At 43.9% G+C, this 57,671-nt stretch carries 45 protein-coding genes (2 of these 45 cut by a window edge); 11 read left to right on the top strand and 34 right to left on the bottom strand.

Features of this window, described 5'->3' with window-relative positions:
* Window positions 1-488, top strand: the final stretch of a protein-coding gene (locus J2Z69_RS19095) for an alkaline phosphatase family protein (protein ID WP_245338930.1). Its footprint begins 1,057 nt before the window's first position; 488 of the gene's 1,545 nt are visible here — the last part of the coding sequence; its start codon lies beyond the left edge, outside the window; it ends in the stop codon at window positions 486-488.
* A gap of 124 nt (window positions 489-612) precedes the next feature.
* Here the strand turns inward: J2Z69_RS19095 and J2Z69_RS03260 are convergent, their stop codons facing one another.
* Window positions 613-1,890, bottom strand: coding sequence for an ArnT family glycosyltransferase (locus J2Z69_RS03260; RefSeq protein ID WP_209859096.1), 1,278 nt, complete (start codon window positions 1,888-1,890; stop codon window positions 613-615).
* A 213-nt stretch (window positions 1,891-2,103) separates the two neighbouring features.
* Between J2Z69_RS03260 and J2Z69_RS03255 the strand changes: the two genes are divergently transcribed.
* Entirely contained in the window at window positions 2,104-2,406 is a 303-nt protein-coding gene (locus J2Z69_RS03255) for a hypothetical protein (protein WP_209859095.1), read from the top strand.
* A gap of 133 nt (window positions 2,407-2,539) precedes the next feature.
* Here the strand turns inward: J2Z69_RS03255 and J2Z69_RS03250 are convergent, their stop codons facing one another.
* Window positions 2,540-3,997, bottom strand: a complete 1,458-nt coding sequence (locus tag J2Z69_RS03250; RefSeq protein ID WP_209859094.1) for a carboxylesterase/lipase family protein — start codon at window positions 3,995-3,997, stop codon at window positions 2,540-2,542.
* Window positions 3,998-4,142: 145 nt separating this feature from the next.
* On the opposite strand from J2Z69_RS03250, the gene J2Z69_RS03245 reads away from it, so the two are divergent.
* Window positions 4,143-4,454: a hypothetical protein gene (locus J2Z69_RS03245; RefSeq protein WP_209859092.1), complete on the top strand. Its 312-nt coding sequence runs from the start codon at window positions 4,143-4,145 to the stop codon at window positions 4,452-4,454.
* Between the two features lie 174 nt (window positions 4,455-4,628).
* Here J2Z69_RS03245 and J2Z69_RS03240 read toward each other — a convergent pair whose 3' ends face one another.
* Together J2Z69_RS03240 and J2Z69_RS03235 are read right to left on the bottom strand one after the other, a co-directional pair.
* Window positions 4,629-5,279 (bottom strand): DUF1796 family putative cysteine peptidase, encoded by a 651-nt coding sequence (locus J2Z69_RS03240; protein ID WP_209859091.1) that lies wholly within the window; start codon window positions 5,277-5,279, stop codon window positions 4,629-4,631.
* Between the two features lie 197 nt (window positions 5,280-5,476).
* Window positions 5,477-6,256 (bottom strand): ABC transporter ATP-binding protein, encoded by a 780-nt coding sequence (locus tag J2Z69_RS03235; RefSeq protein WP_209859090.1) that lies wholly within the window; start codon window positions 6,254-6,256, stop codon window positions 5,477-5,479.
* Window positions 6,257-6,484: 228 nt separating this feature from the next.
* On the opposite strand from J2Z69_RS03235, the gene J2Z69_RS03230 reads away from it, so the two are divergent.
* From J2Z69_RS03230 to J2Z69_RS03220, 3 genes are all read left to right on the top strand, one after another.
* Entirely contained in the window at window positions 6,485-7,429 is a 945-nt protein-coding gene (locus J2Z69_RS03230; protein WP_209859089.1) for a GNAT family N-acetyltransferase, read from the top strand.
* A gap of 89 nt (window positions 7,430-7,518) precedes the next feature.
* A complete protein-coding gene (locus J2Z69_RS03225) occupies window positions 7,519-8,382 on the top strand; it encodes a class I SAM-dependent methyltransferase (RefSeq protein WP_209859088.1) in 864 nt (287 codons plus the stop codon).
* Between the two features lie 3 nt (window positions 8,383-8,385).
* Window positions 8,386-9,090 (top strand): RluA family pseudouridine synthase, encoded by a 705-nt coding sequence (locus tag J2Z69_RS03220; RefSeq protein ID WP_342591547.1) that lies wholly within the window; start codon window positions 8,386-8,388, stop codon window positions 9,088-9,090.
* Window positions 9,091-9,145: 55 nt separating this feature from the next.
* On the opposite strand, the gene J2Z69_RS03215 is transcribed toward J2Z69_RS03220, so the two are convergent.
* The 29 genes from J2Z69_RS03215 to J2Z69_RS03075 all read right to left on the bottom strand — a co-directional run bounded on the left by J2Z69_RS03215 (window position 9,146) and on the right by J2Z69_RS03075 (window position 51,310).
* Window positions 9,146-9,583, bottom strand: a complete 438-nt coding sequence (locus J2Z69_RS03215) for a MarR family winged helix-turn-helix transcriptional regulator (protein WP_209859086.1) — start codon at window positions 9,581-9,583, stop codon at window positions 9,146-9,148.
* Window positions 9,584-9,741: 158 nt separating this feature from the next.
* Window positions 9,742-12,174: a DNA gyrase subunit A gene (gene gyrA / locus J2Z69_RS03210; RefSeq protein ID WP_209859084.1), complete on the bottom strand. Its 2,433-nt coding sequence runs from the start codon at window positions 12,172-12,174 to the stop codon at window positions 9,742-9,744.
* 13 nt (window positions 12,175-12,187) lie between these two features.
* Window positions 12,188-14,170: a DNA topoisomerase IV subunit B gene (gene parE, locus J2Z69_RS03205; RefSeq protein ID WP_209859083.1), complete on the bottom strand. Its 1,983-nt coding sequence runs from the start codon at window positions 14,168-14,170 to the stop codon at window positions 12,188-12,190.
* 112 nt (window positions 14,171-14,282) lie between these two features.
* The gene (locus tag J2Z69_RS03200; RefSeq protein WP_209859082.1) at window positions 14,283-15,272 is read right to left on the bottom strand and encodes an ABC transporter permease; all 990 of its coding nucleotides are present in this window, start codon (window positions 15,270-15,272) and stop codon (window positions 14,283-14,285) included.
* Window positions 15,265-16,245, bottom strand: a complete 981-nt coding sequence (locus J2Z69_RS03195) for an ABC transporter ATP-binding protein (protein ID WP_209859081.1) — start codon at window positions 16,243-16,245, stop codon at window positions 15,265-15,267. Before J2Z69_RS03195 ends, J2Z69_RS03200 begins: the two co-directional genes overlap by 8 nt.
* Window positions 16,246-16,273: 28 nt before the next feature.
* Entirely contained in the window at window positions 16,274-17,086 is an 813-nt protein-coding gene (locus tag J2Z69_RS03190; protein WP_209859080.1) for a GDSL-type esterase/lipase family protein, read from the bottom strand.
* Window positions 17,087-17,294: 208 nt separating this feature from the next.
* On the bottom strand, window positions 17,295-17,840 hold the full coding sequence (locus tag J2Z69_RS03185) for a CAP domain-containing protein (RefSeq protein WP_209859078.1): 546 nt from the start codon (window positions 17,838-17,840) through the stop codon (window positions 17,295-17,297).
* 101 nt (window positions 17,841-17,941) lie between these two features.
* Complete coding sequence (locus tag J2Z69_RS03180; RefSeq protein ID WP_209859076.1) at window positions 17,942-19,474, bottom strand: carboxypeptidase M32; 1,533 nt, start codon at window positions 19,472-19,474, stop codon at window positions 17,942-17,944.
* 220 nt (window positions 19,475-19,694) lie between these two features.
* Window positions 19,695-22,877 carry a glycosyl hydrolase family 18 protein gene (locus J2Z69_RS03175; RefSeq protein WP_209859074.1) on the bottom strand — a complete coding sequence of 1,061 codons (3,183 nt, stop codon included), beginning with the start codon at window positions 22,875-22,877 and terminating at the stop codon, window positions 19,695-19,697.
* Between the two features lie 49 nt (window positions 22,878-22,926).
* Window positions 22,927-25,422 (bottom strand): glycosyl hydrolase family 18 protein, encoded by a 2,496-nt coding sequence (locus tag J2Z69_RS03170; protein WP_245338929.1) that lies wholly within the window; start codon window positions 25,420-25,422, stop codon window positions 22,927-22,929.
* Window positions 25,423-25,851: 429 nt separating this feature from the next.
* On the bottom strand, window positions 25,852-26,859 hold the full coding sequence (gene mglC / locus J2Z69_RS03165) for a galactose/methyl galactoside ABC transporter permease MglC (protein ID WP_209859070.1): 1,008 nt from the start codon (window positions 26,857-26,859) through the stop codon (window positions 25,852-25,854).
* Window positions 26,860-26,883: 24 nt separating this feature from the next.
* The gene (locus tag J2Z69_RS03160; protein WP_209859068.1) at window positions 26,884-28,395 is read right to left on the bottom strand and encodes a sugar ABC transporter ATP-binding protein; all 1,512 of its coding nucleotides are present in this window, start codon (window positions 28,393-28,395) and stop codon (window positions 26,884-26,886) included.
* A gap of 123 nt (window positions 28,396-28,518) precedes the next feature.
* Window positions 28,519-29,541, bottom strand: a complete 1,023-nt coding sequence (locus J2Z69_RS03155) for a galactose ABC transporter substrate-binding protein (protein WP_209859066.1) — start codon at window positions 29,539-29,541, stop codon at window positions 28,519-28,521.
* A gap of 272 nt (window positions 29,542-29,813) precedes the next feature.
* Window positions 29,814-30,794, bottom strand: coding sequence for a substrate-binding domain-containing protein (locus J2Z69_RS03150; RefSeq protein WP_209859064.1), 981 nt, complete (start codon window positions 30,792-30,794; stop codon window positions 29,814-29,816).
* Entirely contained in the window at window positions 30,791-32,572 is a 1,782-nt protein-coding gene (locus J2Z69_RS03145) for a cache domain-containing sensor histidine kinase (protein WP_209859062.1), read from the bottom strand. The genes J2Z69_RS03150 and J2Z69_RS03145 overlap by 4 nt, the downstream gene beginning before the upstream one ends.
* Window positions 32,569-34,224: a response regulator gene (locus tag J2Z69_RS03140; RefSeq protein WP_209859060.1), complete on the bottom strand. Its 1,656-nt coding sequence runs from the start codon at window positions 34,222-34,224 to the stop codon at window positions 32,569-32,571. The genes J2Z69_RS03145 and J2Z69_RS03140 overlap by 4 nt, the downstream gene beginning before the upstream one ends.
* A 132-nt stretch (window positions 34,225-34,356) precedes the next feature.
* On the bottom strand, window positions 34,357-34,812 hold the full coding sequence (locus J2Z69_RS03135) for a GNAT family N-acetyltransferase (RefSeq protein WP_209859058.1): 456 nt from the start codon (window positions 34,810-34,812) through the stop codon (window positions 34,357-34,359).
* Entirely contained in the window at window positions 34,809-35,990 is a 1,182-nt protein-coding gene (gene purT / locus J2Z69_RS03130; RefSeq protein WP_209859056.1) for a formate-dependent phosphoribosylglycinamide formyltransferase, read from the bottom strand. Before purT ends, J2Z69_RS03135 begins: the two co-directional genes overlap by 4 nt.
* A gap of 243 nt (window positions 35,991-36,233) precedes the next feature.
* Complete coding sequence (locus J2Z69_RS03125; RefSeq protein ID WP_209859054.1) at window positions 36,234-39,860, bottom strand: dynamin family protein; 3,627 nt, start codon at window positions 39,858-39,860, stop codon at window positions 36,234-36,236.
* A 135-nt stretch (window positions 39,861-39,995) separates the two neighbouring features.
* On the bottom strand, window positions 39,996-40,277 hold the full coding sequence (locus J2Z69_RS03120; protein WP_209859053.1) for an NAD/NADP transhydrogenase alpha subunit: 282 nt from the start codon (window positions 40,275-40,277) through the stop codon (window positions 39,996-39,998).
* A 31-nt stretch (window positions 40,278-40,308) separates the two neighbouring features.
* Window positions 40,309-40,980: an endonuclease III gene (nth, locus tag J2Z69_RS03115; RefSeq protein WP_209859051.1), complete on the bottom strand. Its 672-nt coding sequence runs from the start codon at window positions 40,978-40,980 to the stop codon at window positions 40,309-40,311.
* A gap of 75 nt (window positions 40,981-41,055) precedes the next feature.
* Complete coding sequence (locus tag J2Z69_RS03110) at window positions 41,056-43,779, bottom strand: S-layer homology domain-containing protein (RefSeq protein WP_209859049.1); 2,724 nt, start codon at window positions 43,777-43,779, stop codon at window positions 41,056-41,058.
* Window positions 43,780-43,844: 65 nt separating this feature from the next.
* The gene (locus J2Z69_RS03105; protein WP_209859047.1) at window positions 43,845-44,462 is read right to left on the bottom strand and encodes a GerMN domain-containing protein; all 618 of its coding nucleotides are present in this window, start codon (window positions 44,460-44,462) and stop codon (window positions 43,845-43,847) included.
* Window positions 44,463-44,488: 26 nt separating this feature from the next.
* Entirely contained in the window at window positions 44,489-45,862 is a 1,374-nt protein-coding gene (locus J2Z69_RS03100) for an N-acetylmuramoyl-L-alanine amidase family protein (RefSeq protein ID WP_209859045.1), read from the bottom strand.
* A 311-nt stretch (window positions 45,863-46,173) separates the two neighbouring features.
* Complete coding sequence (locus tag J2Z69_RS03095; RefSeq protein ID WP_209859043.1) at window positions 46,174-46,815, bottom strand: GerMN domain-containing protein; 642 nt, start codon at window positions 46,813-46,815, stop codon at window positions 46,174-46,176.
* 39 nt (window positions 46,816-46,854) lie between these two features.
* On the bottom strand, window positions 46,855-48,351 hold the full coding sequence (locus tag J2Z69_RS03090) for an N-acetylmuramoyl-L-alanine amidase family protein (protein WP_209859041.1): 1,497 nt from the start codon (window positions 48,349-48,351) through the stop codon (window positions 46,855-46,857).
* A gap of 260 nt (window positions 48,352-48,611) precedes the next feature.
* Window positions 48,612-49,214, bottom strand: a complete 603-nt coding sequence (gene leuD / locus J2Z69_RS03085) for a 3-isopropylmalate dehydratase small subunit (protein WP_209859039.1) — start codon at window positions 49,212-49,214, stop codon at window positions 48,612-48,614.
* 28 nt (window positions 49,215-49,242) lie between these two features.
* Window positions 49,243-50,667 (bottom strand): 3-isopropylmalate dehydratase large subunit, encoded by a 1,425-nt coding sequence (leuC, locus tag J2Z69_RS03080; RefSeq protein WP_209859037.1) that lies wholly within the window; start codon window positions 50,665-50,667, stop codon window positions 49,243-49,245.
* A 250-nt stretch (window positions 50,668-50,917) separates the two neighbouring features.
* On the bottom strand, window positions 50,918-51,310 hold the full coding sequence (locus J2Z69_RS03075) for a hypothetical protein (RefSeq protein WP_209859035.1): 393 nt from the start codon (window positions 51,308-51,310) through the stop codon (window positions 50,918-50,920).
* Between the two features lie 266 nt (window positions 51,311-51,576).
* On the opposite strand from J2Z69_RS03075, the gene J2Z69_RS03070 reads away from it, so the two are divergent.
* Window positions 51,577-52,494: a LysR family transcriptional regulator gene (locus J2Z69_RS03070; RefSeq protein WP_209859033.1), complete on the top strand. Its 918-nt coding sequence runs from the start codon at window positions 51,577-51,579 to the stop codon at window positions 52,492-52,494.
* Window positions 52,495-52,518: 24 nt separating this feature from the next.
* Here J2Z69_RS03070 and J2Z69_RS03065 read toward each other — a convergent pair whose 3' ends face one another.
* On the bottom strand, window positions 52,519-53,340 hold the full coding sequence (locus tag J2Z69_RS03065) for a carbon-nitrogen family hydrolase (RefSeq protein WP_209859031.1): 822 nt from the start codon (window positions 53,338-53,340) through the stop codon (window positions 52,519-52,521).
* A 160-nt stretch (window positions 53,341-53,500) separates the two neighbouring features.
* On the opposite strand from J2Z69_RS03065, the gene J2Z69_RS03060 reads away from it, so the two are divergent.
* The 4 genes from J2Z69_RS03060 to proC all read left to right on the top strand — a co-directional run.
* Complete coding sequence (locus J2Z69_RS03060; protein ID WP_245338928.1) at window positions 53,501-54,700, top strand: pyridoxal phosphate-dependent aminotransferase; 1,200 nt, start codon at window positions 53,501-53,503, stop codon at window positions 54,698-54,700.
* 435 nt (window positions 54,701-55,135) lie between these two features.
* The gene (proB, locus tag J2Z69_RS03055; RefSeq protein WP_209859029.1) at window positions 55,136-56,236 is read left to right on the top strand and encodes a glutamate 5-kinase; all 1,101 of its coding nucleotides are present in this window, start codon (window positions 55,136-55,138) and stop codon (window positions 56,234-56,236) included.
* Window positions 56,237-56,261: 25 nt separating this feature from the next.
* On the top strand, window positions 56,262-57,509 hold the full coding sequence (locus J2Z69_RS03050) for a glutamate-5-semialdehyde dehydrogenase (RefSeq protein WP_209859028.1): 1,248 nt from the start codon (window positions 56,262-56,264) through the stop codon (window positions 57,507-57,509).
* A 19-nt stretch (window positions 57,510-57,528) separates the two neighbouring features.
* A protein-coding gene (proC, locus tag J2Z69_RS03045) for a pyrroline-5-carboxylate reductase (RefSeq protein WP_209859027.1) crosses the window boundary here: on the top strand, window positions 57,529-57,671 show its start. It continues 715 nt past the right edge of the window; 143 of the gene's 858 nt are visible here — the first part of the coding sequence; the start codon lies at window positions 57,529-57,531; the stop codon falls past the right edge of the window.

The raw sequence follows: 57,671 nt of genomic DNA, 5'->3' as shown, positions 1-57,671 counted from the left end.
CGAATCTAGTAGATGGCATTGACCAGGAGATTAATGCAGCTTCCGATGCAGATGTGACTTCATCTACAGTTAACCTTATCAAAAATGGTAATCCCGATTTCACTTTTATAGATTTCGATGGTGTAGATGAAGCAGGTCATTCGTATGGATTTAGCCCGATCATTTCCCAATATAAGAATGCTATTCATACTGTAGATGGTCAGATCGGTACGATTCTAAGTGCGATCAAGAGCCGCAGTACTTACAACCAAGAAGAATGGCTCATTTTATTATCCACAGACCATGGAGGCAAACTTACAGGTCACGGTGGAAACAGTGCCGAAGAACGGACCATCTTCTATATTGCGAACGGTCCTGGAACTACGAAAGGCCAATTGACGGGAACCGTCAATCAAGCTGACGTTATGGTAACTGCACTGAACTACCTAGGCGTTCCGATTAGTTCCGCTTGGAACCTCGATGGAAAATCTGTAGGATTGTCTCAGTAATCTGAATTACTGAACAGTATAGTGAAATGAATCAAAGCATGATTGCCCTAGCCATAGGAGTAATCATGCTTTGAATTATTTTCATATATTTTATTTCATATAGAACTTACATTTACAGCCTGTATTACAGCTTAATTGTATCTTCGCTAATCGGCCTTGATGGAAGCTGGGTTCTATCGAACCTTGTCTTCCCTATTCTGCTTTCTACAAAAACAGCCAAAGGAATCATCATGAGCCACATCGTAGGATAAAAGTAGCGCTCCATCGTTATAAAAGGGAGATAGACGGCTATAAAATAAGTAAGCACTCCAAAGAATGCAAGAAAGGCAAGCTTGCGCTGACGTACCATCGTCCAAAGACCTGCGATCGAAGCAATCAAATATACCCCATGCTGAAGTACCACGAGCCATATAGGAATGCCAAGTACCGGGGCCCAGTAGAACGGAATAATGATTAAGCGTAACAATTTGCCAAAAACAATCCATAACCCGAAAATAATCGGATGATTTAAGAATTGATATTTGAAAATCATCATAGCTAGCTCTTTCTGCTGAGCCTCGCTACCATGGCGATATGATTCATATATCTGTGCATGATCGCGTATAAAGTCGCTCGGTTCATGTTCATTAATCAGCATCCCCAATAAGAAAGGATTTGCTGAGGAATTGGTGAGCGGAATGAATTCGTGAAAGACCTGTGCATTTCGAATCCACCATGGACTTAAGCAGATGACAACTGTTACTCCAAGAATGAGTGCATGACGACACATTATTTTGAAAGGAACCCTTCGGATGAGCCACATCAGTCCGATAGTTAAAGGAAGCAGTGCTGCAGTAGGTCTGAAATAAATGGCCGCGGCCAGAGCCAGCCCTACATATACGTAGTCACGCTTCCACTGACGAGCCTCAGCCACAACTAGAGAATAGGTGAATAAGAGCATTGTAAATGTGAAGCACGTCTCGGTTAGCACTAAATTACCTACATAATATATAGGCATATACGCTGCAATTAGGATAAGACTGATTCTTGCAATGCGCTGATTATACAGTTGCCTCGCAATAAAATAGACCATAGCTACGGAGCAAGATGTGAGCAGAGCCTGAAAAACACGATAAGCTTGAACTCCCGTATCTCCAGTTCCGAACAATTTCATAATTCCGGCTAACAACACGGGCAATCCTGGCATAATAAAGGCTGTAAGTGTCGAAGTGGGATTATAGTATATCAATCTACCTGTCTCCAGCAATTGTTGTCCACTACGTATATATCTGACATCGTCGTTATCTAATTTATCTAAGGTTCCTAACAACAAGCTATTCTGATGTATCCATGCGATCAGCACCCCGACAATAAATACCCCTAAGCATACCCTAATGACCCATTTATCTCTTCTTATATTCATGTACCTCTCTCTTTCAAGCAGATTAACTAGCAAACTCCTCTCCCATCTTAAACATTATGAAATTAAAAAGACACCCATAATTTACGATTTCAAATCTTTCCCTGCTGCATTTACTTCCGATGTGCAGAGAATTTCAATTGTATGATTCTATATACCTAGATTAATTTCATATGTTACAATGAAGTACATTGTCAAAATATAGGAGGGATTTTCGTGAAATGTAAGCGTTGTGGTCGAGCTGTGTCGAAAGAGAGTAATATATGTCCCTTTTGTGAGGGTACTGAATTTTATAATACTGATAGCCAAGCAGATAAAGGTTCTTCTGACTCCACTTCACTCCCAAAGTTACAGTGGGCGGGTTGCCTAGGCTTCATCGGTGTAATTATCATCTTTATCATTGTAGCCGTCTCCTGCCGAAGTTCCTTAGATCGTACCAAAAAACCAACACCTAAACCTCAAAAACCTTCCTCCACATCTTTTATTACTTCCCCAGAAACGTTTTATCCAGGTGTATAGCTTCTAAGAACATACCTTCTAAGAACACAACTTCCAAAAACATGTCAAAAAAAGAATAGGACCCCTTCATCCCATTCTTATTTGTTCTAGATTCATACCTATACTATTTTATACGAAGGCTAACTTACTGCTACTATCGAACAATCAATCGACGCTTTTGATGATCGGGATCTTGTTCCACATGCGTGTCTCTATGAAAAATAAGGGTAAAGCGTTCATCCTTTGTATACGCGGGCCACTTCAGCTCATGGCTTTCGGGTGTTCCCTTATGGGCAAAAGCAACCCATGCTTGCTGCATCTGCATGGCGATTTGCTTCATGTCATCTGAGATATTCGTCCCTGGAACTTTGAACACCTCCAGATTATCGAATACAAACGCTATCTCTGCCGCATGAACAGCTTGATGGAAGAACGGGTGATGCGGCTCTGTCCAGTCGAATCGATACATCCATACGGGGGCGACCAAAGACTGTTTCTCCGCGAATAGAACCGCATTACGCCAGAACACAAAATCCGTCACGATCTGGGCTTGTCCTGCAGCGGTACTTGGATATGCAGACAAGATCTGCTTTCCATGTTGAAGACCTGTAATCATCTCGAAACTTTGAATAAGTGGTGTAAGATCTACAGGTTCAGCTCCCCCAGGGAAGAAGAGCGCACCTTCATCCTTGTTCGTGCCTATAAGTAAGGGAATTCCCTCTGCGGAGCCATCTTCAATAGCTTGTAATGGATCTTTAGGGAGTATCTCCCCATCCACAACGGGCTGGAACAAGAGAACGGTGTGATTGCCAAACCTGCTCCGAATGATCTCTCCCACTTTAAGAATATGTTCTGTAGGTACATTCTCAAGTTCGTGCAAGGTAGCGGGCGATATACCCAATTCTTGTAAAAATGCACCCGCAATCAATGTAGCCTGCTTAGTCGGCAGTACTTGTGCAGCCCCGCTTTGCATAATCGCTTGTTGGAATAGCCCTTTTGCCCTAGGCATAGCAAGTAACGCTGCGATACTCATACTGCCTGCCGATTCTCCGAACACGGTGATGCGCTCTGAATCGCCACCAAAGGCTTCAATATTATCCTTAACCCACTCTAATGCAGCGATTTGATCGAGCAATCCCACATTGGGTGAATACTGTGAACTCAATTCATTCATAAAGAGGAAACCGAATGGCCCTAGTCGATAATTTAAAGTAACGACAATTACATGGCCTTGTGCTGCAAGATGTGTACCTTCATAAAAGGAACTACTACCCGACCCTGTTACAAAAGCCCCTCCATGAATCCAGACCATAACTGGAAGCTTATCCTGAATGTTATCCGGTCTCCAGATATTCAGATAAAGGCAATCTTCGGATTGTGGAATCGTTCTTTGTTCAAAACGCTGATTAAGACCATCTAGGGGTTGAGGACATTCCGCGCTAAATTCAAAGGCCTCAAGTACGCCATCCCATGCATCTGGGGATACGGGTGCTTGAAATCTAAGCTTGCCAACAGGAGGCTTAGCATACGGAACCCCTCTCCAAATATGCACTCCATCTTCGGATTGACCTTCAACTTTTCCATAGAGCGTACTTACAATTAAGTTATCCATGAACTATCATCCTCTCAGACTTGGGTCTCCTCTCCATATTAAACCTTTCGTCCTACAAATACACACAATTGTCACGCATTTGGTTAAGCAGATCGTTCATGCTATGATAACTAAGATAAGCTATTTTCAAGGAGGTTAGTCATCTTTGGCTGCAACGACAGAACCACAAGATCAAGAGCTCGGTAGGGCGATCGTCTCTATTCTATTTACCATCATTGCTTTTATTTTAAGTTTGTTCACCTTGTTAATTTTCTCTAGAAATCACAATTCACCCAACACCATTGGTATTTGGGTTCCCATCCTCATTACGTTCCTCATGTCCGGAGCTGGTGTTTTCTTCGCTCGACAAGCGTTGCAGCTTGATGCCGGTCGCAAAATGGGCATATTCAGCATGCTGGTCAACAGCATCCTAATCGCATTTCTGATCGTATTGAGTATTTTGCTACTGTTAAAATAACAAGCGAAAAGAACAAGCGCATTGAATAGGGAAAAGAAACCTAAAAAAACCACACCACAGATCAGCTGCGAGTTCTTCGCTTGATGGTTAGGTGTGGTTTTTGCTCTGCCCATATTCCGATATGAGTTTGTGCTGTTCCGATTGAGTTATATGTTCCAGCCTGTTAACGATTGTTCAAGTTAATAGACTTACACCCTCTAATAACAAATCCCATGTCTGCTCATCGCCATCACGATAAGGAATAGTCAAAGAACAAATTCCATCCTGAGGAATATCCAAATCTATCGTAGTTCCCTGTCCATGTACACCATTGACGAGTAAAATATTGAACGCAGCAGGAGTTAGCAATCGAAGCACACGCTGAAGTTCCACAACTTCTTCATCCGAACCGCACCATCTAACGAACAATGCCTTCTTACTTGCCGCCATCCGCTGAAGCACGCGCTCCACTCTAGTATCCAATTTAGCCTTGAAATCAGGGTAGTGTTCCATCCAAAAATGATCAGGTATTACGGGAAAATCGTGAACAGAAAGAATATCATACATGGCATCTTTAATAAAATAAGATTTAGCCTCTTGCACAATTTCGTCTTTTACATAATAAGCCGAGCCTTCTGTGATAGACATGTTCTCTATTAACATATAATCTTTGAATCGGTTTTCCAGCAAATGATTCACTTGCGTTAAGGATAGAGAGACCACCCAATCTAATGGTGCTGAAAATGTTCGTAGTCCTTTTCTTTGCAAATGTCCTGCAGGCTCACAGGAACAACCCAAGCTTACAATGAGATCATATTCTCCCTGAATGTCATGCAGCTTCACCATAGCACTCCCCCTTCTGATGCTATATACCATGTTAGAAGGTCTTGTTTTGCTTGGACATTTGCTTGATACATGCACTATTCATTCAATATTGGGATGGGTTAGACCATCTGATAAAAGATGCACTCTATTACGGAGCGTTCCTTAGTGAATCCGACTGCTCCTAAAAGAGCTTTAACGGGTGTATTACTAATACTATTTTACCTTTTTGCAAGCCACGCCCGATCATGACGCCAAGTTAACTCTACAGGCATCTCGAAAAAGGCTGACAGATGATCATCTTGAAGTACCTCGCGCGTTGGACCTGCTGCAAATACTTCTCCTCGTCTTAACAGTAACGTATGAGAGAATATGGGGAGAATCTCTTCCGTGTGATGCGTGACATATATCATATGAGGAGCATCTGGCTGCTGAGAGAGCCATTCTATACTGGATAATAGCGCCTCTCTAGATATAAAATCCAATCCATTGGTGGCTTCATCTAGAATTAGTAGTTTGGGAGAAGCCATCAAAGCTCTTGCAATTAAAAGCTTCTGCTTCTCCCCTTGGGAGCAGGTCTGATAGGTTCTATTGTATAGATGGGCACATTGAAGCTGTTCCATCAAAGAACGTGCCTTTTCATAATCTTCATCGGTAGGTTGTTCATACAGACCAATTGATGCAAATTTCCCGCTCACGACCAAATTCTCCGCTTTCTCATTCACATACAGCTTCTCTTGTAGAGATGAGCTTACCCAACCTATCGATCTCCGCAGCTCCCTAACATCCACTTCGCCGAACGTTTGACCAAGCACAGAAATCCGCCCCGTTGTAGGCCACTGGTATCCATTTAACATATTAAGTAATGTTGTTTTGCCTGATCCATTAAGTCCTAGAATAGCCCAGTGTTGATGTTCTTCTACGGACCAATCTACATCTTGGAGTAATGTCTTCCCATCACGAACCCATGAAATATCTCTCATTTCAATAATAGTCTTCAATTTTTCTCACTCCTACTTCTTATTGTTTTTGTTCAGTTACTGACTCAAATCGATCTCTTGCACATCAAAAATATGTAATCTCAACCTACTCCTATCCAGAAGCAGTTGTCAATTCAGCAGATTTATAATTGTTTTCTCCCTATACGCGGGTCATTCCTATAGTAGAATGGTAGGGACAGAAATAGGTATCTATATCTTTTAAAAATCTAGTCTGGAGGTTCACTCACCATGCTGAGTCCAAAGCTGCTTGAAGACATAGAGGCTTTACAAAAAATCGTTGAAGATCACGACCAGGTCACACTTAAGCTTAACTGGGATATGTTACGTCATCGCAATGAAGAGGAAAACTTAGATTTTGTGTATCATAAAGATGGAATGCTTGTCGGCTTTGTCGGCTTATACGGATTTGGAACTGCTTACGAGCTCTGCGGTATGGTACATCCTGATTATCGCAGGCAGGGCATCATGACTACAATTTTAATGGAGGCGCTACCAACAACAACCTTGCAAAATTATTCACAGTTGTTATTCAATGCCCCTGCGGAATCGGCCTCGGCCAAATTATTTTTTGAACAACTTCCTCTGACATATCATTTCTCGGAGTATCAAATGAAATGTAATCCTGCTGATGCTAATGTTAAATCTCTGGAACAGCATGAATCTCAAGACAAGCACGAAACTCAGGACAAGCACGAAACTCATGAAAAGCAATGTGAATCTGCACTGACGCAAGAAATTGACATTCCTTTAGCAGAGACAGCATACACACTGAAGTTACAACCTGCTCAGCCAAAGGACCGTAGTATTCTGGCCGAACTAGATGTGCTGTGTTTTGATCTTTCGGAGGAAGATGCACGGATATATAACGATGATGTCCTTGATGATCCCGACTCGGTAAGTTATCTCATCCTAGCTAATGAAATCGTAGCAGGAAAAATTCGCATTACTCAACTTGCAAAGGAAAGCTGGATATATGGATTCGCCATCTACCCTAATTTTCAAAAACGCGGCATAGGCCGATCCATCCTCCAGCATGTTACACACTATGAGTTCACTCGAGGCCAAAGTGTCCACCTTGAGGTTGCGCTAAGTAATCCCGGTGCAATAAAGTTATATCAATCCATTGGTTATCATACTACGAATGTGCAGGACTATTATCGATATCATCTCTAATCCTTTTTCTTAGACATGTGGCATCCTTCCTGCCAAATGAGGTACAATAAAGGCTAATTGAATTTTTTAGCTGAAGGATGGATTAACCTATGTATATTGCTAACGATTGGAAAGATTATGAGGTTATAGATACAGGCGGCGGCGAGAAGCTGGAGCGGTGGGGAGATGTGGTACTCCGTCGTCCTGACCCACAGATTATTTGGCCTCGTTCCAAAGAAGATCACGCTTGGAAAGATGTGCATGGTCATTATCATCGCAGTTCATCAGGCGGTGGCGAATGGGAAATGAAAAAAGCTCTTCCGGAGCGCTGGACTGTCTCTTATGACAAGCTGAAGTTCCATATTCGTCCAACCAGCTTCAAACATACGGGCCTTTTCCCTGAACAAGCAGCGAACTGGCGTTGGATGATGGACAAGATCTCGAACGCAGGACGTCCAATTCAGGTCCTGAACTTATTCGCCTATACAGGTGGAGCTACCGTCGCAGCGGCGTCTGCAGGCGCTTCTGTAGTGCACGTAGATGCAGCCAAAGGCATGGTGCAATGGGCCAAGGAGAATCTGGAGCTATCTGGTCTTCAAGATCGCCCGGTCCGCTTCATCACGGATGATGTGTTCAAATTCGTCCAACGCGAACAGCGCCGCGGTAATAAATATGACGCGATTATAATGGACCCTCCTTCCTATGGACGTGGTCCAGGCGGAGAGATGTGGAAGCTGGAATCAAGTCTCTATCCGTTCTTAGAATCCTGTATGTCGATTCTCTCGGACCAACCCCTATTCATGTTAATCAATTCGTACACTACGGGGCTTTCCCCAACAGTCCTTACGAATATGCTGACCATGACCATGAAACCACGTTATGGCGGTACGATTTCTTCTGGTGAGCTCGGCTTACCCATTACCCGTTCGGGACTCAATTTGCCTTGCGGGATGTTGGGTCGCTGGGAGGAATAAATGGTGACCATTCCTATTCTATTCGAGGATAATCACTTGCTTGGCATCAGCAAACCTGTAAATGTGCCTACTCAGGAGGATGCCTCAGGGGATCCGGATCTAGTGAATCTGCTCAAAGCGGATCTCAAGGAACGATATCAAAAACCAGGCAACGTATATCTGGGACTTGTTCATCGCCTAGATCGCCCTGTAGGGGGGGCTATGATCTTCGCTAAGACCTCCAAAGCCGCTTCGCGATTATCGGAATTGGTCCGCTCTCGGCAGTTCTCGAAGTCTTATCTTGCGGTCGTTCATGGTAAGCCGGCCTCTTCTGCTTCTTGGAAAGATTGGCTTCTCAAAGATGAGAAGACGAATACCGTAAAAGTGGTTCGAGCGGGAACTTCTGGAGCAAAAGAAGCCCTTTTGAATTTCCGAACGTTAGCCACATCGGACGGACTAAGTCTAGTTCAAGTCGAGCTATTAACCGGTAGATCTCATCAGATTCGGGTACAGTTCAGCCACGCGGGGTATCCGCTGTATGGAGATCAGAAATACGGAGCTAAAGTCAATCAACCTGGACAGCAGATTGCGCTCTGGTCCATTTTCGTAGGCTTTCCTCATCCAGTCACCAAAGAGCCTGTACACATCATATCTCGGCCTCCAATGGAATATCCTTGGACCCATTGGGATACTGGAATATATGCATCGGCTGTAGATTCCCTGAAATAGTCAACAATGAAATACTCAAGAAGATGATCACAAAGAAAGAGCTTAGCCTTAGGGGCTAAGCTCTTTCTCTATTCAATACGGGCTCGCCCGTTGTGGTGATCTTCCCTAACAGAAAAATGAGCAATTGCTGATTATGCGAAGAAATTTGATCCAGCACCGTTCCTAAAAAGTCATTACGAATTTGCAGACCACGTTGGGTCTCTGTTTGACCTTTCTCAGTAATGGATACCCATACAATTCTTCGATCATCTAGGTCACGTTCACGAACAATGAGCCCTGCACGCTCCATTCGATCTAATAACATCGTCACGGCGGCAGGCGTCGTCGCCAAAAAGGGAATGAAATCCGAAGGCTTCATTTTCTCACGTTGATCAAGCAGCTCCAACACCGACAATTGTGCTTCCGTAAGGGAAGGCGCCAAGTAAGTTTCCATATGCGACTGATAATTTTTTGTGAGTTTTGACCACAGCTTCGCGAAATCTTGTGTATACATATCAATTCCCCCGTTCATTGATGTTCCACGCTGACTGTCTTCCACTGTGTGTTTAATTCATCTCATAAACTTTTTCGCCATGAAAATGGATATTCCTTCCTCCTAAAGTTTAAAAAAAGACTTTTCCACAAATAAAGATTGTGAAAAAGTCTATAAAGTCATGAATTCAAACGTAAATTTACAATTTCATCTTTCTTTTCTAAGGTTCCGATGCCTTTACCAATCGACTTGCGATCGGCAATAGGTGTCTGCTCCGAACTAAAGGTCAAGGTCTGACCACTGAGCAAGATCGCGGTAATGGACAGCGGTTCTTTACAGAAAAATGCGCCAGCAATACGGCTACCGTTCGGCTTCACACGTTTGCCTTCTTTGAATTCGAAGGATGGTATTCCCTTACCACTACGGCTTTGAGTTGGATAATCAAGGAGTAAAGATCGCTTAGCGTAGCCAAGATCTGTAATGAGCATAATCTCGCCTTCTTCCCCTTCAACCCATAGAGCAGCAACAACTTCGTCTTCATCCTTCAGCTGAATACCGCGCACTCCGCCCGAGACTCTACCTTGTGCATTAATCTCTTGTTCTTTGAAACGAATCGCCATACCAAGCTTGGTGACTAAGAAAATATCTTGATCCCCACTACTTAGCTTCACCGAGATAATTTGATCGTCTGCGCCTACTTTTGCAGCTGCTATAGCCCCCGAACGTTTGGATTGATACTCTTTAAGCTCGGTTCGTTTCACTTGACCCTTTTTGGTCACAAAAACAAGACTTAAGCCTTCGTCAAAATTCTTCACCGGGATGACACTGGCAATACGATCTTCTTTAGATAATGGAATGACATTTACGATAGCAGTACCATTGTCTTTCCATTTAAACTCGGGCACCTGATGAACAGGCAATAAGAAATATTGACCTTTTTGCGTAAAAATAAGTAGATTCTCACGTGTGTTCACTTCGAGTACTTGCCGAATATAATCGCCTTCTTTAGCGCCGGAGGCATCTTTGATCCCGCCAGAACGTGTAAAGGAGAGCTGACTCGTACGCTTGATATATCCCTCGTTCGACAAGGTGACAAGCACATCTTCTTGCGTGACTAGTACTTCTAAGTTCACTTTAAGCTCTTCTACTTCACCTTGAATATCCGAACGACGATCGATTCCGAATTTGTCTCGAATCTCGAGAAGTTCTTTCTTAATAACATTCGTCAGTTTCTTATCACTGTCCAGAATTGCACGAAGTCCTGCAATCTTCTTCTGCAGATCGCCTAAATCTTTCTCGAGAGACGTAATCTCCAGATTGGTTAGACGGTACAACTGTAAAGTAAGAATCGCATCTGCTTGACGCTCCGTAAAACCGAACATCCACTGCAAATTATTTTGGGCATCCCCACGGTTTTTGGACGCTTTAATAGCGGCAATTACCTCATCAAGGATGTTCAATGCTTTTACAAGACCTTCCAACACATGCGCACGGTCTTCTGCCTTCTCCAGCTCATACTGCGTACGGAAAGTAACAACTTCCCGCTGATGGGCAATGTAAGCTTCCAGCATGGACTTGATACTAAGTTGCTTTGGCGTCTTGTTAACGATGGCAACCATATTGGAATTGTATGTTATTTGAAGATCGGTTTTCTTATAAAGATAAGCCAAGATACCCTGGGCATCAGCTTCCTTCTTAATCTCCACAACTATACGCAGACCTTGACGACCACTTTCATCTCGAACCTCAGCAATCCCTTCAATCTTCTTCTCCAGCCGTATATTCTCCATAGCTGTGACCAGCCGGGATTTGACAATCTGGTAAGGAATTTCTGTGATAACAATCTGCTGTTTGCCTCCTCGAACATTCTCGATGTCGGTTTTCGCACGCAGATAGATTCTACCTTTACCTGTTTCGTAGGCATCTCGGATGCCATTCTCGCCCATAATGGTACCACCTGTAGGAAAGTCTGGACCTTTGATATAAGACATAATCGTAGTCAAATCAATCTCTGGGCGCTCCATAAGTGCAATACATGCATCAATGACTTCACGCAAGTTATGTGGAGGAATTTCCGTTGCAAACCCTGAAGATATGCCGCTGACTCCATTGACGAGAAGATTCGGATACCTAGCAGGAAGCACAACAGGTTCCTTAGTTGTATTATCAAAATTATCTTTGAACAGCACAGTCCGCTTCTCTATATCACGAAGCAGTTCAAGTGCAATGGGAGATAAGCGAGCTTCCGTATAGCGCATCGCTGCGGCCGGATCATCATCTTGAGATCCCCAGTTCCCATGACCATCCACGAGCACATGGCCCATCTTCCAAGGCTGTGCCATACGTACCATACCTTCATAGATGGAAGCATCCCCGTGGGGATGATAATTACCCATGACATCACCGACGGTCTTCGCAGACTTTCGGTAAGGCTTATCAGGTAAGTTACCTGAATCATACATAGCATATAAAATTCGGCGTTGTACCGGCTTTAATCCATCCCGCACATCCGGAATGGCACGGTCCTGAATGATATATTTGGAATACCGCCCAAAGCGGTCTCCGACAACCTCTTCCAGATAGGCCGGTAAAAAGTTTTCCAATGAGCCCATTCACATTCACCTTCTATTCCTCAAACTCTGTGAAATCTACGTTTTCTACGATCCAGCGCTTACGAGGGTCAACTTTATCTCCCATGAGGGTAGATACACGTCGTTCTGCCTTAGCAGTATCTTCAATCTGCACTTGGAGCAGGTTCCGTGTCTCCGGGTCCATAGTCGTCTCCCATAGTTGATCTGGATTCATCTCGCCTAGTCCTTTATACCGTTGAAGTTCAAAATTTTTCCCGAACTCCTTCAAGTAATTTTGAAGTTGTTCATCCGTCCAAGCATAGCGTGCAGTCTCAAGCTTACCTGAACGGCGGGTAATTTTGTACAGGGGAGGCTGAGCAATAAAGACCCGACCTGCATCGATTAACGGCTTCATATATCGATAGAAGAACGTTAACAACAAGACCTGAATATGAGCCCCGTCTGTATCCGCATCCGTCATAATAATAATTTTGGAATAATTGCTATCTTCTACGGCAAATTCGCTACCCACTCCAGCACCAATCGCTGAAATGATATATCGATACTCATCGTTTTTTAGGATATCCGCAAGCTTAGCTTTCTCTGGATTCATCGGTTTCCCTTTGAGTGGTAAAATCGCTTGAATCTTAGAATCTCGTCCCTGCTTAGCCGAACCTCCTGCAGAGTCTCCTTCGACGATGAACAGTTCTGTTCGCGTGACGTCCTTGGATTGGGCAGGCGTAAGCTTGCCTCCAAGGTTCGAGCTCTCACTTCTCTTCTTGCCGGTACGCATCTCATCCCGCGCCTTGCGAGCCGCTTCTCTCGCTCTAGAAGCTAAGACAGCCTTCTTAATCAGTACCTGAGCGACCTGAGGATTCTCTTCCAAATACACTTGCATCCGATCCGATACGATGGCATCTACAGTACTTCTTGCGGAGGCACTTCCCAGCTGATCCTTGGTCTGACCCACGAATTCAACTTCGGACATCTTGACACTAATGACAACCATCATACCTTCACGCAAGTCGTTTCCATCCAGATTCTTATCCTTCTCTTTGAGCATGCCATTCTTACGAGCATAATCATTCATCACCCGAGTATATGCGGTCTTGAAGCCTGTCTCGTGCGTACCGCCACCCCGCGTAGGAATGGAATTGACAAAAGACGCTAAAGTCTCCGTATATCCCGCATTATATTGAAGTCCTACTTCCACTTCGACATCTTCTTTTTCCCCGTGGAAATGAATCACATCATGCAGAACATCTTTGCCTTCGTTCAAGAACTGAACAAATTGCTTCGCACCGCCCTCATACATGAATTCATCGGATCGGTCAGATTTCTCATCCTTGAGAATCACTTTAAGACCTGAGTTCAAGAAGGCAATCTCCTGTAATCTCTCAGCGAGCGTATCATAATTGAACCCGATTCCATTAGTAAAGACCCGAATATCGGGTTTGAACGTAACTTTTGTACCTGTGCGGTTCGTGTTCCCTAGTATTTCAAGTCCTGTAGTCGGTTCGCCTACATGTTCTTTGCCTTTTTTGTCCACCCAGTATTCAAATCGTTGACGATGAATTTTGCCCTCGCGGAAGATTTCCACTTCGAGCCATTCCGACAAAGCGTTCGTAACGGAAGCACCTACGCCATGAAGTCCACCGGACTTTTTATAGCCAGAGCCGCCGAATTTACCGCCAGCGTGCAAAATAGTGAAGACCACTTGCGGCGTAGGTATCCCTGTCTTGTGCATTCCCGTTGGAATTCCACGACCATTGTCGAATACCGTCACCGATCCATCTTTGTGCATCGTAATTTCTATTTTGTTACAGAATTTAGCTAAATGCTCATCTACAGCGTTATCCACAATTTCCCAGACCAGATGGTGAAGCCCGGACGAACTTGTACTTCCTATATACATTCCCGGTCTCTTACGTACTGCGACAAGCCCTTCGAGCACTTGAATGTCGTCTGCACCGTAACCCTCTGAACCCTTAGGTCCGTCATGGGATTCATTAGCAAACGAATCGATCTGATCGACCATTCATGCTCCCCCTTTATGCAAACTTTATGTATACAAACCGAACTCCTGAGAGTTCAGTCTATATGAACAATTCACCAAAATGCAAACAGATGTTTTGTTATCCTTGTCCATTTTAATTCAATATATCCTGTTTCGTAAAGACAGTGAATGAAATGAACAGCGCTACAGCAGCCCAAATAGCTAGAATAATCAAAGAGAAACCTAGCGTCATTCCCTCAATGGGAGCAGGGCTACCGGACAAATAATTCGTTAAATCGAGATTGACCATGAACAGATACTTTGCACTTGTCCAAGCGGAAGCCATATTCGTCAAAATCGTCCCTGCTATGAGAGAAGCCATCATAATTACTATACTTGCTGCGGTACTGCGTACGAGCACACTGACCATGAAGGCTAGAATGGCCACGGTTATGCTTACGAACCAGATCAAACCTAGCTGCATCAATAGATAGAGCCACTGTGGAACAGCATGAACCGCGGAGAGATCAACATCCGAACCATTCAACTGGAACCCGCTGAATACAGGTATACTGAATCCTTTGTACCCGAATACAAGCCCTGATATTAGATAACTAATCACGAACGCAGATAACACAATTAACGATACGAACATCAACAAGGCAATTAATTTGCTAAAAAGAACTTTCCATCGCCTTACCGGCCGAGTAAGTAGCATCTTAATCGTGCCCGTCGATCTTTCTGAGGACACAATATCTGAAGCTACAGCCATAATGAGCAAAGGAATGAACAGCGTAGCTGCGTTATCCATGAACTCACGAGTGAAGCTAACTCCGCCCGGTTCTTGTGGATTTACATCATGTTCCAAATAATATTTCATCTGCTGAATATAAATAATACGATATTTCTTCCACTCTTCTGGCACTCTTGCACTTTGCAGAGAGTTCTGATTATCCGTGATCGCTTGACGAATAGCAAGGCGCCAATCGGAATTAAATTTCTCTCGATTCGTCTCCGCAATTTTCATTTGGGCATAGACGAAGATGGGAACTAGGATGAGCAGCACCAATAATACGACATAAAAACGCTTCTTTTTCATCATTTTCAGCGTCTCGTTCTTGATTAAAGGTAGTAGACTATTCAATGGACTCCCCCTCCGTCATATCGAGGAATAATTGCTCCAGTGTAGGATTGATCGTGTGAACATCTTTAATCTGAATACCTTGACTCACAAGCTTCGTGATAAGTAATGGAATTCGTTCGCTATCCATTTGAGTTACTACGGAATCTTCTCTAAGTCCTGCTATAAGGGTATCGTCGAGCACTTCATGAGCATGTTCTACAAGCTGAATGCCCTCTTCATGTAACAATTTAATTCCCTGAGTCTTAGGGAACAATTGCCAAATGACATACGGTACTTTGCCTGAGATTAACTCTTCTACTCCGCCCACGGCCAGCACTTTCCCTTGACTAATGATCCCTACTCTATCGCACAGAAGCTGAATTTCACTCAGCAGGTGACTGGATACAAATACGGCCATGCCTTCATCCGCTAACGTACGTATAAAAGCTCGCAGTTCCTTAATTCCTTTTGGATCCAGTCCATTGGTGGGCTCGTCCAAAATTAAAAGGCGAGGTCTCCCTAGCAGAGCTTGTGCGATACCCAGCCGCTGCCGCATACCAAGTGAGAAATTTTTGACTTTATCGTGAATCCGTTGATCCAGTCTAACAATCTCCACCACTTCTTGAATCCGCTTATCATCAACCCCAGGCTGCATACGGGCAAAATGTTGTAGATTCTCCCATCCCGTCATGTATGTGTATACTTCAGGGTTCTCCACAATAGAGCCAACAAAAGCGAGGGCACGCTCTGGATCACGATTTACATTGAATCCACAAATACTGACCTTACCTTCGGTAGGTTTGATTAGATCTACCAACATACGAATGGTCGTCGTCTTGCCTGCCCCATTTGGACCCAAGAAACCAAAAATTTCTCCTGCGCGCACGTCAAAATTCACATCATTTACAATCCATTTTTTGCCGATTTTCTTCTTAAGATGTTCAACGGATAATATGAGTTCTCTATTCTCTCTAGCAACCGCCTGCATCGACATAGGGATGACACTCCTCTTTGCGCTTCTTTTATTTGAGCCCTTGGGCAATGCGCTGTGCTATTTGTTCATACCCCGCACCATTGGGATGAAAATGATCATCTGAAAGATATTTACTGCTGTTCTCTACAAATAAATCAAAAGTGGGTACCACTTTACTCTGGCTATATTGATTCATAATTGCAGTAGCTTTGGTATTCCATGAAGTAACGGCATCGTTCCCCGGAATACGCATGTCAACAACATCGGTAAATGGATTGTACAGACCTACGTAGACTAACTGAGCATTTGGATTAATCTCATGGAGCTTAACTACAATTTGCCTTAGCTTCATCGAGGCTTTCTTTACGGACGCTTCTAACTCTGCCGCCGTAGGAAGACCTTTGGAACTTTGGATATTTTGTGCTCCTTGAAACAGATCGTTCCCTCCGATAGATAACAAAATAACATTAGCTCCCTTAAGGGCGTACTGAATGCCTTGTTCATTTAATGAAGGCAATAGTCCCGAGGTAGTCATGCCATTCACGCCCAGGTTGTTAACTAGCTTAACTGGAGCCTTTTGTTCTTTTTGCAAGACGTTCACGGTCCTGCGTACAAATCCTTCTCCCGTATCGTCTCCTGTACCCTTAGCTAGAGAATCACCCAGCGCTACAATTTGAATTTCCTTGTCATTCGTCTGTGGAGTAACACTCGATATTCCCCCCGCTGGACCACTGGACCATTTTGAACTTGCCGAAGGATAGAGCACATCTTTTATTGCATAAATAAAGCCTGCTACAAACACAAGCGTTGCGACTACTGATACCCAGCTTACCAACCGCCAAGTCCATGATGAAGCTCGCATGAGAGATCCTCCGTTCGTAAAATAAGTTTGGAATCAAATCCAGCTTTATGTAATAAGATAAGTCTTAACCTATCTTTTTGCAAATAGAACACGGGGATTTCATTTATTGTGTAACAATTATAGTAAAAAGGGTTAACGCAAGACGGCGACCCAACCCCAATATGGAGATGAATCGCCGTTTCATTTGTACTCTTTGTAAGTATACATATTATTTCCCGATGAACTCTTGAACCCACTCTGAATTGTAGTAGCCCACACCGATTAATGTATAATGACTATTCAAAATATTTTGACGATGTCCTGGACTATTCATCCACGCTTTCACTACTTCTTCTGGTGAACGCTGCCCTTTGGCAATGTTCTCTCCCGCATACCGATAGGTAATGTTGTATGCATCCATCATCTCAAACGGTGATCCATACGTAGGTGACGTGTGGTCGAAGTAATTCTTGGTGTATAGATCAATAGCTTTGTCCTTGGCCAACTTCGTCAACCGATCATGCACATTTAAGGGCTTAAGACCTGCGTTTGCACGTTCCTTGTTGACTAGTACCACGACCTTGGCAGCGTAATCTGCCTGTATTTTGGCATACTGGGCAGCTAGTGATGTAGACTGCGCAGCCTTAGCCTGCACTTTGACAGCAGCATCTACGGTGTTCGTCCCTCCAACTAAGAGTACAGAGGCTGTTAAAAGGGCGGTCAATGTTGCGATCCCAGTGTGTCTCCATCTACGGTACTTCTTGTTGTCTAACATCGGCTTCCCCTCCACATATCCATGTCTTTAGTGACAGGTAATCAAGTCATATATTATCATGTTTTGTCGGGGAATTCCGTCTTTTTCCAAAAATTGTTTGTTCATAGATTGTAGATTCGGCTATATTTCTGCTCCAAATAATCGACTAAATAGTCCGCATTTAAGGGCTCTCCCGTCACTTTTAGAATCAATTCCTCTGGGGTGTAAAGCTTCCCGTACTGGTGAATTTGTGCATGTAACCAAGTCTGAACGGTATCAAAGTCCCCTTGCTCTATAGCTTCATAGAGATTAGGAACCTGCTGTTCAATCGTATGCAAAATTTGTGCAGCATAGAGATTCCCTAGAGAATACGAGGGGAAATAACCAAATCCACCGAAAGACCAATGCACATCCTGCAGTACGCCCTCACGATCGTTAGCTGGACGAATGCCTAGGTAATCCTCTACCTTCTGATTCCAGATTGCCGGGAGATCTTTTACTTCAATGTCGCCGCCGATTAAGGCCTTCTCAATCTCGTAGCGAAGCATGATATGGAGGTTATACGTAAGTTCATCTGCTTCCACGCGAATCAAGGAAGGCTGTACTCTATTGATTGCCCGATAGAAATCTACAAGTTGTACCGTACCTAATTGTTCAGGGAAAGCCGATTGCAGTCCTTTGTAAAAGTACTTCCAGAAGGCTTCACTTCTACCTACCATATTCTCTAGGAACCTAGACTGAGACTCGTGAATGCCAAAAGATGCACCCGTAGATAGTACCGTTCCTTCTAGGGAAGCATCGATATTTTGCTCATAAATGCCATGTCCAGCCTCATGAATCGTACCGAATAGCGCGGAGCGTACATTGGTCTCTACATATCTAGTTGTAATGCGGACATCACCGGTGTTGATGGTCTGCGCAAAAGGATGTACGGTCTCATCTAGTCTACCTGCATCTAGATCAAAACCGATAATAGGAAGCATCTCCCGATTGAATGTCTTTTGGACATCGATGGGATACTTCTGTTCGAACAAATCCTCCCTAGGTTTAGAGGTAGACTGCTGGGTGCGACGTAATAAGTCCACACTGCTCTCTCTAAGTCTAGCGAACAAAGGATCTAGTACTTTAACGGTTAAGCCCGGTTCGAATTCATCTAATAAAGCATCATAAGGATGGTCTTGATATCCATAGATTTCAGCAGCTTTCCTCTTGAACTCTACTATTTTGACTAGTGCAGGTTCAAATATAGAGAAATCCGCCTGATTCCGAGCTTCTTCCCAGATATCATTCGCTTCTGCGGTAAGTACAACATATTCACGATACATATCTTCAGGGATGAGATGGGAGCGATCATATTCCATTTTACGCTCCCGAACTTGAGCGCGCGTAATGTCATCAAGACGTGCAGAATTTTCTGGACTTGACAACTGATTAACTAGCTCTCCCATTTCCTTAGACACGGTAAGCTTGAACGCCTCTGTGCTGAGTGTGCCAATTGCCTTGGCAAAAAGGCCCCTCCCTTTTTTAGGTGCCATCACCTTCTGATCCCACTCCACAAGTCCAAGAATACTGCCCAAATGAATAATTTTCTCGTCTAATGCTTTAAAGGCTTGCACCTGCTGCTCTAAAGTTTGTGATTCCGCCGATATACTCATAGCACTAACCTCCAACGACTTATTTTGTCTATAATTAAATCATATTTAAATTAGGGAAGAAAGACATTTATAGTTAAATTTATGCAATTTACTTATACGTATAACGTTCATAGTCCTCAAGTATTTTCTAGTTATGAATCGTATTTGAACATATAGCGACCTTTTAAAAAGAGCCTTCAAGTCCGCTCAAAGCGAACTTGAAGGCTGTTCCGTATTAAGATTAGGGCTGAACTGTCCACAACGCAGGTACGTTGCTAGGTTCCCAGCCTGGCAACGAAGTATGCGGTTGCGTGCATTTGTATACCTTGCCTGCATAAGTTACCAAATCATCTTTCACATAAGCTTTGTTCGCTACCCATGCTGGAGCCGCTGGAGCTGCTGAATCCGTCGTTACGGATAGGACGCTGCTTGCAGCAGATGCATTCCCCGCAGCATCCTTAGCTACTACGGTGAAAGTATACGCTGTATTCGCCGTTAGTCCACTGATGACTGAAGTCAGTGAAGTGCCGCTGACCGAAGCAGCAAGTGTAGTTCCTTTGTATACGTCATAACCAGTAACACCCACATTATCTGTTGAAGCTGTCCAAGTGAGTGTAATGCTGGTTTGATTTTTACTAGAAACCGTTAAGCCTGTCGGTACAGAAGGTGCTGTCTTGTCGCTGGATGGTGCATCCGTAGTAACCGTCGCGGCACTACTTGCACCAGAGGTATTACCAGCACCATCCTTGGCTTTTACAGTGAACGTATATGCCGTACTTGGAGTGAGCCCGCTCACTGAAGCAGTCAGCACATTTCCTGCAACAGAAGTAGCAAGTGTAGTACCTTTGTACACATCATAACCAGTCACCGCCACATTATCGGTTGAAGCTGTCCAAGTAAGTGTCGCTGTAGTGGACGTTTTGGCTGACACTGTAAGGGATCCAGGTGCCGTCGGAGCTACCGTATCTGCTGCAGCTAGCGTCACACTTGCCGCATTACTTGCTGCGGATACATTGCCTGCCGCATCCTTCGCTTTCACAGTGAAGCTGTATGCACTACCTCCTGCAAGACCCGTTACACTGTATGACGTGGTTGCTGAACTACCGATCAAGTTACTACCTTGATAGATGTCATATCCAGTTACACCTAGATTGTCACTAGCTGCCGTCCATGTTAAAGCGACGGAAGTACCGCTAGAAGCTGTAGCAGTTAGTCCTGCTGGTGCTGTTGGTGCTTGTGTATCCGTTGGAGGTGCGTCTTGCGCAGACCAGAGTGTAGGTGCTTTGGATGGTTCCCAACCTGCAATGGCAGTGTGTGCATACGTACATTTGTACAGAACCCCGTTGTACGTAACATATGAACCAATTGCATAGGTAGCACCCAGCTGCCAGACCGGATAATTAGGATCGTTCTGCGTTGTCACACTAAGGGATGTACTAGCAGCAGAAGCATTGTTAGATAAATCCTTAGCTTTGATATAGAAGCTATACGTTGTTCCCGCTGTCAATCCAGTAATGCTCTCTTTGGTGTTTGCCGTAGATTTGACAAGGGTTCCATTCTGATAAATGTCATAACCGCCAATATCATCATTATCCGTAGATGCTGTCCAGCTCAGCGTGACTGATGTTTTGGTCTTGGCTACAACAGTCAGATTTGCCGGAACACTTGGCGCCGTGTTATCCACGATTGGCGGAGATGTAACTACGGTGATGGCATTACTAGCTGCAGAAGAGTTACCTGCCGCATCCTTGGCCTTAACGGTGAAGGTATAGGAGGTACTGCCCGTAAACCCTTTCACCAAGGCACTTGTGGTTGCTCCATCTACCGATTTGATCAAGGTATTGCCTTGATAGATATCATAGGACATGACGCCAACATTATCTGTGGAAGGGCTCCAGCTCAGCGTCACTTTTTTATCCGTATGACTTGATGAAGTAAGGCTAGTTGGTGCAGTAGGGGCTGCCGTATCCACTGGAGCCGTACCCGTGTTGAGGTCACTGTATACTTTATCGAGTAACTTCGGTCCACTGCAGCTAAATTTAGGACTCACTCGGCAGTCCGAGCTGAACTCCCAGAACATCGCTCCACCTAAATACTTGTTCTTAATGTAAGCCGTCTTGTACCCTAGAGACTCTGTATCATCATAGGAAATGAAGATTTTCGTTGTAGGATTATACAGATAAGGTACTTTCGCTTTGTCATTCCAGAATCGTGTATATCCATTCTTATTCACGTAGTTCGCTGCGATATCTCCGTAGTCGAACACACCCGTGTTCCCCGAAGTGGTGTCATCCCAAGTTCCTACTGGAGACCATTTGTACGTTTGACTTGTGTCTGGTGTACATGTCTGGAATTGCCCATCATTGTTAGGGCCACCCGGGCAGTTCTTCCAGCTGCGCCCCATAAATTCAAGTCCCAATACGATTTTGTTCAAGGGAACGCCCGCATTCTGATAAGCATTAATGGCCCCATCTACAGTGAAATTCATACTCAGATAAGGATCATTTGGATCTGCATAGAGACCGGTATTATGGCTAGTCGTTCCTTCCCATGATCCACCATGGAAGTCATACGTCATAATATTAATCCAGTCTACTAACTGAGCAATCTTCGTAAGCTCTGTATTGTCCACGAACTTTTGGCTTGCACCCGAAGCGATGGTCAGTAAGTAATGCTTGCCATCTTGCTCTCCGGCAGCATCCAATTGATTGCGAATCTCTTGTAACAATAACGTATAGTTCTGTTTGTCAGCAGGGCTGTAACTGTTGCCTGGGATCGCTTCAACATTTGGATATTCCCAGTCCAGATCTACGCCGTCAAACCCATAAGCTCTTAAAGCATCCACTGCAGATTTGGCAAATGTCTTCCGAGTGGCATCGGTCGCTGCTGTATCCGAAAAACGATTAGACCACGTCCATCCGCCTACGGAAAGAATCGTCTTAAGCTGCGGGTTTTTAGCTTTCAGATTACGAAGTGCACCAAAGTTTCCGCAAGCTGCGTCTGCCCAGCATCCCGTAGTCGGGCCACCTGCCGTTGGACGAAGTGCATCCGCATCTGGATCTCCCAGGACGATGCTACCATTAGGCACCGTTCCTGATTGCAAAGGAATTCCCGTAGTTGTACATGGCCAAGTCTGCTTGTTAGGATTGGCCGGATCTGTAGAAGGATTTCCGTGTTTGCCGTTCCAGCAAATATCAGCAAAAGCATAATTGATGTGAGTTACTTTGGATACGTCGATATCGGATACGTTATAACTGCGACCATAGATTCCCCATGATGGGAAATAACCAACTATTTTATAATTGCTAGTAGCAGCTGCCGCACTTGCCGTAGGCGTGAATTTACTCTGAAAAAAAGGAGCCAACGCAACTAACAAGCTCATCCATACGAGTAAAGCCGTCTTACCGATCCGATGTTGACGCATAAATAACCTCGCTTTCGCAAATTAAATTTAGAAGTTAGCTGTTCCTAAATTACTTCTTCGTCCAGAGCGCTGGAACATTAGACGGTTCCCAGCCTGTCAACGAAGTATGAGCTGTACGGCATACATATACGGCTCCGTTGTAAGTCACTTCTGCACCTACTGCATAAGCCGTGTTGGGAGCCCAAGCAGGTGTAGTCGTCGGTGTTGCTGCATTCGTTGTTACACTTAATGCGGTACTTGCCGCAGATACATTCCCTGCTGCATCTTTCGCTTTCACCGTGAAAGAGTACGCTGTAGAAGCGGTAAGACCTGTTGCCGTGTAAGTTAATGTTGTACCGGATACGGAACCTGCGAGCGTTGTGCCTTTATAAATATCATATCCTGTTACGCCTACATTGTCCGTGGATGCTGTCCATTTCAATACAACAGAGGTATCCGTCTTGGATGAAGCCGTCACAGCTGTTGGAGTGGTCGGAGCCTGTGTATCTGTACTCGCAGCCGCTAATGTCTTGAATGTAACCGCACTACTTGCTGCAGAGACATTACCCGCTGCATCCTTAGCTTTTATGGTATACGTGTATGAAGTATTAGCTGTAAGTCCTGTTAAGTTAAATGTTGTCCCCGTCGTCGTAGCCACGCTCGTCGTTCCTTGGAAAATCTGATATCCAGTTACGCCCACGTTATCTGTGGATGCCGTCCAAGTCAGGGTGGCACCCTTATCCGTAATCGCGGAAACCACTGGATTCGTTGGTGCTGTAGGTGCTTGTGTATCTGTCGTAGCTGGAGCGGAAGTCGTCACAGCTAAGCTTGAACTTGCCGCAGAAATATTACCCGCAGCATCCGCAGCTTTAACAGTAAAAGTATAAGCAGTCTGAGCTGTCAACCCTGTAGCCGTATAGGTTGTTCCCGTGACTCTTGTAAGCAACGTAGATCCCTGATACACGTCATATCCTGTTACACCCACATTGTCTGTAGATGCATCCCATTTCAAGGTGACAGACGTGCTTGTTTTTGCTGTGGAAGTAAGATTCGCAGGCACAGAAGGTGCTGTCGTATCTGTCACTGGAGGCGTCGTAGAATTCACATTCAGATCTGTCCCTAATTGCGTTAGCAATTTAGTTCCCGTACATGTAAATTTCGGACTTGTTCTGCAGTCCTCACTCAGTTCCCAGATCATCGCGCCGCCAAGCCCTTTGCTCTTGATGTAACTAGTCTTCGCCGCTAAGGACTGTGGATCTTCATAACTGATGAATATTTTGCTTGTTGGATTATACAGATAAGGCACTTGGGCCGTTGCATTCCAATAGCGAACAAATCCATTCTTGTTCACATAATTGGCAGCAAGATCACCATAATCGAACATTCCTGAAGCGCCTGTCTCAAATGTATCCCAAGTTCCCGTTGGCGTAGTGCTACCATTGAAGTCTGGTGTACATACTTGATATTGACCGTCTCCATTGGGTCCAGCCGCACACCCCTTCCATCCTCTACCATAAAATGGAACACCCAGCACGATCTTAGATGGGGCTACACCGGCATTAATATAAGCATTTACCGCATAATCTGCACTGAATTTGTTCACATCTGGATCATTAGGATCGGAATAAAGGCCAGCGTTATGATTCGTAGACGTCTCCCAATCTCCATGGAAGTCATACGTCATAATGTTAATCCAGTCTAAAATATTGGAAATCTTCGATAATTCTGTCGTCTGCGTATAAGATTCATTCGCGCGGCTAGCGATAGTTAGCAAATAAGATTTGCCATCTTGTGCTCCGGCCGCAGCAAGTTTATTGCGTGTTTCTTGAAGAAGAAGGGTGAAATTTTGTTTGTCTGCTGCACGGCGACTGTTGTCTGGAAGACCATCACTTACTGGATATTCCCAGTCAATATCAATGCCATCAAATCCATAAGTACGAATGACATTCACAGCCGAATTCGCAAAATTTGTCCGTGCCGTTGAATCGGCAGCTACATCAGAGAAATGATTGGACCACGTCCATCCCCCTACAGACAGCAGTGTCTTTAGATTAGGATTGGCTTGCTTCAGGACTTTCAACTTGTAGAAGTTACCGCACTTGCCCTTCTCGCAATCTTCCCACTCGAGTGGAACGCCATCACTATTGTTGACGTCAGACCAAGGGTCGCCTAACACAATAGCTCCATTAGGTACGGTACCAGTCTGTGTCGGTACGCCTTTGTCAGTACAGTTCCAGGTCGTCTTATTCGGATTGCCTGGATCATTCGAAGGGTTACCATGCTTACCATTCCAACATAAATCAGCAAAAGCGTAATTCAAATGCGTCAACTTGGAAGCATCAATGTTCTCTACTTGGTAGTTCGGATCATAGACACCCCAATCCGTGAAGTAACCTACCACCTTGTAGGATGAATTTGCAGCGGCTTTTACAGCTCCTGCTGCTGGTGTCGCAGTTGTTCCTGCTGCGGTTGCTGCTGGAGCTGCATTTGCTACCGTCCAAGAGGAAAGTAACAAAAGTAAAGTCAAGCATGCAGCAAAAGATTTCTTACGAAATTGCGATTTCAAGTACATTATTCATCCTTCTTTCGGCTTTAGATGCTTGAAACGTGCGTCCTTGATAGTTTGAACGCGGGTTCCAAGAGATACTACTCACGGGTGTAACGCCTCACCTCCTTTCATGCATGCGGCAACCATGCGGATTTGTCCATGGACAAACTTACATATAATGCGTTTTCATTTTCAAAAAAACGAGATGTCCATAGGGACGTGTAAGGGATAAAATCGCACCAAAAATTACTAATTATTTTTTGATGATACTTATTCTAGTCTCAATGTTTGAGTTCTTCAAGCGTCTGTGAAGGATAAATTTCCACTATTTAAACGAACATCTAGTAGTAGATTCCCCCTCTATTTATTCTCCTTTCTAAGAACAATAAAAAGAGCATCTCCGTGCCAGTAAACTGGCCTTCAGAGATACTCTTTATCTGTTCTTGCTTATTTCTTTGAAGCATATTTACGCATATCAAATGCTACAGCTGCCACGATGATTAATCCCTTAATGATCAATTGCCAATAAGGACTTACACCGATAAAGGTCAGACCATAGTTGATGACCGTAAAGATGACAACCCCAGTTAAGACACCGGGAACCGTCCCGATTCCGCCGGTGGTAGATACACCACCGACTACACATGCCGCAATCGCATCAAGCTCATACATATTACCGTAGTTATTGGTTGCCCCGCCTGTTCTTGCAGCTTCTAACACGCCAGCTAGACCGTATAAAGCTCCAGCAATGGAATATATCATGATCAAATTTTTAGAGACATTAATTCCAGAGACTTTCGCAGCTTGTTCATTGCCACCTATAGCATACATGTTTTTACCTAGGCGAGTTTTGTTGAACATCACCCATACGACCATAGCTACAAATATAGCGATAATTACAATATAAGGTATGGAATACGGGCCTGAACCTATACTACCGGAACCCCATTTCGTGAAATCTGGTCTCAGTCCACCGATCGGCTGGGATTGATTCGGCTCAGAATCGAAATACAGGGAGTTCACTCCGTAAATAATGACCATCGTACCTAAAGTTGCGATAAATGGAGGTACTTTTAACTTTGCCACAATCCATCCATTCATCATACCGAAGATGAGTCCTACCAAGATAGCAAGCAATACCGGAACAATTACGGGAAGCTCACCCATATTCGGGAAGAAGCGCCGTGGATAATCTTGTAACTGCAACATAGAAGCCGAGATGACGGCGGTTAGCCCTACCATCCTACCAGCAGAGAGATCCGTTCCTCCTGTGATAAGGATAAAAGCCACACCTAACGCGATAATCGTACGCGTAGAGGACTGAATTAAAATATCTCGTAATGCATTTATACTAACAAATGATGGATCATAGATCGCGATTCCTAATACCAATACGACAAGAACGATGTAAATGGCATTCTGTGAGATAACCTCTTGCATTCTCTTTGTATTCATTTTTATAGCTCCTCCTTCTCCTACCTAGTGCTGAGCGGCTAGCCGCATAATTTCTTCTTCAGAAGTCTGTTTTCCATCTACAATTCCCGTTAATTTCCCTTCGGACATGACTAATATGCGGTCTGACATCCCTAACAGTTCTGGCATTTCAGAGGAGATCATGACAATACTTTTCCCTTGCTTGGCAAGGTCCGCAATAATGGAATAAATCTCAAACTTCGCACCTACGTCAATGCCGCGTGTTGGTTCATCTAGGAGCAGTATCTCCGGTTTGGTGAGTAACCATCTTGCAAGCAATACCTTCTGTTGATTACCGCCGGACAAGTTCATAATTTGCGTACGCATATGGGGTGTTTTCGTCCTAAGTTTGGCTATCATTTCATTCGTTTCGGTACGCTTCTTCTTCTCATCTAGCAATCCATATGGCGTCATATAATTCCCTAGATTGGCAATAGCTCCATTCTCATGCACAGATAACACGGGGAATATCCCTGTCGTACGTCTTTCTTCTGTTAGCAAAGCAAGACCATGTTTCTTCGCATCTTGAGGGGAGTGAATCTTGACCACTTTGCCATACATAGAGATCGTGCCTTCTTTAAGATCACGCAAGCCGAACAAGGCCTCAATAAGTTCCGTCCGCTGTGCCCCCACAAGGCCTCCGATACCGAGAATTTCTCCTTTTCGCAGCTCAAACGATACATTTCGGAAAGACTTATCTACAGAAGAAGTAAGATTGTCGGCCTTGAGAATAACTTCTCCAGGGATGTTGTCACGATCTGGGAAACGGCTCGAAAGGTCCCGACCAACCATCTTCGATATAATTAAATCCGTCGTCATTTCGCAAGAAGGCCACGTGCCAATCTTTTTACCATCCCGCATAATAGTGACATCGTCAGAGATCTGCAAGATTTCTTCCATCTTATGAGATATATAAATAATCGACACACCCCGCTTTTGGAGATCCCGAATGATCCGGAATAAATGCTCCACTTCCACACTGGTTAAGGAAGATGTAGGTTCGTCCATTACTATAATTCGAGAGTTAAATGAGACCGCCTTTGCAATCTCGATAGACTGAATTTTGGATACAGATAATTTGCCTACTAAGGTGTCTGGATTCAAATCAATGTCTAGGTCCTTGAAAAGATCCTCGGTATCTTTGAACATTTTTTTGTGATCTACAAATTGAAAAGGCCCGATTCCTCGAACAGGAAAGCGTCCAAGCCAAATATTTTCCATTACATTTCGAAAAGGAACCGGATGCAGCTCTTGGTGAATCATCGATATTCCCGCAGCCAGTGCATCACTGGAATTATTGATTTTTGCAGGTTCACCGTTCAAAAAGATGTCTCCACCATCCGGCTGATATATACCGAATAGGCATTTCATGAGCGTAGACTTTCCCGCACCATTCTCCCCCATCAGAGCATGAACTGTTCCGGGTCTTACTTCAAGAGTTACGCCATCCAGTGCCTTTACACCGGGGAACTCTTTAGAGATGGACTTCATTTCCAGCATATATTTATGGTCAGCCATTTCTCGTTCACTCCCTCACTGCAGCATTCTCTATAGGTCTAATCCACTTTTAATTAATCAGGGGCTTGCCGCATAGATGCGTAAGCCCCTCGCATTTCTGTCGTTACGGAGAAGCGATATATTTTACTTAACCTCACTCATGTTTTCTTTGGTGATTTTCTTATATGGAATCCAAATGAATTGTTTATCGGTCACTTCATAGCCGACGCTGTCTTTGGTAATTTCTTTCCCTTGCGCAAGTAGGGAAGCCAAAGTTACTGCCGCTTTACCTTGATTGTTCGCATCATTTAATACGGTTCCGAGTAGCGTACCATCACCAAGCGCTTGAAGAGCTGGAGCCGTAGCATCTACACCCACTACAGGAACATATTTATCGCCTTTAAAGTATCCAGCAGCTTTCAATGCCTCAACAGCACCGAGTGCCATGTCATCATTGTTCGCGAATACAGCTTCGATTTTGTCACCGTGCGCAGCAAGAAAAGCTGCCATTTTTTCTTGACCTTTTACACGGTCCCACATCGCTGTGTCTTCAGCCAATTTTTCCACTTTGATTCCAGCATCTTCAACAGCTTTAATGGAGAATTTGGTGCGGCTCTCAGCATCTTGGTGTCCCGGCTCACCTTTAAGCATTACGTATTGGAGTACGCCGTCTTTGTTCTTATCCGCTTCAGGATGAGCCTTCCAGTAATCTACAACCAATCCACCTTCAAGCGTACCGGATTCTTCAGCTTTGGCTCCTACATAGTACACTTTATCCCATTTCTTCATATCTTCAGGAAGCGGTTCACGGTTCAAGAATACGACGGGAGCGTCCTTTGCCTTTGCTTTATCAATGATGACACCTGCTGCTGTGCGGTCAACGGGATTCACGATCAGAGATTTTGTATTTTTAGTCAGGAATAAGTCAATTTTATCGTTTTGCGTAGGTTGGGAATTCTGAGAGTCAACGATGTCAACTTTTGCGATGCCTTTCGCATATTTCTCAATGGAGTTACGAACACCCGTCATGAATGTGTCATCGAATTTGTAGATCGCTACGCCTACACTGGGTTCAGTTGAAGAAGCATTATCTTTAGTTCCGCCGCAACCGGCAAGGGCAGCACCCAGTACTGTTGTTGCAAGGATGACCATACTTAGTTTTTTCATATTTTTCTTTGACCTCCTGATATATGTCTTGTGATATTCAACTGTAAATGATGAATACGTTTACAATTATGTCGCATGGAATGAATTTTGCGAATGTAAAATTCTCATGTGTTTCTATAAAAATTCTCATCACATTTATATAATATGAAGACCTCTATTCATAAAACCTTTTTGTCCATAAAAAAAGAACAACGTACCCATCTCCTTGGAAGAAGTGAACGTGTTCAGTATATACATCGTCAATTTCTAAGCCAGCTGTCTGGACATCTTTCTTATTTCACAAAGGGGAATAACAATTTCTGATTCTCGGGCCATAACATATTATCTAGATCAATTAACTTTGTTCCCGTATCTAAGCGTTCAGCAATATCTTTACCCTCTGCCGCTTCTACAGCCGATTTTACGGCTAAATATCCATTACTATACGGATTTTGTACGACCATCGCTTGGACGATTTTCTCTTGCAATTTCTCTAGCATTTCTGGAGGATTATCGAATGTGATTAATTGGATGTGGCCCCCTTGACCAGTAGCATCGATAGCTTTGCCGACACCGATAGAAGCCTCCGCATTTAAAGCCACAATACCTTCTAAATGTGGATATTCTAGAATCATTTGTTGCGTGAGTCGCTTCGCCTTCAGTTCATCTGAGCCACAATATACGTTACCGACTAAGTGTATACCTGAGAATCGTGCCACATAATCCATGAACCCTTCTGCTCTCTGATCTGCATTGCGTGCCCCTTGGACAAAGTTAATAATGCCAATCTCGCTATCTGGCCCTGTGAGCTGAATAAGGCGCTGTGCGGCTTTTTGTCCAGCTTCATAGTTGTTAGCCCCGATGTAGGTCTTAACCTTTGTCGAAGCGACTTCAGCATCCATAGAGATGACTGGAATTCCAGCATAGGAAGCCTGATCTGTTACTTGAGCCAAAGCCATATAGTCACTTGCGGATAAAATAATAGCTTCCGTATGATCCGCAATAGATTGCTTCATCATTTGGATTTGCGCAGCATAATCATTTTCATTTGTAGGCGCTTTAAAGTTCAATTGCACATTATATTCCTTGGCGGCTACTTCTGCCCCCATCTTTACCGTCTTCCAATAATCGCCATGATCCATCTTCACGATCATATCTACATGCGTGACCGCACTACTTTTCTGCCCAAGGTCTGCATGTAAAGAACATGAGGCTGCGGATAGGAACAATAGAGCTAGCACTACAAATCTTCCGACAAGTTTACTTCGGTTCATAGGTCTCCCCCTTGGTCCACAGCCCGAATTATAGGAAGTCGTATCGTGACCGTCGTCCCTTCTTCAAGCTCACTTTCGAACGTTAGACCATAAGCATTCCCATAGTAAAGTCCGATTCGTTCTTGCACATTTCTAACGCCCACGCCCGATCCTCTACCACTTAAATGTCCTTCGTTTGATAGAACTTTGGCTACTCTCTCTTCGGTCATTCCGAGTCCATTGTCTGTCACTCTGAGGAACAATTCATCTTGTTCAATCCATGCATAGATCCCTATGAACCCTTCGTCCACCATCATTTCAATGCCATGATGAATGGCATTCTCTACAAGCGGTTGTAAAATAAGCTTTAAGGTCATGCAGCTTAAGGCCTCAACTTGCGCGTCAATCTCATATCGAAATTTATTTTTGAAGCGAATCTTCTGAATAATAAGGTAGTTCCTCACATGTTCTAACTCATCTTCGAGCGTAATGACATGCTTTCCCTTGCTTAGACTGATTCGGAAAAATTTAGATAATGACGTGATCGTCGTCACGACTTCTTCCTTACGGCCCATCTCGGCTAGACGAGTAACTGAATTCAGCGTGTTATAGAGAAAGTGGGGATTAATCTGAGCATGAAGAACTTCTAACTCTCCTTTGCGTTTGCCTTCTTGTTCCTTGACGATCTGATCCATTAATTCTCTTATACGGCGAATCATCAAGTTAAATCGTTTGGATAATTGCTCAACTTCGTAGGCCCCGCTCACATCGATAATGGCACCGAAATCACCATCCTCCACTTTTTTGACTGACCGCTCTAGTACACGTAGTGGCTTGGAAATTTTATACGACACGAATACGGATACAATAAGTACAATAATTAGCACAATCAAAAGGAACCAAATCATGAAGCTACCTAGGTCCTTCCGAGTTGTCATCGTCTCATCTGCATAAGTAACCCCCACTACGCGCCATCCCGTTGGCTCAACCGTTTTAATCGTAATAATGCGTTCCTCACCTGTGGATTCATCGACATAAGTACCATAGGCATAATTCAACACGGATTCAAGATTCTCATATTTCAACCCGGCATAAATAAGCTGTTGCTGGGGGTGATATACAATGTTCCCTAAGCCATCAATAATGTACACATATCCCTTTTTTCCCAAGCTTACGCGCTTGCTCAATTCATCGATGGTCTTAAAATTAATATCCACCATAAGAATTCCCGCCTGTTCCCGGCCCTGCTCATAATACTCTATCTTTTTGCTCATAGAGACTACCCAGCGATAGGGCTGTTTGAAGAGGTTCTCAATATGTGGAGCAGAGAATTGCAGTACCCCTGGGTGCTGCTTCGCGTTCTCAAACCATCCTTGCTTCGTCAGCATCGAGTTCGGCCGCATACTTATTTGGGGTGTATTGTGCACAAGTTGCCCATCTTCCGTAAATAGAGCGATGGAGACCAGATCTTTGCGTGTATTAAGAATCGTGCTTAACTGTTCGTGTAACTGCACCCCCGAAATGTCATGAGAATTTGCAATATTGTCTTGAACAACTTCGAATATATCCTTCATTCCCGATACATAAAATTCGAGGTTGGTGTTCACTTGATCAATAATCTGACCTATATTCAGATAAGCGTTATCTTCAGCAGATTTAGAGAATTTGTTATATAACATAATGCTTACCAGCACAACCATCCCTATCGTTAGGGTCAGAAAAGAAAACGTAATAATTACCTGAATTTTCTTATAATGAATTTTCTCAAACGGTTCGACAAGACGATTTCTCAGACTCATGACTCCCGAATCCCACTCCGGTAATCTTTGGGAGATATACCATACTTCTTTCGAAAACAAAAACTGAAATAGTTGGGATCTGAAAAGCCAATATGTTCAGCAATCTCAAAAGCCTTCATGTCGGTTCCCTGCAACAATTCTTGCGCAGCTTCCATTCTAAGCGTCATCAAATATTGAACAAAGGTCATCTTCTTTTCTTTTTTAAAAATATTGCTGAAATAACCTGTGCTAATATGCAGTACGCTACACACTCTAGATATGGAAAGTTCACTGTCACGGTAGTGATGACGTATATACTCCTGCGCTTCATCGACAAGTTTGCTATAGCTTGATTGGCGGTCCATAGCAATGGAGCTGCGCAGTCTCAGACCTATATCACGGAACCATTCTTTCGCTTCACTGGAGTGGGTAAACTTTGATATTTCAGTCACACCCGTATCTCCATCTCCAAACAATCGGTCCAAATCCACATGAATTTCTTTAGCTGACTTAATGACGCAGGTTAGAATCTCTAGCAAATATATACGAAATTCTTGAGATGAAGTACCGGATGCATTGATCTTATCAAAGAGCTGATCCATCATCAGATTGATTTCTTCTTCTGTCCCCAGCTTCAGACATCTTCCCAATTCCTGATCTTGAAATGCTGACAGTTCCAGCGGTTGATGGGTACGGTTATCCATATCTTCAATCCAAAAAACTTTATTGCCTCCTAAGATAAGGCGATAGTCTAATGCTTGCACTGATTCCTTATAAGAAGAAGGAAGATCTTGAATGGAACGTTTTACTCGGCCTGCTCCCGCCGTTACCGTGAGCTTCAAATATCTGTCCACACTGTGTAAAATTTCTTCAAGCATCGTCAGATTAATCTCGGCTAAGGATATTTCCTCTTGTACTTTATGAACATGAATCACAATGACTTCATCATGATGGATGAATGTATAACCCGCTTCATATTTGTCCGTAATTTCTTGAGCAATATTGAGCACAGCATATAGCTGTAGATCCTGATCGCTGCTATGTAGCAAAGAAGAGACAGAATCCACACGTTTGCCAGATTCCGATTCTTGATGTTGACTTCCTGAATCTATCCGAAGGCAGGATACAACATAGATCGCCCCTTCCAAATAGATGTTATAATGACTACATTTCTCCTCGATATCCTGTGCATTCAAGCGACGCGTAATCAGTGAAGATAAAAAGATGCTTTGTAGAACAGGTAAATTCTGACGATAATGCTCCGTAAGCGTATAGACATTTTCTCTAAAAGAGACTTCCTGATCAATTTGAGCTCGAACCTTAAGTAAAATATCTATAAGTTCTCTAGAAGAAAAAGGTTTCAAAATATACTCATCAATTTGTAACTTGACAGCTCTTTGGGCATACTCGAATTCTTCGAATCCGGTAAGAATAATAATTTTGGTGGCTGGGTAATGTTCCCGAATCCAAGCAGATAATTCTAAGCCATTCATAAAAGGCATTTGAATATCGGTGACTACGACATCAGGCTGGAAGCGTTCAATCATCTCCATGGCTTCACATCCATTCTCGGCCGTCTCTATAACTTCAAATCCCCAAGAGTTCCAATCGATCTCGTGAAGCAATCCTTCACGTACGTCCGACTCATCATCCACAAGAATTAATTTATACATGGGAGCCCCCCTTCAAGTCCTACTCACAAATTAATGCATTTCTCATTGTAACCGTTTACTCCTTAACTCTCAATGTCACATTCTGCAAAAAAAAAAATCATCCCATTAGGGATGATTAGTAAAGTTAGACTATTATATCAAGGATTTAGAAAGACGGTATCCAGAACATTGGAATCCCAAATGCTCGTAGAATGGTTTGGCCTCCAGCCTGTGATCATCCCCTGTTGAAAGGAATAATTCTTCACTGCCTTTACGCTTGCCCCAAGCTTCAACCTCAGCCATAAGCAATTTGCCAATACCCTTACCCCTGTGATCTTCATCAACAATTAAAGAGGTAATACGTGTAACAGGACGTTCCATATCATTGGTTTGAAACTGTCTGAGACTTATAGTACCTACGACTTTACCGTCAAGCTCAGCCACAAAACTGCGATAATGCGGATGATTCTCAAGCGAGGTTAACCGTTCTTTCATTACGCTGACGGTTGTCGGATAACGAAGTTGACGCATTAACACCGTAATCGCTTTCGCATCATTACCTGAACATTTGCGGATTAAGAGCGCCGGAGCATATACCTGATTACTCATACAGTCCATTCCACCTTTAATAGACTTGCCGCTTTTTTAGCACGGATTCGAGCTGTCTCCACATCATCAGATGCACTTAGAGCAACAGCCATCCTGCGCCCCGGCTTACTGAGCGGCTTACCGAAAATTCTTACCTGTGTACGAGGAATTGCAAGAGCTTCGTCCAACCCACCTATTACAAATTCTTCACCTTCCTGGTTAGATTTCAGCGTAGCTGAAGCGCCAGGTGTTAAAAGATGAACGGATTGAATAGGAAGACCGAGAATAGCTCGAATATGAAGAGCAAATTCCGAAAGATCTTGAGTGATCATTGTAACCATTCCTGTATCATGGGGTCTAGGAGATACTTCACTAAATAAAACCCCTTGTTTCGTTAGAAATAATTCCACGCCGAAAAGACCATACCCACCTAATGCATCCGTAATCTGCTTAGCCACATCTTGAGCTTCTAGAAGAAGGTCCGCACTCATAAAGTGAGGTTGCCAAGACTCTACATAGTCTCCATCCTTCTGAATATGTCCAATAGGTGGACAAAATGTAGTGCCTGTAACAGACCGAACGGTAAGTAACGTAATCTCACTCTCAAAATCTACAAAAGATTCTACAATAACCGTAGCTGTCTTTGCACGAGCACCTTCTAATGCAACCTTCCAACTTGCCTCTGCATCCTCGGGTGTCCGGCATACCGACTGGCCTTTGCCCGATGAACTCATGAGTGGCTTCACCACACACGGAGTTCCGAGCTCCTTCAAAGCATCTTTAAGTTGATCTAGTGATGCTGCAAAACGGTAAGCGGCTGTTGGCAAGTGAAGTTCTTCCGCAGCCAGACGACGAATACCTTCGCGATCCATAGTAAGTCTTGCAGCACGTGCTGTAGGGACAACATGATAGCCTTCTTGCTCGAGTTCAAGCAATGCGTTAGTAGCAATAGCTTCAATTTCCGGGACAATGACATCAGGACGTTCTTGCCGTATAAGCGCCTTCAATGCGTCTGCATCGAGCATATCTAGCACAAACGAATGATGAGCAACCTGCATGGCAGGTGCATCCGCATAACGATCAACCGCAATAGTTCGGACGCCAAGACGCTGAGCTTCTAAAATCACTTCTTTACCTAATTCACCACTGCCAAGTAATAGCATGGTTCTGGCACGACTAGAAAGAGGAGCACCCCACATTGGTCCGATTTTCCCCCTACAAGATAAGTTGTTTCTTCTTATCCATTTTCGGGGTTTCTTGTCCAGAATGCAAGTATGCTCCACATAAAATTTCTTCTAAATCGACAACAAGTTACAAATTTTCGAATCCTTCACAACCATATTACCCAATGATTTCCTATTGAAACAGAGGACTAACATTTTCTTTCTAGAATTTGTATGCAAAATATAACTCGAACATCACTGCTATCCTTATTTCGTTCCTTAATCATGCAGAGCAAGATTTTGGACTTCGGCTTCATGGGTCTTCATTGTATTGACAAGATCTCTCATGGCATCAAGTTCAGAAGCTGAAGTGACTTCTAATTGTTCATTAGCCCACTCACTCCACTGTTGCTCAAAGCTTTTAATTACAACACGCAGACGATGAGCAGTACCTTCTCTATAATAGTTCACAAATCGCTCTGCAATGGCTTCGACGGCTTCTCTGATTAGATTTTCCATAGGGCCTTCAAGTGCTTCACGGAGCTGTTCCTTACCTGGACCTTCAAAAAAGAACTTCGGATTTTTGAAATAACCCCAGTACTCTTTCCAAGGTAAAGCATGACTAAGTAACCCTTCGCCAATTTCTGGCGTATCCCATCCAAGGGGTTGCGGAGCATACAGCTGTGGACCAAAATTATATCCCCGCTGTTTCTCTATCCAGAGCTGAAGTTCACGCTCTAGTAACGAGGAAGATTTCTTTTCTAACCGAAACGAAGTCGCTTGTAATTCTCGTTCCAGCTCGCCAGACATTTGAGCCGTCCAATCATGTACAGATACCGCAAATCTCCGCTTCAAATCTCCGCCGGAATCTTGTAATAGGGAAGGGTGGAAAAATTCACGGAACAATTCATTCCCCGTTAAGCGCAGCCGCTGCCGAACATGAAATAATAGCTCTTCTGTCTCTTGTGACATTTCTAAGCCCAAATCCTTGTCTCGCAATTGTGCAAAGGCCTGCTGAATCCTGATTTTTTCCTCAGGAATTCGCTGCTGTAAAGCGGCTCTCTCTTGCCCACTCTGGGATAGTGAACTGATCCGCTGCTCAATACGAAGTCCTATTTGATGTACTTCTTCGGCTGCCGATCCTATAGCAAGTGCGCTCAAGTCTGAACCTATAAATGTACTAAACGTCTTCTCAAATGAAGCAAATCCAGCCTCAGAAGCTTCACCCGAAAGCTTCGCTTCTAAAGCATGTAAGCTAGAGACTCCGAAAATTTGAGGTTGATGGATACCTGCGGTTCTCAGACTGGAGCCTACATGGTCAATAACCTGATGAAGTTCTTCTTCGGATGCTGCCAAATCTGCGGCATTGACAAGGAAGAACATTTTATCGAGCGCAAAGTTCCCTTTCACCCGGCCGAGCTGAGCTAGAAACTGCCGATCTGCGCGTGAGAATGCATGATTATAGTAGGTTACATACAATAAGGCATCTGAATTTTTCATATACTGAAAAGTGACGCCGGTATGCCGAGCATGAATTGAATCTGCGCCTGGCGTGTCTACGAGTACAATCCCTTGTTCTGTCCAAGGACAGCTATAATACAAATCGATTCCGGCTACAAAGCATGCTAAGTTCTCTTGAGCAACATAACTTGAAAATTCATCTAATCCAGTAACGATAGACGAGCCTAATCTTGGAGACTCACTTGTCCAGCCCATCGCAGCAGCTTTCAAAAAGCTATAATGTGATCTGCCTGAAGAGGGAATATCCTGTACTTTTACTTTGCTGATTGTATCAAGCCAAGTGTGGACTTTAAACTCACCAAGCTGGAGTACACTGAACGAATAAGCGAGGTCCTCTTCCATCGCAGCTGCTGTCTTCAAACTAACCACGGCTGTACCATGGTTATATTCCCCTTCGGGCGCCATGATACGGTTGATTGCTGCCGTAGTCGGATGCGGCGACACGGGCAGTACGCGCTGCCCTAGTAGGGCATTCGCGAAAGAAGATTTGCCAGCGCTGAAGGCACCGAACAGCGCGATGGTGAACTTACCGCGGCGCAGCGTATCCGCGCGCGCGGTTAAGCCCTGCCGTCCCGCCTCAAATGGCGGGTACGGCGCAAGCTCTGCGGCCGCTGCTTCCAGCACGGCGGCCGCTTGATCCAGCCGCCGCCGAATTGGCGCGGCGGCCTCCGCCGCAGGCGCGTGCACGGCTTCGCGTGCCACGGGCGCCTGCGGCGCCAAGCTTGCCGCGGCCGGTGCAGGCGCCGCGGCAAGGGCCCTCACCTCCGGCAATACGCCGGGGGTGAGGGTGGCGGGCGCGCCTAGCAGCGCCCGCATGGTCTCTGCGCGCGACGCGATATCGCGCGCAAGGCCGCGCAGCCGCGCCACGAGTTCGGCGCGTGCCTGCAAGGCACTGCGCCGCTTCGCGAGTTCGCGGCGCACGCTCTCTTGCTGGGGAGCTAATTCCCCCAGCAACGCTGCTGCGAGCGCGACGGCCGCTCGCCTGTATACAAGAACAATGCCAGCTTTCACATCGCTGGCATAATGAAGTGTAGTCTCGCCGGATACCGTAGCTCCAGCTTTCACGGGAGCGCTAATCCAGCTAAGCTCTGGTTGAGGGAGCGCCTCGCCAATTTTCGTCTCCCAAGCCGAACTCCATACATCCTGAGATTGACCAAGCTTTCTTAATAAATCCCGGACATGCCAATCGACCTGTGCTTCTACTTGTTCGATCAACTTGGCGTACAATTCTTGCTCTCTGCGCTTCTTCTCGGCTTCAGTCTTCCCTCCCGCAAATAAAAATCCCATTTTGAAGTTTGGGCTACGACTCTCCAGATACTGGGCCGCTGCCTCGCGCAAAGGAGGAGTCATTAACTGCGCACTGCCAAGTAACTTGTCCAGCTCTTTTGCAAAATCCGTTTGCAGTCTGTCCGGCAAGCTATCATTTTCCGTAGCTTCACGTTCCAATGCAGCAATATCTTCTTCCCATTGCACAGCGGCATCTTCTCCGCCGATCTGAACTAATAGGTCTTCCTTCTCTTCTTGAAGACCTTGTTCGAATTGCTGTACATGAACGATTCCAGCATGTTCCGCCGAACAGTTCAAGCTATACTCTAACAAAACTGAGGATCTCTCTAGCAGTTGACCTAGCACTCGTTTCAGTTCAGGCAATTCATTTCGTGGATGATCCGCCTGCTTCAGACTTAAATAAATAATTCCCGCTGGTTTGACCTGCCAAACTTCAAAAGCTTGCTCAACAGAGTGTTGATAGTCTGTGAAAGATATTTCTTGTTCCCGATGCTTATCAATTTGATTCACCACCAGATAGAGCGGCTTCCCCCAATCGGATAGACTTTTAGCAAAGGTTAGATTCGTCTCAGACTGTACATGATTATAATCCATCACATAAAAAACAACGTCCGCTAGATGCAGCGCAGATTCCGTTGCCAAAGCATGCCCAGCATCGTTAGAATCGACGCCAGGTGTGTCTAGGAAGACACCTCCATTATGGAGCAGGGGAATGTCATCCCACACTTCGATGCGGCTGAAATCTTGACCGTTTTTACAATAATCTTCTAACTCATCTGGGGAAATCTCTACCGCTGTTGGCTCTTGATGTTCTCCCGTGGATGTAAGGACAACTCGTCGTTCCCCATTTCGCAAAAATACAGCATTTGCACTTGTAGGCAGCGGACTTGAAGGCAGAACCTGAGCTGCACACAGTTCGTTGATTAGACTAGACTTTCCCGCGGAAAAATGTCCACAGAATCCAATAGTAAGTTCCTGTATTTCTTCTTTGGCCCTAAGTTCTCCTACTTGCTCAGCTGCGACTTGATCGCCCTCTTTATGTAGATACTGCTCTAATGCATGCAGCTTATCATGTAATGTATTAGCAAACGCTTCCATCGTTCCAAAGTCCCTCCTTCACTGCATACCTATGGATTTCGTATAAAACATCTATATTCTATCATTCCTTGAATACTTTTTACGACAAAAAAATAAAACCGGAGGACCTCCGGTTTTATTGTACTTATATTTAAATTAACCTGTAATTACTACTTCTTGATCTTCGGTAGGAATCAAAATTTCAAATACTTTGCCATGTTGCAAAATAGTGATATTTCTTTTTTTATCTCTCATTACCACAACTTCAGGTTTTTTTGCCATCCGTTCAAGATAATGTTCAGGAACTTCGCCAGAATCACTCACGGTAATACCTTGTAGTTCACGCTCATCATTCTCACCCAGATTAATCTCAATTACTTCTTCAAATACGTCGGAAAATACTTCAAAATTGTCTGTGTACACGGAAATACATTTCATGCAATCTCATCCTCTACTATCAATATCTAGTTTACTTTACTTCTCTATGTTCTCTAAGCTGGGCAGTTTTCATACGCTTGCGTCCTTCCCTACATACATCAAGCAGGGGACAGACTTGGCATTGAGGGGACTGCGCCTTGCAGTGGTACCGACCAAAAAAAATCATGCGATGATGGGTAAGTGTCCATTCGTCTTTAGGCACTTTCTTCATCAATTTCCTCTCAACTTCTAGAACCGAATCCTTCCATCCTGCAAGTCCTAATCTTTTGCTGACACGCTCTACATGAGTATCCACGGCTATAGCAGGCACACCAAAAGCATTAGAGACTACGACATTCGCAGTTTTGCGCCCCACACCTGGTAAGAGAACTAACTGGTCATGCTCGGAAGGAATTTGACCCTGATACTTCTCTAGCAATAAAAGACAAAGATTATGAATATGTTTGGCTTTATTACGAAACAAACCAATGCGCCGAATATCTTGTTCTAATTCCTCTAACGGAACTGCGACATAATCCTGTGGTGTCTTATATTTCTTGAATAAGTCTATGGTCACTTTATTCACGGTAGCATCGGTACACTGTGCGGAGAGAAGGACCGCAATTGTAAGTTCAAAGGCATTGCTATGATGAAGCTCGCAATGAGCATCAGGGAACATTGCTCCCATCGCATCCAACATATGACGTACTGTCGCCGAATTCATGTTTGTCCCTCCCGGCACAAAAAAGTCTTGATACGGGACTGAAGCCCGCATCAAGACGGTCATCTCAGAAAATAATTATTGTTTTTCGATCTCAACTAATTTACCTCTGTTGAAATACAATACAATATTATCATTTTCTTTGAGGGATTGCACGGTTAAAGTAGTGTCACCTTGGTGAATATATGCGTCAAGTGACAAACTGAACCGATATTGGGTATCATTGAAGTCCCTTTTTACGAACATTTCTTTCGTGCTGCTATCATAATAATTGAAGGGACGTAGTAAAGTGGACAGCACGGTGAACACAAGTTGACCATTCTGATCTTTACGAACTTCAACATGATCCGATGCAGTTAGAGTAGATGCATTCGTGCTTGTAGCCCCAGCTTTAACTACTTTTATTCCAGCCGTTACCGGGAAGGACGTGGTGTTCCCTGTAAAATCTTTGATAGTTACTGAGGAGCCATCAACCGATTGTACTTTGCCTAGCGTAAGCTTCACTGCTTGAACACTTATAGCCGTCCGGCCTTGAAATACCACATTTAGAAATTGTCCCGCCGTAATGTCTGTGAGGCGAAGCACCCCGCCACTAGCTCCTAATAAAGTCGCTTTGTCCACGTAGATTTCATCCGTAATCCCTGAAGATTCCGCACGAATTCGGCTGTTGTTTGAATCCACAGATATAACCTCAAATTGTATAGGTGTCGTCACGGCTAACGTCTGAAGTGCATCTTGATTGGCAGTCAGGATGGCCGTTACCGCATCCCCCACTTTGATATCATTTAGGGACGGACTTGCCTTGCCATACAATTCTATAGATGGTTGAGTACCCGTATAATTCACAACTACTGTTTTTCCACCTGACATTTGCAAAGTAATTGTTTTTGCAGTTGCATTTGCGGATACAAATGTACCCTCATATTTATACACCACTTGTAAGGAGAGAATTCGATTCCCGATGTGATTCAAACTAATTTTGCGCCCCTTAGTTAACAGACTCTCCATCCCCGTTAAGGTAGGTGCAGATGAATTATAATCAAGCTTTGTTTTTTCATCTAGTGCATATACTTGAAGTTTTTTATTGGCATCTACAAGCGTAAGAGCCTTAAGTGCACTGTCATAAGAAACTACGGTTAGATCAGACAATTGTTCGGATTGTCTACCTATTACTTGAATTCGATTGACCTTTTCTCCAGCATCCAATGTAATCTGCACTTGGTCTCCACCGCTTACATCTGCAATGAGATCATTAAGTCCCGCATCTACAATTCCATCGACAGCAATGGAAGCCTTATCTGCTAATAGTTTACTCTCAAGTGTACCATCCGTTTTTTTGTAGGTTACTAATTTGTTCCCCGCTCCAATATCAATCAGTTGAGCCTTGAATGTGCGTTCCACACTTTGGGTTACCTCTATGCTGGTAATTACGCTATTCTTAATTGAATATTTAATCGCAGCACCCGCCTTAAGTTCACTAAGACTGATGATTTGGTTCTGGTATCTAACCAATACATTCGGATCTACTTTGAACTGTTCAACTAATCCGGCAGTATCTTTGACGATGAGAGTATTATTATCCAAAGATTGAATTGTTCCTGTTCCTTCTTTAGTCACTAAGCCCGACTTCACTTTAATAGAGATCGTTCTTTTCGCAGGAGAGTACGTTTCTCTCTGGATTTCAACCGTACTATCCGCTGTTAAAGCCTGTGACCCAATCGATTTACCATTCTGATCCAAGAATGTAGTGCCCTCATCATAACCGTAAGATACATAACCTGTATTTGTGCTTAACCAGATCGTGTTATTCCCTGTCGTTTTAGCAAATGTGCCTTGAATACTTTCGAGTTGCGGTGTGGAATCCGTCACTTCGATATATGCGGCAGACCCTGTCTTATCAATGGCCACAACTTTTGTATATAATTTGATATCGTTTATGTTCTTCTTGGTATCAGCATCCGAAGAATACACTACACTTCGATTATCAACTACAAAACTTCGTGACTTGCCATCGATATACAATGTAATTTGATTGTTGCTAAGTGCTGTAACGATTCCTTCATACACATTAGCATAACCCGGATTCACATAGGCTTGGCCTCTACCGAAGAAGGCTGCAATTTGAGCACGAGTTACTAAACCTAAAGGATCAAAACGATTGCCTTCTACCCCTTTAGCCAGACCTAAGTCTACTGCAACATTGACTGCACCTTTAGCACCCACAGAGATTTTATTATTATCTGCGAACGTTGTCTGTTTAGTTGCAGCAGCTTTTGCATCTGCATCTTTGCCCAAAGCCCGCACAAGAATTTTAGCGATCCATTCCCGTGATGCTTTTTTCTCTCCCCAATTATCTTTGGCAGAGGTAGCAGCGAGTTCTTCTGTAGAATCAAGTAGCTTCAGCTCTAGAGCCAACGCGACATAAGGTTTAAAATAGACGCCTGTCTTAAGCTTGTCCGGAACACTAGGTGTCGCTGGAAGCTTGCTTCCCGCATTCATAAATCGAATAGCGAGCGCTACAGCCTCTTGTTGTGTAATGTTATCGTTTGGTCTGAACTTTCCCTTATCTCCTAGAATGATTCCTTGAGCAGCTAATTTATAAATATGCTTCTCTGCCCAATAGCCATTTGTAACGTCAGTGAATATGCCTGTAGATACAGTAGTATTAGGCACCGCAGTAGTCACAGGTGTAGTTGATGTAGCAGCAAAGGCAGCTGTTCCCCCACTCAAACTTATAGCTGTCACTAACATAGCAGACATCGCTTTTTGGGTTTGACGCATATAACTTCTTTTATAAGACATTGATTTCTCCCCTTTTGCATAAATATTCCATACCTGATATTCGACAGTTGATGGGAGATCTCCTCTTAGAATGACGAATTTCTGGTTATCGGATGTTCCAGTTCGACATGTCCCATTAGACTGTCCACCTGATTCCCCGTTGCTAGAAGTTCAATGCTTTTGACCTCTTCGAATTGGAACATCGTCTTCGTTAATGCCTGCAATGCAAACGATTCACCACCAGCTCCAAGTCTAGCTTCATCTGGCATATGCATGTCTAAGGTAAGCTTTCCATCCTTAAGCTCCGAGGAGAGCAGATGAATTTTGCCCCACAAGGCGAACAACTTCTCATTTCCACTGACTTGGAGGGCTGCATATGCAGCCTTGTATTTGTCCTTGTCAGAGGTATATCTGATGCTCTTCTGTTCTTTTTTTAATTCCATCATTTGATCATCTGTAAAGTAGGCATCAATGGATAACGTCTTCGCTTCAGGTTCTTTTGAATCTTCAGAAGGTTTTTTTGAAGGGTTCTCACTAGGAGCAGAACCAGTTGTACCAGTGTCCGTACTGCCTGTAGTAGGAGGCGTCTGATTCTCCTGTTGGGTTCCAGAACCTTGAGGCTGAGCAGTTGGTTTTTGACCACAGCCTGCATTAATCATAACGACAACCACTAAAAGTGCTACAATCCACATACGTTTTGACATCATCTTCACTCCTTCATAAGCGATGATTATTTTACGCCAAGATACTCTTTAATTCCCATAACAATACCTTCAGCTACACGATTTTGAAAATCATTCGTATATAAAAGAGCCGCATCGTTCTTATTACTTAAGTAGCCACATTCAAGCAGTACTGCAGGCATAGTTGTCTCCCTAGTTACGTGAAGACTGGAATAACGAACTTTACGATCGGTAAGACCGGAGGACTTCACTAAATACTTATGCATAATTTTAGCAAGAGGAATGCTAGAATCTCTTGAATAATAAGTCTCTACTCCGCTGGCTACAGCAGAACCGCTATTCGCATGCACGGAAATGAAGATATCCGCCTTCAGATTCTCCGCAATCTTGACCCGATCTTTAAGCGAAGGGTATGTATCTGAACTACGAGTAAGTACGAGATCAATACCTGAATTATTTTTAAGCAACTGTTCTACTTTGAGCACAACAGCCAGATTAAAGTCTTTTTCTTTTCTGCTCGTCACACTAATGGCGCCAGGATCTGACCCACCGTGACCCGCATCTAGCACAACTAACTTCTTCCCACTTGACCCCGGGGGCTTCGTTGGAGTTGACGTATCTTCCTTGTTCAAATCGATGATGAGCAATCCATCTCCAGCGTTAGTTACTCCATAATTTTTGGCATAGTTCAAATCTAGAACGATCCGAACGGTAGATGGAGCATCATTATATAAGGAATATCTGACTTTCGATAAATCAGGATATCCTGTCACTGAAATTTGTCCACTCTGATGACTATCCAGCATACCCGAAGGGAATGTAGAACCAAAATTCGTATTAGGGATATCCACCACAATGCGATTAGGGCCCGTCATTTTGAACACATTCGGAGTTACTTTACCATGTACTGAGATCAATAAGCGATTGTCACTAAAACTAATTCCGGTGATGGATGACAGACCATTACCATCATTTCCACCCGGCTTATTGCCGTCTGGTGTTACAAGGTATACCGATTGGGTTTTCTGTACCCAGCTCACCTGAATTCCCATCTGTTCACTGATAAAACGAAGAGGAACCATGGACGTATCCCCTTTAAGATAGGGAGCAGCAAGGATAGACACCTGTTTGCCATTGACCTTAGCTATTTTACTATTCACGTTTAATTGAATCGTAGTGTTCGAATCTTTTATATGGATCGTACCCGTCTTCTCCCAGCTGACTTGAAATCCTAGTTCCTCCATGACGACACGAATGGGAATCATTATACTCCCTTTTACTTCTTGAACCTGACCATTTTTAGAAAGATTCAATTCTTTCCCATCCAAATAAATATGAGTGCCGCCTGCTGCTGCGTGTCCCATTCCCGGGAAAGCCCATAAAAAGAGGAACAAACCTACCAACCATCCAACTTTTTTCATTCTTCACCCTTCCATTCTCTTTTTTTTATCCATGATGAAAATAACAAAATATTATTTTTTTCGACACCATTAGACCTTTATTAGACGTGGCTTATCCATAAAAGTTGCGAATAGTTACCAATTTTATTGGCAGATCTTCCAAATCTCATCCATTTTAATGAACCTAAGTTGCTCCTATAGCTCTATCTAAGATTTCTCTTTTATATGAATATATAAAAAAATACCCCGTTCTCCAAAGAGTTGGAAAACGAGGTATGCTTTGAGCGAATAACTATAATCATGAATAAAAATATGATTAGGAGGAGCACACTCTATCTTTTTAAAGGATGGTCCAGATCTGCATGTCCCATTAAAGAATCTACTTGTGCGCCATCGACTAACAATTCAATAGATTTGATCTCATCAAACTGGAAATAAGTCTTACGCAGTGAATCCAGCGCATAGGATTCTCCACCCGCACCTAACCGGGCCTCATCTGGGATATGAATATCCAGTGTTAATTCTCCACTCTTAAATTTCAAGGATTTTAACTTAATTTTCTCCCACAGAGAAAATAGTTTTGCATCTCCGCTAGTTTGAAGAGCTTTAAAAGCAGCTTCGTATTTCTCATGACTATCTTCGTAAGAAATTTCACGCTTTGCTTCTTTAAGTTCCATCATTTGATCGTCCGTATAATATACCTGAATAGACAATGTCTTTTTTTGGACTTCATTGGTCGTTGGTGTATCTTTATCACTAGAAGTCGTCGATGGCGTCTTCACAGGTGTTGTAGAAGGCACTTCCGGTGTAATGGGGACTTCAGGTTCCTTCTGTGGTGTTACAGGAGCCTCACCTTGGGCTTGAGTGACTTCATTATTCGGAGCGGGTGCAGCTTCTTTTGGCTTTTGTCCGCATCCTGAGACGGTGAGTGTTGTTAGTAATATCAACGTGGCCAACCCCATTTTTTTGTTCATACGATCCCCCCTAAATTCTATAAGTTCTATTAACTCTACTTATCTTATACCCAAATATTCCTTAATACCTGCAACAATGCCTTCAGCAACACGTTGTTGGAATGCATCATCGTACATAAGCCCTTCGTCTCTCTTGTTACTTAGATAGCCTACTTCAAGAAGTACAGCAGGCATTTTGGTCTCTCTAGTTACATGAAGACTCTTGGAGTTCACTCTGCGGTCAGGAAGTCCTGTAGCCTTTGTTAAGTACTTATGCATAATGTTGGCTAATGGAGCACTATCGCTGCGCGTATAGTAAGTCTCAGAACCTGTAGCAGCTGGAGAACCGCTATTCCCGTGAACCGATATGAATACATCCGCATGTAGATCATTAGCAATTTTAGCGCGATCTTGTAAGCTCGGGAAGGAATCATCACTGCGAGTTAATACAAAATCGATATCGGATTGTTTCTTCAAGAGATCCGCTACTTTTAGAATTACGGCTAAATTGAAGTTTTTCTCATATCGCCCTGTTATACTGATGGCCCCTGAATCTTTACCCCCATGTCCAGCATCCAGAACAACTAACTTTTTGCCATTTCCGCCCGGTGGAACCACAGGAGTTGTGGAAGAATCTTTGTTAAGATCGACAACGATTAACCCATCCCCTGCATTTGTAAGTTCAAAATTTTTACTGTAATTCAAATCCAGCACAATCCTTACGGTGGAAGGACTTGAATTGAACAAAGAAAAGCGTACCTGCGATAGATCAGGATACCCTATAACAGGTAATATACCTTGACCTGCTATATCCAAAGCTTGAGAAGCTAGGAAGAGGTCAGAGAATTTGGTATTTGGAATATCCACGACAATGCGATTAGGATTGGTGAGTATAGAGGTCTTTGGTGTGGTCTTGCCATCTACAGCAATCACCAGTCGATTATCACTAAAGCTTATTCCCCCGATTGAAGCAAGTTTGGAGCTTACTGAGGTTCCCGTCCCTGTTGATGTGCCGGATCCGTTGCCCCCTGCTACCGGAGGAATAACTACATTCCCCTCTGTATCTCCTCCGCTTGTATTCCCGCTATTGGTAGTTGTTCCTTTACCCCCACTTTCGCCAGTTTGCGTGACAGAAGTGAGAAAGGCCGTCTTAGAAGACTCGTCCCATACTACCTTCACTCCAGTTTGTTCCGACACAAAACGTAAGGGGACATATGTAGTATTTCCTTTTAATAATGGTGCTGTACGTAAAGTAACCTTCTGGCCGTTCACGGTGGCTGACTTCTTATTAACTGTTAGCTTTAGTGTATTTCCTGCTTGCTCAATCGTTACCGAACTTGTCTTGCTATCCCAATTCACGTCATAACCTAACTGCTCCACAATCACTCGCAAAGGAACCATGATGGTATCTTGAACCGTCTGCACTTGGGTATCTTGCGTTAACTTCACTTCTTGACCATCTAAGTTAATATGCGTACCTGACCCTGCCGCCTCCATATGCCCTGGAATTGCCCACAAAAACAATACAAGCAGCAATCCGAATACTAGCTTTTTCATTGAACACCCCTGCCATTCCGGTACACGGAATTTAATAGATTTTACTTCTGCTTCGACTTATGGACATCTGACCTAACCTTATAATGCTAGACGTCAAAATCTATCAAAAGTTGCGAATTACTACCATCTTAGCAGGAAAAATTACCAATTCATAGATTGAAAAGAGAGATTTATGTACCTATCTCTTCATTTCATCATAAAAAAAATACCTTTAAGCCAAATGGCCTAAAGGTACTTCATTCTTATATTGTAAGCAAATGCTATGCTAGCGCGCTAGCTGCTCTCTTCTGTTCAAATGCTGTTATTTCATCTTCATGTTGAAGTGTGAGTCCAATGTCATCTAGTCCCTGCAACAAGAATTGACGGCGATGCTCATCCAGATCAAACTGAATATTAAGTCCATATTCATCCGTAATTGTCTTGTTCTCAAGATCCACATGAAGTGTGTATAGATCATGATTTGCCGTACGTTGGAACAAGTCTTCTACCTGTTCCTCGGAGAGCACAATCGGCAAAATCCCATTCTTGAAACAGTTATTGTAAAAGATGTCGGCAAAAGAAGGTGCGATTACACAACGGAAGCCATAATCCATAATGGCCCAAGGTGCATGTTCTCTAGAAGATCCGCAGCCAAAGTTCACTCGGGAAATCAAAACAGAAGCCCCTTCGTAACGAGGTTTATTTAATTCAAACTCCGGATTTACAACACCCTGTTCATCGAAGCGCCATTCAAAGAACAAAAATTGACCAAAGCCCGTACGTTCGATTCTCTTGAGGAATTGCTTAGGAATAATGGCATCTGTATCGACGTTTACACGGTCCACTGGACCTACGATTCCTGTTAATTTAGTAAATGCTTGCATCGGTATATCTCCCCTCTAATGGTTGTAATTAACTAACCGCTTCGGTCTTGAAATTCCAGTCACGTACATCAACAAAATGACCTTTAACCGCCGCCGCTGCTGCCATCGCTGGCGATACCAAGTGAGTACGTCCACCACGTCCTTGGCGACCTTCAAAATTACGGTTAGAGGTAGAAGCGCAGCGTTGACCCGGTTGAAGTACATCAGGGTTCATGGCTAGGCACATACTACATCCAGCTTCGCGCCATTCAAAACCTGCTTCTGTAAATATTTTATCCAGACCTTCTTCTTCAGCTTGAATCTTCACGCGACCAGAACCCGGTACCACAATTGCCGTGACTTTGTCAGATACGGTGTGCCCTTTAGCCACTTGCGCTGCTGCACGCAGATCTTCAATCCGCCCATTTGTACAAGAACCAATGAATACATAATCGATTTCAATTTCATTAATCGGTGTTCCTGGGACAAGTCCCATATATTCGATCGCCTTTTCAGCCGCTTTACGCTCATTGTCCGATTCAAAATCCGCTGGATTAGGAACCTGAGCATTAATGTTCGTTCCCATCCCTGGACTTGTGCCCCAAGTAACTTGAGGAATCAGAGTATCTACATCAAACTCTAGCACCCAGTCAAACTGTGCGCCATCATCTGTTGTAAGTTCTTTCCAGGTCTCAACCGTCTGATCAAAAGCTTCACCCTGCGGTACATACTGTCTTCCACGCAAATAGTTAAACGTTGTATCGTCTGGTGCAATGAGTCCCGCTCTTGCTCCGCCTTCAATGGACATATTGCAGACCGTCATACGCTCTTCCATGGACAGCTCACGAATCGCTTCTCCGGTATATTCAATAACATAACCGGTAGCAAAGTCCGTACCGTATTTAGCAATAACACCCAAAATTAAATCCTTTGCCGTAACTCCTGGATTACGTGAACCGATAAAGCGAATTTCGAGCGTCTTAGCTTTGGCTTGCTGTAAACATTGGGTTGCCATGACATGCTCCACTTCACTGGTTCCAATACCAAATGCTAGAGCACCAAAAGCACCGTGTGTGGAAGTATGGCTATCGCCGCAAACAATAGTTTTGCCGGGATGCGTCAGTCCAAGCTCAGGTCCCATTACGTGTACAACGCCTTGATCAATCGTATTCAGATCGAACAAGGTTACCCCAAAATCATGACAGTTCTGAGAAAGGGTATCGATTTGTTGTTTGGAAATCGGATCGGTAATGTTAAAACGGTCTTTCGTCGGAACATTATGATCCATAGTAGCAAAAGTTAGCTCAGGTCTGCGTACCTTGCGCCCACTGAGACGAAGTCCTTCAAAAGCCTGCGGAGACGTAACTTCGTGAACCAAATGCAGATCAATATAAAGAATGCTCGGCTTTCCTTCTTCTTGATGAATCACATGGTTATCCCAAATTTTCTCATACATCGTTCTTTGTTTACTCATATCCTTCACCCCATCTGGCAGATTATAACTTGCTGACGAAGGAGCTTCCGGATCCCTATATCCCGTCCTTCGTGCGTTGAATTCACTATACCACCCCCGCTCTGATTGATCCAAGATATAAAATCTATAATAGTAATAGGTTAGACCTATAAACAATACGATGTACTATAAGAAAAAAAGGGCAAAAAAAGTACAGATAGCAAGATCTGTACTTCGCTCCAAAACTATTACGTTCATATTAGATGGAAAATCACATGGCAAATTCACGAAAAAAATGCTGTTGCTGATTTATCTCCATTTTCACGACTATTAAAGCATCTTCGGTCTGAGATTCTAGACATATGTTACGCTGCATAATGAAATCCAAGACGGCCTGACATGAAAGATCAAATTCTTCTAGACATTCACACTCGTTCTCCTCAAGTACAAGTCTAACGGCTTGGGTGAGTTCTTGATACTCTTTAGATATACTTAACTGCATTCGCTTTGAATCAGGAGGAAGGGCTGACCATTGAAACGCACCTCCATCTACAATGGACATCGATTCTTGAATGTACTGCAAGCTGGAATGCTCATCGACTAGTGTCTGCAAACTTCCCACAATAAGTTCATAACGCTCCCGGAATTGTTGTTCATTAATCATGGGGCACCTCTTTTTTAACATTGTAAAATACATTAAGGGCCTCCGCTTACATCATAAATGAAGTGGAGGCCCTTAATCTGAGCATTAAATAAGTTAAGTTCATTATACCTTATATAGGTTCAAATGTCATCTGAATACAGGCCTACATGTCAACCTTAAATTGTTACTCTCATGCTCAACATAAGGTTTTTATTGATGAAATATATTATACTCATTTATAGGTAATTATGATAAATAAAGCTTTCTTTATAAGGAGGATTCACAAATTGGAATTTCGACAATTGCATTATACACTTCAAATTGCAGAAGAACGTAATTTCTCAAGAGCCGCAGATAAGCTACATATTGCACAGCCCTCATTAAGTCAGCAACTGTCCAAGCTAGAAAAAGAACTTGGGGTACTTTTATTCCAGCGAAATACCAGCAGTGTGGAACTTACGCACGCGGGGGAAAGTTTCATTGTCCATGCACGTAAAATTGTTGACGCTGTTGAACAGCTGCGGCAAGAAATGGATGATATCTCTCAGCTTCGCAAGGGGCGAGTTGTCGTTGGAAGTATGCCGATTACAGGTTCTCACCTGCTCCCCTATGTACTTCCCGCCTTCAAAGAGGCCTATCCTGACATTCAAATCTCTTTATTAGAAGACACTTCGCTCAATTTGGAGAAATTAACAGCAGGTGGGGGAACAGATTTAAGCCTTCTCTCACTACCTTTGGAAGAATCATCATTAACCTTTGAACCCATTGGAGAAGAGCAAATCGATCTAGCTGTGCCTCCGAACCATCCACTTGCGGAATTTTCTAATCTAGGTAAGGATGTTCACGTCAGCCAACTGAAAGACGAAGCCTTTATTGTGCTTAAAAAAGGTCAAGGTCTGCGCAGGCTGATCGTGGATTTGTGCCGAGAGTCAGGGTTTGAGCCTAATATCGTCTTTGAAAGCAATAACATTGAGACGATTCAGTCCTTAGTTGCGGCAGGAATGGGCATTACGTTCGTTCCCCGTTTTATCGCTAGATCTCAGCGGAGTGAAATGGTACCGATCTACTTAACTCTGGCTGACCCCGCCCCTAGTAGGACGCTAGTGATTGCCTACCGTAAGGGCAGATACCTATCTAAAGCAGCGGAAGCCTTTATTGAAACGTTCAAAACTACGCTAGAACAAAAAATGACTCTCGAACCTTAGAAAGGTGGAGAGTCATTTATTTGATTAGATATCTTTACGATCTAGCTGATATAAATAAGGTCTACGGTCCTCAAATACCGGAATCTTCGTACGCACTTCATCCACCAAGTTGAGGTCGATCTGTCCGCTGACTAATTCCTCGGATTCTCCACCTTCGGCTATAATTTCACCCCAAGGATCTATAATGAGTGAATGTCCAAAAAACGTATCTTTCCCACTACTGCCCACCCGATTGCAAGCGACGACATACATTTGATTCTCAATCGCCCGTGCGGTTAACAATGTACGCCAGTGATGCAGCCTTGGATGAGGCCATTCTGCTGGAACGAATAACACTTTTGCGCCTTGTAATGCGAGCGTGCGGGATAACTCAGGGAACCGTATATCGTAACAAATGGATGCTCCCCCCATAGCCCCCTCGATTGGAAATGTGACTATTTCATCGCCTGAAGTGAGATGCTTCTCCTCCTCCATTAAGCGAAAAAGATGGATTTTGGAATACTCGGCTGTTAACTCACCGTCACGATTAAACGTATACATGGTGTTGCGGACAAGTCCATCCGTTTTTTGAGCTACGGAACCTCCTATAATGTGAACTCTATGTTCTGCAGCAAACTGAGCTAGCCAAGTCTTCGAGAGCGCTCCTTCGGCATCTGCTAGATCTTGAATTTGATCCAGCGCATACCCTGTATTCCACATTTCAGGTAACACAATTACATCAGGCTTAATATCCATGTCCATCGCCTGTTCCATCTGCGTCTTCACTCGCACTCGATTGGCATCGGGTTCCCCGAGCATGATATCAGATTGAATCATTGTAATATTTAAAGTAGGTTTAGCGGTCATTATAAGGACCTCCTTATTCATGCGTAAATTGTTCGTTATATCATATCGTCTAGGAGGATAGAAATGCAATAATACCAGTCCAATTCATTCTATACACCTTGGTTAAATCATGTTAAGTTAAAACTATTCTATTTTTGTATGGATCGGAGTGTGTAAATCTATGAGTCAACCCGAGAAAGGGTACCCCTCTATTACCGTAGAACCCGCTGATATTATGGGGCGTCTGCCTAAGCAGTTTTTTGCTACACTGGTTCAAAATGTAGGTAAGCAGGTGGCTGCAGGCCACGACGTGATCAATTTAGGACAGGGAAATCCAGATCGTCCCACACCAATACATATTGTAGAGGCGGCTCAGAAGGCAGTCGCTAACCCACAATACCACAAATACTCTCCCTTTTCAGGACATGCCTTCTTAAAAGAAGCTGTGGCCCAGCGCTATCTCGAAGATTATGGCGTTACTTTAGATCCAGAGAAAGAAGTCGCAATCCTATTCGGTGGAAAAACGGGTCTTGTGCAGATTAGCCAAATTCTTCTGAATCCTGGGGATCTTTGCTTAGTTCCTAATCCAGGTTATCCGGATTATTGGTCAGGCGTAGCACTTGCAGGCGGGGAGATGTCCTTCCTCCCGCTCCGAGAAGAACATCATTATCTACCGGATTACACGGCTATAAGTGCCGCAGACAAAGCTCGTGCCAAATTAATGTTCCTGAATTATCCGAACAATCCAACTTCGGCTACAGCACCGCTCTCCTTCTATGAAGACACGGTCAAATTTGCAGCAGAAAATAACATTGTGGTTGCTAGTGACTTCGCCTATGGCGCCATAGGATTTGATGGACACCGTCCTGTGAGTTTCCTAGAAGCTTCTGGAGCTAAGGAAGTAGGTATCGAATATTATACGATGTCCAAAACTTATAATATGGCTGGTTGGCGTGTAGCTTTTGCCTTAGGTAATGAAAAGATTATTTCTCTTATCAATCAACTTCAAGATCATATCTATGTTAGCTTATTTGGAGCGGTACAAGAAGCGGCGCAGATTGCTTTGACCAGCAGTCAGCAGAATGTCGCGGATCTAGTAGCCCTATATGAGTCCAGAAGAAATGCACTATATGGTGCTTTATCTGAGATTGGTTGGGATGCATCCAAACCTAAAGGCTCGTTCTTTGCTTGGTTGCCCGTTCCTCAAGGCTATGATTCCAGCTCATTTGCCGAATTATTACTGGATAAAGCAAAAGTAGCGGTTGCACCTGGGGTTGGGTTTGGCAGCCACGGTGAAGGATTCGTAAGGCTGGGCCTGCTAAGTGATGAAGAACGACTCCGTGAAGCTGTCTATCGAATTGGGAAGTTATCCCTTTTCTAGTGAAACTCCATGCTTTGCAAACCCGGTAAGCCCATGGTATTCTATCAATAATATTGAAACGTGTTGACGGGACCAGTACGAAGATTACTTGCGCTGATCAGAGAGTAAATTCCGCAGGCTGAGAGAATTTACGTAGCGCCTCCTCGGAACCCTATCCCTGAACGGTCGGCTGTCAAGCCGAACAGACGCCCCTGTTACGGGCTGAAAGTCGGATGGAATTCCTGCGGGAATTCTCATCAATAAAGGTGGTACCGCGGAAGCAAAACTTTCGTCCTTTGCATGCAAAGGCGGAAGTTTTTTTGTATTCTAAAAACTAGCTAATCTCATTGAGGGATGAAGTATATGAAGTTTTATAAAGTAATTGAAATTTTTTAAAGTAAAAGACAGTGTCTTTCAAAAGCAAATAATCCATTAGGAAGGGAGGACATTCCCAATATGCAAAGAGTCGTCGTAAAAATTGGCAGCAGCTCCTTAACTTCACCTGAAGGAGGGTTGAATTCTCTTTCCGTTCGTTTTTTTGCAAAAGAAATCGCAAGTCTCCGCCTAGCTGGTTATCAGGTTTTGTTGGTTACGTCTGGAGCAGTAGCTGCAGGATTTCGTGAAATGGGCTATGTTGAGCGCCCCAAACAACTGCATGAGAAACAAGCCGCCGCCGCCGTGGGTCAGGCTCTGTTGATGCAGTCATATAGAGAAGCTTTTCAAATTCATAACATTCCTGCGGCTCAAATTCTATTGACCCGAACAGATTTTCTCCATCGCAAACGAATGGGCAATGCCAGTATGGCTGTGGAAGAATTATTGAAGCAGGGCGTGCTTCCCATCGTGAACGAGAACGATACGGTCTCTGTAGATGAATTGAAGTTTGGCGATAACGATACGCTTTCAGCACTTGTAGCTAACCTGCTCAAGGCCGATCATTTAATCATTCTAACGGATATGGATGGTCTGTATACTAGCGATCCACGCATCGATCCTTCCGCTACGCGAATCGAATGCGTTCCTGAAATCACAGCAGATATTTATAGTCTTGCTGGGGGCTCAGGTTCAAGTGTGGGCACAGGGGGAATGCGCTCCAAAATGGATGCAGCTAAAATTGCAACGCGGGGCGGTGTCCCCGTATTCATTGGGCAGAGCACAGAACCCGGACAATTGCTTGAAGCTGTGCAAGGACGAGGTCGTGGAACTTATTTCGAGACCAAAACAACGTCTTTGCCTATGAAAAAACAATGGCTCGCCTTCCTCTCCACCCCACTCGGTACATTGATGGTCGATGAAGGAGCGGAAAAAGCTCTGATTCATGGAGGTCGCAGTCTGCTTCCCGTGGGTGTACGATCTGTAGAAGGACATTTTCAAAGTGGGGACGTCGTAGAAGTAATCAGTCCTTCTCGCGAAATTCTGGGTAGAGGTATCGTGAATTATAGTGAGCAACAATTGACAGAAGTGATGGGACTTCCAAGTCAGGATAGGATGAAGAAGACCGAAGGAAGTCATCGTCTTGAAGTCATCCACCGGGATGAATGGATTTCGTTAAAATAAAAGGATGATCTAGGGAGGCCCTACCATGAGTGAAGTTAGGTCAAAAGCATTGAAGGCATCAGCGGCTGCAGAAATTTTGGGTCAATGTACGACAGAACAAAAAAATCAGGCTTTATGCATTGTTGCTGATGCGCTAGTTACACATGCGGATCAGATTATTCAAGCTAATCTTGAAGACTTGGAACAAGGCCGAACCTTGGGAACGCCTGAATCTCTGCTAGACCGCCTTGCCCTGAACCATGAACGGATTCAAGGTATTGCCGAAGGACTTCGGCAAATTGCGGAACTTCCTGACCCTGTTGGTGAGACGTTAGAGACTATCGATCGCCCTAACGGACTGCACATTGTTAAGAAAAGAGTGCCGATTGGTGTGATAGGCATTATTTATGAAGCCCGTCCAAATGTAACGGTAGATGCTGCCGGGCTGTGCCTCAAAACAGGGAATGCCGTTGTACTTCGCGGGGGTTCGGCTGCTCTGTCTTCTAACCGCAAGATCACCCAGATCATTCATTTAGCCCTATCAGGAACTTCCATTCCTCAAGATTCGGTTCAGCTCATTGAAGATTCCAACCGTTCAAGCGTGGATGAGATGATGAAGTTAAATGGGATTCTAGACGTACTCATCCCTCGCGGCGGAAGCTCATTGATTCAGAATGTGGTGCAAAATGCTACCGTACCTGTAATTGAGACGGGAGCAGGAATTTGCCATACCTATCTCGATGCTAGTGCTAATCCACATATGGCCCAAGACATTGCGCTTAATGCTAAAGTGCAGCGTCCTTCTGTCTGCAACTCCATGGAGACACTACTCGTGCATGAGTCATTTGCTGCTGCCCATTTACCTATCATTGCTAAAGCGCTTCAGGCAGAAAAGGTAGAACTGCGTGGGTGTGATATCACGAGAACCCTTGTAAAGGAAGCCCACTTGGCAACAAGTGAAGATTATGCGACAGAGTATAATGATTACATTTTGAATATAAAAGTTGTAACTCATTTGGACGAAGCCCTACAACACATTTCGCAGTTCGGTACCAAGCATTCCGAGTGTATTGTCACCGAAAATGAAGAGAATGCTTTACGGTTTCTAAATGAGGTGGACGCAGCTGCGGTCTATCATAATGCTTCCACTCGCTTTACAGATGGATTTGAGTTCGGCTATGGAGCAGAGATAGGCATCAGCACTCAGAAATTACATGCTAGAGGTCCAATGGGCCTGCCTGCACTGACTTCCACTAAATATACAATTCAAGGAACAGGTCAAATCCGTCCCTAATTTTAAAGGAGGAACATGTATGAACAACCAAGAACATCAAACCCCACACATCTGCTTCTACGGAGCTGGCTCGATGGCTGAAGCCATTGTTAGAGGACTCATTAATCGTGCTGTAGCTGAGCCTCAGCAGATCGCTATGTTTAACCGAAGCAATGCAGAGCG

It is taken from the genome of Paenibacillus shirakamiensis (genome assembly GCF_017874255.1).
Classification (GTDB): domain Bacteria; phylum Bacillota; class Bacilli; order Paenibacillales; family Paenibacillaceae; genus Fontibacillus; species Fontibacillus shirakamiensis.
The sequence above is the reverse complement of the archived record's forward strand: the minus strand, read 5'-3'. Positions and strand labels throughout refer to the sequence as shown.

What these genes read in the sequence shown, in the direction of transcription:
- J2Z69_RS03260 (WP_209859096.1), bottom strand. Translation starts at nt 1,890, where the DNA reads ATGAATATAAGAAGAGATAAATGGGTCATTAGGGTATGCTTAGGGGTA.
- J2Z69_RS03250 (WP_209859094.1), bottom strand. Translation starts at nt 3,997, where the DNA reads ATGGATAACTTAATTGTAAGTACGCTCTATGGAAAAGTTGAAGGTCAA.
- J2Z69_RS03240 (WP_209859091.1), bottom strand. Translation starts at nt 5,279, where the DNA reads ATGGTGAAGCTGCATGACATTCAGGGAGAATATGATCTCATTGTAAGC.
- J2Z69_RS03230 (WP_209859089.1), top strand. Translation starts at nt 6,485, where the DNA reads ATGCTGAGTCCAAAGCTGCTTGAAGACATAGAGGCTTTACAAAAAATC.
- J2Z69_RS03225 (WP_209859088.1), top strand. Translation starts at nt 7,519, where the DNA reads ATGTATATTGCTAACGATTGGAAAGATTATGAGGTTATAGATACAGGC.
- J2Z69_RS03215 (WP_209859086.1), bottom strand. Translation starts at nt 9,583, where the DNA reads ATGTATACACAAGATTTCGCGAAGCTGTGGTCAAAACTCACAAAAAAT.
- gyrA (WP_209859084.1), bottom strand. Translation starts at nt 12,174, where the DNA reads ATGGGCTCATTGGAAAACTTTTTACCGGCCTATCTGGAAGAGGTTGTC.
- parE (WP_209859083.1), bottom strand. Translation starts at nt 14,170, where the DNA reads ATGGTCGATCAGATCGATTCGTTTGCTAATGAATCCCATGACGGACCT.
- J2Z69_RS03195 (WP_209859081.1), bottom strand. Translation starts at nt 16,245, where the DNA reads ATGTCGATGCAGGCGGTTGCTAGAGAGAATAGAGAACTCATATTATCC.
- J2Z69_RS03190 (WP_209859080.1), bottom strand. Translation starts at nt 17,086, where the DNA reads ATGCGAGCTTCATCATGGACTTGGCGGTTGGTAAGCTGGGTATCAGTA.
- J2Z69_RS03185 (WP_209859078.1), bottom strand. Translation starts at nt 17,840, where the DNA reads ATGTTAGACAACAAGAAGTACCGTAGATGGAGACACACTGGGATCGCA.
- J2Z69_RS03180 (WP_209859076.1), bottom strand. Translation starts at nt 19,474, where the DNA reads ATGAGTATATCGGCGGAATCACAAACTTTAGAGCAGCAGGTGCAAGCC.
- J2Z69_RS03175 (WP_209859074.1), bottom strand. Translation starts at nt 22,877, where the DNA reads ATGCGTCAACATCGGATCGGTAAGACGGCTTTACTCGTATGGATGAGC.
- mglC (WP_209859070.1), bottom strand. Translation starts at nt 26,859, where the DNA reads ATGAATACAAAGAGAATGCAAGAGGTTATCTCACAGAATGCCATTTAC.
- J2Z69_RS03160 (WP_209859068.1), bottom strand. Translation starts at nt 28,395, where the DNA reads ATGGCTGACCATAAATATATGCTGGAAATGAAGTCCATCTCTAAAGAG.
- J2Z69_RS03155 (WP_209859066.1), bottom strand. Translation starts at nt 29,541, where the DNA reads ATGAAAAAACTAAGTATGGTCATCCTTGCAACAACAGTACTGGGTGCT.
- J2Z69_RS03150 (WP_209859064.1), bottom strand. Translation starts at nt 30,794, where the DNA reads ATGAACCGAAGTAAACTTGTCGGAAGATTTGTAGTGCTAGCTCTATTG.
- J2Z69_RS03145 (WP_209859062.1), bottom strand. Translation starts at nt 32,572, where the DNA reads ATGAGTCTGAGAAATCGTCTTGTCGAACCGTTTGAGAAAATTCATTAT.
- J2Z69_RS03140 (WP_209859060.1), bottom strand. Translation starts at nt 34,224, where the DNA reads ATGTATAAATTAATTCTTGTGGATGATGAGTCGGACGTACGTGAAGGA.
- J2Z69_RS03135 (WP_209859058.1), bottom strand. Translation starts at nt 34,812, where the DNA reads ATGAGTAATCAGGTATATGCTCCGGCGCTCTTAATCCGCAAATGTTCA.
- purT (WP_209859056.1), bottom strand. Translation starts at nt 35,990, where the DNA reads ATGTGGGGTGCTCCTCTTTCTAGTCGTGCCAGAACCATGCTATTACTT.
- J2Z69_RS03125 (WP_209859054.1), bottom strand. Translation starts at nt 39,860, where the DNA reads ATGGAAGCGTTTGCTAATACATTACATGATAAGCTGCATGCATTAGAG.
- J2Z69_RS03120 (WP_209859053.1), bottom strand. Translation starts at nt 40,277, where the DNA reads ATGAAATGTATTTCCGTGTACACAGACAATTTTGAAGTATTTTCCGAC.
- nth (WP_209859051.1), bottom strand. Translation starts at nt 40,980, where the DNA reads ATGAATTCGGCGACAGTACGTCATATGTTGGATGCGATGGGAGCAATG.
- J2Z69_RS03110 (WP_209859049.1), bottom strand. Translation starts at nt 43,779, where the DNA reads ATGTCTTATAAAAGAAGTTATATGCGTCAAACCCAAAAAGCGATGTCT.
- J2Z69_RS03105 (WP_209859047.1), bottom strand. Translation starts at nt 44,462, where the DNA reads ATGTCAAAACGTATGTGGATTGTAGCACTTTTAGTGGTTGTCGTTATG.
- J2Z69_RS03100 (WP_209859045.1), bottom strand. Translation starts at nt 45,862, where the DNA reads ATGAAAAAAGTTGGATGGTTGGTAGGTTTGTTCCTCTTTTTATGGGCT.
- J2Z69_RS03095 (WP_209859043.1), bottom strand. Translation starts at nt 46,815, where the DNA reads ATGAACAAAAAAATGGGGTTGGCCACGTTGATATTACTAACAACACTC.
- J2Z69_RS03090 (WP_209859041.1), bottom strand. Translation starts at nt 48,351, where the DNA reads ATGAAAAAGCTAGTATTCGGATTGCTGCTTGTATTGTTTTTGTGGGCA.
- leuD (WP_209859039.1), bottom strand. Translation starts at nt 49,214, where the DNA reads ATGCAAGCATTTACTAAATTAACAGGAATCGTAGGTCCAGTGGACCGT.
- leuC (WP_209859037.1), bottom strand. Translation starts at nt 50,667, where the DNA reads ATGAGTAAACAAAGAACGATGTATGAGAAAATTTGGGATAACCATGTG.
- J2Z69_RS03075 (WP_209859035.1), bottom strand. Translation starts at nt 51,310, where the DNA reads ATGATTAATGAACAACAATTCCGGGAGCGTTATGAACTTATTGTGGGA.
- J2Z69_RS03065 (WP_209859031.1), bottom strand. Translation starts at nt 53,340, where the DNA reads ATGACCGCTAAACCTACTTTAAATATTACAATGATTCAATCTGATATC.
- J2Z69_RS03060 (WP_245338928.1), top strand. Translation starts at nt 53,501, where the DNA reads ATGAGTCAACCCGAGAAAGGGTACCCCTCTATTACCGTAGAACCCGCT.
- proB (WP_209859029.1), top strand. Translation starts at nt 55,136, where the DNA reads ATGCAAAGAGTCGTCGTAAAAATTGGCAGCAGCTCCTTAACTTCACCT.
- J2Z69_RS03050 (WP_209859028.1), top strand. Translation starts at nt 56,262, where the DNA reads ATGAGTGAAGTTAGGTCAAAAGCATTGAAGGCATCAGCGGCTGCAGAA.